The sequence below is a fragment of the Streptomyces sp. NPDC017991 genome, assembly GCF_044328075.1.
Classification (GTDB): Bacteria; Actinomycetota; Actinomycetes; order Streptomycetales; family Streptomycetaceae; genus Streptomyces.
This window is the reverse complement of record NZ_JBIRGP010000005.1, coordinates 1-56,530: the sequence shown is the minus strand read 5'-3', so window position 1 is coordinate 56,530 and position 56,530 is coordinate 1. Positions and strand designations below refer to the sequence as shown.

At 70.8% G+C, this 56,530-nt stretch carries 50 protein-coding genes (1 of these 50 cut by a window edge); 25 read left to right on the top strand and 25 right to left on the bottom strand.

Translation table 11 applies throughout. The annotated features are described in order from the left end of the window. The 5 genes from ACH4DZ_RS16545 to ACH4DZ_RS16525 form a co-directional block, all read left to right on the top strand. Positions 1-218, top strand: the 3' end of a protein-coding gene (locus tag ACH4DZ_RS16545; protein WP_398287821.1) for a hypothetical protein. Its footprint begins 514 nt before the window's first position; only the last 218 of its 732 coding nucleotides appear in the window; the start codon falls outside the window, past its left edge; its stop codon occupies positions 216-218. Between the two features lie 758 nt (positions 219-976). Continuing rightward, positions 977-2,905 carry an FUSC family protein gene (locus tag ACH4DZ_RS16540; protein ID WP_398287820.1) on the top strand — a complete coding sequence of 643 codons (1,929 nt, stop codon included), beginning with the start codon at positions 977-979 and terminating at the stop codon, positions 2,903-2,905. 165 nt (positions 2,906-3,070) lie between these two features. After that, positions 3,071-4,540, top strand: coding sequence for an amidohydrolase (locus ACH4DZ_RS16535; protein WP_398287818.1), 1,470 nt, complete (start codon positions 3,071-3,073; stop codon positions 4,538-4,540). A gap of 194 nt (positions 4,541-4,734) precedes the next feature. After that, complete coding sequence (locus ACH4DZ_RS16530; protein ID WP_398287817.1) at positions 4,735-5,439, top strand: DUF899 domain-containing protein; 705 nt, start codon at positions 4,735-4,737, stop codon at positions 5,437-5,439. 145 nt (positions 5,440-5,584) lie between these two features. Then, positions 5,585-5,755 (top strand): hypothetical protein, encoded by a 171-nt coding sequence (locus ACH4DZ_RS16525; RefSeq protein WP_398287816.1) that lies wholly within the window; start codon positions 5,585-5,587, stop codon positions 5,753-5,755. An 83-nt stretch (positions 5,756-5,838) separates the two neighbouring features. Here ACH4DZ_RS16525 and ACH4DZ_RS16520 read toward each other — a convergent pair whose 3' ends face one another. From ACH4DZ_RS16520 to ACH4DZ_RS16510, 3 genes are all read right to left on the bottom strand, one after another. Further along, positions 5,839-7,701, bottom strand: a complete 1,863-nt coding sequence (locus ACH4DZ_RS16520) for an ABC transporter ATP-binding protein (protein ID WP_398288296.1) — start codon at positions 7,699-7,701, stop codon at positions 5,839-5,841. A 514-nt stretch (positions 7,702-8,215) separates the two neighbouring features. Continuing rightward, positions 8,216-8,668 carry a hypothetical protein gene (locus ACH4DZ_RS16515; protein WP_210883637.1) on the bottom strand — a complete coding sequence of 151 codons (453 nt, stop codon included), beginning with the start codon at positions 8,666-8,668 and terminating at the stop codon, positions 8,216-8,218. Between the two features lie 164 nt (positions 8,669-8,832). Further along, entirely contained in the window at positions 8,833-9,432 is a 600-nt protein-coding gene (locus ACH4DZ_RS16510) for an ATP-binding protein (protein WP_398287815.1), read from the bottom strand. 178 nt (positions 9,433-9,610) lie between these two features. Between ACH4DZ_RS16510 and ACH4DZ_RS16505 the strand changes: the two genes are divergently transcribed. Together ACH4DZ_RS16505 and ACH4DZ_RS16500 are read left to right on the top strand one after the other, a co-directional pair. After that, on the top strand, positions 9,611-10,471 hold the full coding sequence (locus tag ACH4DZ_RS16505) for a helix-turn-helix transcriptional regulator (protein WP_398287814.1): 861 nt from the start codon (positions 9,611-9,613) through the stop codon (positions 10,469-10,471). After that, the gene (locus tag ACH4DZ_RS16500; RefSeq protein WP_398287813.1) at positions 10,472-10,735 is read left to right on the top strand and encodes a DUF397 domain-containing protein; all 264 of its coding nucleotides are present in this window, start codon (positions 10,472-10,474) and stop codon (positions 10,733-10,735) included. 816 nt (positions 10,736-11,551) lie between these two features. On the opposite strand, the gene ACH4DZ_RS16495 is transcribed toward ACH4DZ_RS16500, so the two are convergent. After that, entirely contained in the window at positions 11,552-12,961 is a 1,410-nt protein-coding gene (locus tag ACH4DZ_RS16495; protein ID WP_398287812.1) for a PLP-dependent aminotransferase family protein, read from the bottom strand. Between the two features lie 25 nt (positions 12,962-12,986). Next, complete coding sequence (locus ACH4DZ_RS16490; protein ID WP_398287811.1) at positions 12,987-13,127, bottom strand: hypothetical protein; 141 nt, start codon at positions 13,125-13,127, stop codon at positions 12,987-12,989. Between ACH4DZ_RS16490 and ACH4DZ_RS16485 the strand changes: the two genes are divergently transcribed. Continuing rightward, positions 13,114-13,626 (top strand): carboxymuconolactone decarboxylase family protein, encoded by a 513-nt coding sequence (locus tag ACH4DZ_RS16485; protein WP_398287810.1) that lies wholly within the window; start codon positions 13,114-13,116, stop codon positions 13,624-13,626. The two genes, ACH4DZ_RS16490 and ACH4DZ_RS16485, sit on opposite strands and share 14 nt — an antisense overlap. Before the next feature lie 101 nt (positions 13,627-13,727). On the opposite strand, the gene ACH4DZ_RS16480 is transcribed toward ACH4DZ_RS16485, so the two are convergent. The 3 genes from ACH4DZ_RS16480 to ACH4DZ_RS16470 form a co-directional block, all read right to left on the bottom strand. Beyond that, a complete protein-coding gene (locus ACH4DZ_RS16480; protein WP_398287809.1) occupies positions 13,728-15,215 on the bottom strand; it encodes a glutamate synthase subunit beta in 1,488 nt (495 codons plus the stop codon). A 178-nt stretch (positions 15,216-15,393) separates the two neighbouring features. Continuing rightward, the gene (locus ACH4DZ_RS16475; protein WP_398287808.1) at positions 15,394-15,873 is read right to left on the bottom strand and encodes a DUF1772 domain-containing protein; all 480 of its coding nucleotides are present in this window, start codon (positions 15,871-15,873) and stop codon (positions 15,394-15,396) included. A gap of 320 nt (positions 15,874-16,193) precedes the next feature. Continuing rightward, complete coding sequence (locus tag ACH4DZ_RS16470; protein ID WP_398287807.1) at positions 16,194-16,928, bottom strand: DUF2293 domain-containing protein; 735 nt, start codon at positions 16,926-16,928, stop codon at positions 16,194-16,196. A gap of 159 nt (positions 16,929-17,087) precedes the next feature. Here ACH4DZ_RS16470 and ACH4DZ_RS16465 point away from each other — a divergent pair, with 159 nt between their 5' ends. The 3 genes from ACH4DZ_RS16465 to ACH4DZ_RS16455 all read left to right on the top strand — a co-directional run bounded on the left by ACH4DZ_RS16465 (position 17,088) and on the right by ACH4DZ_RS16455 (position 18,860). Then, on the top strand, positions 17,088-17,720 hold the full coding sequence (locus tag ACH4DZ_RS16465; RefSeq protein ID WP_398287806.1) for a uridine kinase: 633 nt from the start codon (positions 17,088-17,090) through the stop codon (positions 17,718-17,720). Positions 17,721-17,845: 125 nt separating this feature from the next. Beyond that, positions 17,846-18,241, top strand: a complete 396-nt coding sequence (locus ACH4DZ_RS16460; protein WP_398287805.1) for a PPOX class F420-dependent oxidoreductase — start codon at positions 17,846-17,848, stop codon at positions 18,239-18,241. Between the two features lie 190 nt (positions 18,242-18,431). After that, complete coding sequence (locus tag ACH4DZ_RS16455; protein WP_398287804.1) at positions 18,432-18,860, top strand: CBS domain-containing protein; 429 nt, start codon at positions 18,432-18,434, stop codon at positions 18,858-18,860. Positions 18,861-18,993: 133 nt separating this feature from the next. Here the strand turns inward: ACH4DZ_RS16455 and ACH4DZ_RS16450 are convergent, their stop codons facing one another. Then, positions 18,994-20,121, bottom strand: a complete 1,128-nt coding sequence (locus ACH4DZ_RS16450) for a magnesium and cobalt transport protein CorA (protein ID WP_398287803.1) — start codon at positions 20,119-20,121, stop codon at positions 18,994-18,996. Between the two features lie 220 nt (positions 20,122-20,341). On the opposite strand from ACH4DZ_RS16450, the gene ACH4DZ_RS16445 reads away from it, so the two are divergent. Beyond that, on the top strand, positions 20,342-21,136 hold the full coding sequence (locus ACH4DZ_RS16445; protein WP_398287802.1) for a methyltransferase domain-containing protein: 795 nt from the start codon (positions 20,342-20,344) through the stop codon (positions 21,134-21,136). Between the two features lie 38 nt (positions 21,137-21,174). Here the strand turns inward: ACH4DZ_RS16445 and ACH4DZ_RS16440 are convergent, their stop codons facing one another. The 6 genes from ACH4DZ_RS16440 to ACH4DZ_RS16415 form a co-directional block, all read right to left on the bottom strand. Then, positions 21,175-22,128, bottom strand: coding sequence for a carbohydrate kinase family protein (locus tag ACH4DZ_RS16440; RefSeq protein WP_398287801.1), 954 nt, complete (start codon positions 22,126-22,128; stop codon positions 21,175-21,177). Next, positions 22,125-23,024 carry a pseudouridine-5'-phosphate glycosidase gene (locus ACH4DZ_RS16435; protein WP_398288295.1) on the bottom strand — a complete coding sequence of 300 codons (900 nt, stop codon included), beginning with the start codon at positions 23,022-23,024 and terminating at the stop codon, positions 22,125-22,127. The genes ACH4DZ_RS16440 and ACH4DZ_RS16435 overlap by 4 nt, the downstream gene beginning before the upstream one ends. Positions 23,025-23,166: 142 nt before the next feature. Continuing rightward, positions 23,167-24,393 (bottom strand): formaldehyde dehydrogenase, glutathione-independent, encoded by a 1,227-nt coding sequence (fdhA, locus tag ACH4DZ_RS16430; protein ID WP_398287800.1) that lies wholly within the window; start codon positions 24,391-24,393, stop codon positions 23,167-23,169. A gap of 117 nt (positions 24,394-24,510) precedes the next feature. Beyond that, positions 24,511-25,782: an MFS transporter gene (locus ACH4DZ_RS16425; RefSeq protein ID WP_398287799.1), complete on the bottom strand. Its 1,272-nt coding sequence runs from the start codon at positions 25,780-25,782 to the stop codon at positions 24,511-24,513. A 195-nt stretch (positions 25,783-25,977) separates the two neighbouring features. Further along, positions 25,978-26,532 carry a methylated-DNA--[protein]-cysteine S-methyltransferase gene (locus ACH4DZ_RS16420; RefSeq protein ID WP_398287798.1) on the bottom strand — a complete coding sequence of 185 codons (555 nt, stop codon included), beginning with the start codon at positions 26,530-26,532 and terminating at the stop codon, positions 25,978-25,980. 93 nt (positions 26,533-26,625) lie between these two features. Continuing rightward, positions 26,626-27,498 carry a glycerophosphodiester phosphodiesterase gene (locus ACH4DZ_RS16415; RefSeq protein WP_398287797.1) on the bottom strand — a complete coding sequence of 291 codons (873 nt, stop codon included), beginning with the start codon at positions 27,496-27,498 and terminating at the stop codon, positions 26,626-26,628. A gap of 277 nt (positions 27,499-27,775) precedes the next feature. Here ACH4DZ_RS16415 and ACH4DZ_RS16410 point away from each other — a divergent pair, with 277 nt between their 5' ends. From ACH4DZ_RS16410 to ACH4DZ_RS16380, 7 genes are all read left to right on the top strand, one after another. Continuing rightward, positions 27,776-28,636: an MHYT domain-containing protein gene (locus ACH4DZ_RS16410; protein ID WP_398287796.1), complete on the top strand. Its 861-nt coding sequence runs from the start codon at positions 27,776-27,778 to the stop codon at positions 28,634-28,636. A gap of 40 nt (positions 28,637-28,676) precedes the next feature. Then, on the top strand, positions 28,677-30,809 hold the full coding sequence (uvrB, locus tag ACH4DZ_RS16405) for an excinuclease ABC subunit UvrB (protein ID WP_398287795.1): 2,133 nt from the start codon (positions 28,677-28,679) through the stop codon (positions 30,807-30,809). 142 nt (positions 30,810-30,951) lie between these two features. Further along, positions 30,952-31,530, top strand: coding sequence for a TerD family protein (locus ACH4DZ_RS16400; RefSeq protein ID WP_055615261.1), 579 nt, complete (start codon positions 30,952-30,954; stop codon positions 31,528-31,530). 58 nt (positions 31,531-31,588) lie between these two features. Beyond that, a complete protein-coding gene (locus ACH4DZ_RS16395) occupies positions 31,589-33,628 on the top strand; it encodes a TerD family protein (RefSeq protein ID WP_398287793.1) in 2,040 nt (679 codons plus the stop codon). Positions 33,629-33,947: 319 nt separating this feature from the next. After that, positions 33,948-34,961 (top strand): TerC family protein, encoded by a 1,014-nt coding sequence (locus ACH4DZ_RS16390; RefSeq protein ID WP_398287792.1) that lies wholly within the window; start codon positions 33,948-33,950, stop codon positions 34,959-34,961. Between the two features lie 127 nt (positions 34,962-35,088). Then, a complete protein-coding gene (locus ACH4DZ_RS16385; protein WP_398287791.1) occupies positions 35,089-35,391 on the top strand; it encodes a hypothetical protein in 303 nt (100 codons plus the stop codon). A gap of 136 nt (positions 35,392-35,527) precedes the next feature. Next, a complete protein-coding gene (locus tag ACH4DZ_RS16380; protein ID WP_398287790.1) occupies positions 35,528-36,628 on the top strand; it encodes a calcium:proton antiporter in 1,101 nt (366 codons plus the stop codon). Positions 36,629-36,691: 63 nt separating this feature from the next. Here the strand turns inward: ACH4DZ_RS16380 and ACH4DZ_RS16375 are convergent, their stop codons facing one another. Then, positions 36,692-37,963 carry an MFS transporter gene (locus ACH4DZ_RS16375; protein WP_398287789.1) on the bottom strand — a complete coding sequence of 424 codons (1,272 nt, stop codon included), beginning with the start codon at positions 37,961-37,963 and terminating at the stop codon, positions 36,692-36,694. A 217-nt stretch (positions 37,964-38,180) separates the two neighbouring features. On the opposite strand from ACH4DZ_RS16375, the gene aroQ reads away from it, so the two are divergent. After that, positions 38,181-38,654 (top strand): type II 3-dehydroquinate dehydratase, encoded by a 474-nt coding sequence (aroQ, locus tag ACH4DZ_RS16370; protein WP_398287788.1) that lies wholly within the window; start codon positions 38,181-38,183, stop codon positions 38,652-38,654. 112 nt (positions 38,655-38,766) lie between these two features. Here the strand turns inward: aroQ and ACH4DZ_RS16365 are convergent, their stop codons facing one another. The 5 genes from ACH4DZ_RS16365 to ACH4DZ_RS16345 form a co-directional block, all read right to left on the bottom strand. Beyond that, positions 38,767-39,561 carry an amino acid ABC transporter ATP-binding protein gene (locus tag ACH4DZ_RS16365; RefSeq protein WP_398287787.1) on the bottom strand — a complete coding sequence of 265 codons (795 nt, stop codon included), beginning with the start codon at positions 39,559-39,561 and terminating at the stop codon, positions 38,767-38,769. Continuing rightward, positions 39,558-40,472, bottom strand: coding sequence for an amino acid ABC transporter permease (locus ACH4DZ_RS16360; protein WP_398287786.1), 915 nt, complete (start codon positions 40,470-40,472; stop codon positions 39,558-39,560). The genes ACH4DZ_RS16365 and ACH4DZ_RS16360 overlap by 4 nt, the downstream gene beginning before the upstream one ends. Continuing rightward, a complete protein-coding gene (locus tag ACH4DZ_RS16355) occupies positions 40,469-41,344 on the bottom strand; it encodes an ABC transporter substrate-binding protein (RefSeq protein WP_398287785.1) in 876 nt (291 codons plus the stop codon). The genes ACH4DZ_RS16360 and ACH4DZ_RS16355 overlap by 4 nt, the downstream gene beginning before the upstream one ends. A gap of 498 nt (positions 41,345-41,842) precedes the next feature. Continuing rightward, positions 41,843-42,499, bottom strand: coding sequence for an MBL fold metallo-hydrolase (locus tag ACH4DZ_RS16350; RefSeq protein WP_398287783.1), 657 nt, complete (start codon positions 42,497-42,499; stop codon positions 41,843-41,845). Positions 42,500-42,509: 10 nt separating this feature from the next. Then, the gene (locus ACH4DZ_RS16345) at positions 42,510-43,208 is read right to left on the bottom strand and encodes a maleylpyruvate isomerase family mycothiol-dependent enzyme (RefSeq protein WP_398287782.1); all 699 of its coding nucleotides are present in this window, start codon (positions 43,206-43,208) and stop codon (positions 42,510-42,512) included. 225 nt (positions 43,209-43,433) lie between these two features. On the opposite strand from ACH4DZ_RS16345, the gene uvrA reads away from it, so the two are divergent. Next, on the top strand, positions 43,434-46,535 hold the full coding sequence (uvrA, locus tag ACH4DZ_RS16340; RefSeq protein WP_398287781.1) for an excinuclease ABC subunit UvrA: 3,102 nt from the start codon (positions 43,434-43,436) through the stop codon (positions 46,533-46,535). Between the two features lie 201 nt (positions 46,536-46,736). Here the strand turns inward: uvrA and ACH4DZ_RS16335 are convergent, their stop codons facing one another. The 4 genes from ACH4DZ_RS16335 to ACH4DZ_RS16320 form a co-directional block, all read right to left on the bottom strand. Continuing rightward, the gene (locus ACH4DZ_RS16335; RefSeq protein WP_398287779.1) at positions 46,737-47,648 is read right to left on the bottom strand and encodes a carbohydrate kinase; all 912 of its coding nucleotides are present in this window, start codon (positions 47,646-47,648) and stop codon (positions 46,737-46,739) included. Continuing rightward, positions 47,645-48,676: a LacI family DNA-binding transcriptional regulator gene (locus ACH4DZ_RS16330; protein ID WP_398287778.1), complete on the bottom strand. Its 1,032-nt coding sequence runs from the start codon at positions 48,674-48,676 to the stop codon at positions 47,645-47,647. Before ACH4DZ_RS16330 ends, ACH4DZ_RS16335 begins: the two co-directional genes overlap by 4 nt. Positions 48,677-48,848: 172 nt before the next feature. Then, on the bottom strand, positions 48,849-49,802 hold the full coding sequence (locus ACH4DZ_RS16325; RefSeq protein ID WP_398287777.1) for a hypothetical protein: 954 nt from the start codon (positions 49,800-49,802) through the stop codon (positions 48,849-48,851). 466 nt (positions 49,803-50,268) lie between these two features. Next, entirely contained in the window at positions 50,269-50,439 is a 171-nt protein-coding gene (locus tag ACH4DZ_RS16320; RefSeq protein ID WP_398287776.1) for a hypothetical protein, read from the bottom strand. Positions 50,440-50,853: 414 nt separating this feature from the next. Between ACH4DZ_RS16320 and uvrC the strand changes: the two genes are divergently transcribed. From uvrC to whiA, 4 genes are read left to right on the top strand one after another with little or no spacing between them, the layout of a single operon-like run. After that, complete coding sequence (uvrC, locus tag ACH4DZ_RS16315; RefSeq protein WP_398287775.1) at positions 50,854-52,908, top strand: excinuclease ABC subunit UvrC; 2,055 nt, start codon at positions 50,854-50,856, stop codon at positions 52,906-52,908. Beyond that, complete coding sequence (rapZ, locus tag ACH4DZ_RS16310; RefSeq protein WP_398287774.1) at positions 52,905-53,990, top strand: RNase adapter RapZ; 1,086 nt, start codon at positions 52,905-52,907, stop codon at positions 53,988-53,990. The genes uvrC and rapZ overlap by 4 nt, the downstream gene beginning before the upstream one ends. Further along, complete coding sequence (gene yvcK, locus ACH4DZ_RS16305; RefSeq protein WP_398287773.1) at positions 53,987-55,102, top strand: uridine diphosphate-N-acetylglucosamine-binding protein YvcK; 1,116 nt, start codon at positions 53,987-53,989, stop codon at positions 55,100-55,102. The genes rapZ and yvcK overlap by 4 nt, the downstream gene beginning before the upstream one ends. Continuing rightward, entirely contained in the window at positions 55,093-56,082 is a 990-nt protein-coding gene (gene whiA, locus ACH4DZ_RS16300; protein ID WP_107017634.1) for a DNA-binding protein WhiA, read from the top strand. The genes yvcK and whiA overlap by 10 nt, the downstream gene beginning before the upstream one ends. Positions 56,083-56,530 lie beyond the last annotated feature (448 nt).

The following is a 56,530-nucleotide window of genomic DNA, read 5'->3' as shown; positions in this document are numbered from 1 at the left end:
ACCCCGCCCAGGTCGAGGTGTACTACGAGGACATTCCCGTCGGGTACTGGACGACCGTGAAGTTCTCCGGAGCCCTGCCCGCGCGGCGCGTCAACGAGCTGCTCGACCGGGTCGAGAAGCTGCAGCAGGCCGTCAAGTTCGCCCGGGAAGAGGCGAACGGCGCGGAGGTCACCGACGAGCGTGTCGGGGACGCCGTGTTCGGCTACCTGTTCGGGTAGCCTCATGAACTCCCCGGCCATCACTCACGGCGGCCGGGGTGCGCGAGGAGCGCAAGCTGAACCTGAAGCTTGTCGTGACCGCGCGGTTCCAGTGGAGGTTCAAGTCCTCCCCGCGGCACTCTTCGCGCCGCGGTAGCCCAATCGGCAGAGGCAGACCGCGCTCAATCTCAGACTATTGCTCCAGTCTCAGCATTCGCCACCGATCGCCGGATCGACCGGACCCAGGCTCCGGGCGTCGAAATGCCGGTTCAAGTCCGGCCCGCACAGCTCGATGTGCGGTGGTCCAAAGGCAGGACGCGGCGACATGAAACTGACCTGGGTCCTCAAGCGTGCCGGCGTGCCGCATGGGTGGCATCACAGGGCTCGGGGGCCGGCTACGCCCCCGGGCCCGCTCCTCTTTCTGTTCCAGCGGGCCCGTTCCAGCGGGCCCGCGCTTGCGATTGCGTTCATAAAGAACCCGGCTCTCGCCGAAATCGTCACACCGTGGAAACGCTCATGTCCGGTTCCGCCACCGGACACGATCTACCGCGGAGACCTTCCGCGGAGACCTTCCGCGGAGACCTTCCGCGGAGATCTTCCGTGGAGAACCGATCCTCCGCGGAGACCTTCCGTGGAGAATGGATCCTCCGTAGAGGACCGACCCGCCGTAGAGAACCGGTCCTCCGTGGAGAACCAAGGACCGCACCCACCGCCCGGCCGACGTCGCCCGAAGGCATGCCACCCGCAACCGCCCTCGTCCCGACAGGAGCCCCGTACCCGTGCCGCGACCGTTGCTCGACGTGCCCACCGCCCTCCCGCCCTGGCTCACGCACGCGCTGCGGGCGCAACGGGGGCCCGTGCCATGGAACGCCGTGCTGCGTGGGGTGCTCGCCGCCGGGCCCCTGCTCGTCGTGGCCGTCCTCGCGGGGCGGGAGCCCCTCGGTGTCATGGCCGCGCTCGGAGCCATGTTCGCCGGGATCAACGACCGGCCGGGGAGCCGGCGCACCGCCGTGCCCCGGATCGGCGTGCCCGGGCTGGCCGGAGCCGCGGGCATCGCCGTCGGCACGTACGCGGGGGAGGGCCTCGGCGCCGCCCCGCTGACCTTGACGCTCACCGCGCTCGGGCTGCTCGCCGGGGCCGTCAGCGCGGTGGGGCCCGTGGCGTCCGGGGCCGGGACCCAGCTGCTCGTCGCCGCGGCCATCGGCGCCGGGATGCCGTTGCCCGAACCCGGCTGGCAGCGGGCGCTGTCCTTCCTCGCCGGTACCGGCTGGCTGATCGTGCTGCGACTCGCGTTGCCCACCCCCGGGGCCCTGGCCAACGACTTCCGCTTCGACGGGGAGCGTGCTGGGGTCGCCGGTGTGTACGACGCGATCGCCGAGCTGCTCGCCGCAGCGGGCGGGGAGCGGGCTGGAGGCCGACGGGCCGCCCTGACCGCCGCGCTCGATCACGCACAGGACGCGCTGGCGGGGCCACGGCTGCGGCGGTACGCCAGTTCCGCGGCCGAGCGGCGGCTGCGGGCGCAGTACGCCGCCGCGCTGCCGCTCGCCGAGGCCGCGACCGCGCTGGCCTGGGCCGGTGAGGCGCTGCCCGCCCGCACGGCCGAGGGACCGCGGCGGCTCGCCGTCGCCGTGCGGACCGGGGAACCCTGCGGGCCGCTGCCCGCGCCCTCCCGGACCGTCCCCGGACTGCGGGCCCTGGACGACGCCCTGCTGCACGCCGCCGAGACCTTCGACCGCGGCGGCCCGAACCCCCGTAAGGCGAGCGGCGGTCATCCCCTCGGGCTCGGCGCCGAGCGGACCGCCCACAAGGGCCTGCATCTGCGGCCTCTGCGTGCCAAGGCGTTGCTGCGCACCGTCACCGGGACCGGAGGGCGAGAGTACGGCCTCCGCGTCGGCCTCTGCTACGGCGCGGGCGTCGCCGTCGCGCAGGCACTGCACCACGTCCACTGGTACTGGCTTCCCGCGACCGCCGTGTTTCTCGTGAAGCCGGACCTCGGTCCGCTCGTCTCGCGCGTACTGAACCGGGCGGCCGGTACCGTCCTGGGCGCCCTCGTCTTCGCGGGGTTCGCGGCCGTGCTGCCCCGGCCCGAAGGGCTCGTCGCGCTCGTGGCGATCAGCGGGGCCCTCATCCCCGTCGCCACCCGGCACTTCGCCGCGCAGACAGCCGTCGTCACCGTCCTCGTGCTCGCCCTCGTCATGGTCGGCGGTGAGCCGGAGGCCTCCTGGAGCCGGATCGGCGAAACGCTGCTGGCCTGCGCGATCGTGCTGGTCGTCGGGCATCTCCCGGCGCCGGGGCAGCGCGGCGGGAACGTACGGGCCCGGCTTACGGCCGCCACCGACGCCGCGCACGCCTATCTCACACACGTCCTGAGCGGCGCCGACGGCAGCGGTGACGGCGGCGACGACCGGGCCACCCGTTGGGCGCTGCGCCGCGAGGCCTACCGGACGCTGGCGGAGGCGCGCGCGGCGATCGACCGTTCCGCCGCCGAACTTCCCACCCTGGCCCGGCACACGGCAGGCACCGACGAGGTCGCGGCCACCCTCGAACGCCTGGTGGACACCACCACCGCCTGCGCCGTGCACCTCGACGACACGGGACGGCTCACCCCGCGGCACACCGAGCGCATCGCCACCCTGCTCGACGAACTCGTGGACCAACGGGAGTGCGCAGGGCTTGCGGCCTCCCCGGCAGGTCTGCGTAGCGCCTGAGCCGGAACCTGAGCTGAGGAGCACCGTCCGCAGGCGCGTCGTGGTCGGGACAGCTCTCAGGATGCGCGCGAAACCGCCCGCGGGACACGGTGGAGACGGGATGCGCGGAGACGGGATGCGCGGTTCACGTCACCCGGCGGCACGATCCCGCCGTACCGTGGCGTGATGACCTCGCCCGAGCCCGAGTCCGAGCCCGACGCGAAGCCCGGCCCACCGGGTTCCCCGGCCGGCCGCGCGCCGGAGGCCGCCGATCTCGTCATCACCGGATGCACCGCCCTCGTGCACGACGAACGCGAACGGATCGGCTTCGTCGAGGACGCCACCATCGTCGTACGCGGCGGCCGTATCGCGACGATCACCGGCGGGTCGGCCGACCCGCGCGCCGCCGGTCCAGCCGGTCCCGCCGATCCGGCCGGTCCCGCCGACCTCGCCGCGGCCGAGCACATCGACGCCCGTGGCCAGGTCGCGATGCCCGGCCTGGTCAACTGCCATACCCACACCCCGATGGTGACCCTGCGCGGCATCGCGGAGGACCTGCCCATCGACGAGTGGTTCAACGCATTCGTCTGGCCCATCGAGTCCAACCTCCAGGACAGGGACATCGAGTTGGGGGCGCGGCTGGCCTGCGCCGAGATGATCCGCGGCGGGGTCACCTGCTTCGCGGACCACTACTTCTCGATGGACATCGTCGCCGCCGTGACCGCCGAGAGCGGTCTGCGCGCCAACCTCGGGCAGGCCTACTTCTCCTCCCAGGGCGCCGAAGGCCGTGAACGGTCGCTCGACTTCGCCCTCCGGCACCGCGACACCGCCGACGGCCGGATCACCACCTCGCTCGCCCCGCACGCGCCCTACACCGTGGACGACGCCGACCTCGCCGCGACCGCCCGGCTCGCCCGCGAACACGGCCTGCTCGTGCACATCCACGCCGCCGAGAACCGCGACCAGACCGAGGCGAGCCTCGCCCGCCACGGCCGTACACCGATCGAGGTCCTGGCCGCGGCCGGTCTGCTCGACACCGATCTGCTCATCGCGCACGGCACCGGCATCGTGGAGCGCGACCTGCCCGTCCTCGCCCGCGCGACCGGCCGGATCGGCGTGGCCGGCGCGCCCCGCGGCTACCTCAAGTTCGCCTGGCCCACGACCACTCCGGTACGCGAACTGCGTGCACTCGGCATCCCCGTGGGGCTCGCCACGGACGGGGCCGCCTCCAACAACTCCCTGGACGTATGGGAGTCCATGGCGCTCACCGCGCTGGCGCAGAAGTTCACCGAGGCCGACCCGCGTTGGCTCACGTCCCGTCAGGCCCTGCATCACGCGACGCTGCAGAGCGCCCGGGCGGTCGGGCTCGGCGAGCGGATCGGCAGCCTCGCACCGGGACGCAGGGCCGACATCGTCCTGGTGGACCTGAGCGGTCCGCACACCCAGCCGGTGCACGATCTCGCGGCCACCCTCGTGCACAGCGCCCGCTCCGGCGACGTACGCACGACGATCGTCGACGGGCGGATCCTCATGCGCGACCGCGAACTCCTGACCCTCGACGTCCCGGCGGTCGTGCGGGAGATGAACGCACGCATGCCCGCCCTGATCGAGCGTAGCCACGGCAAGCGGATCCAGACGTACGAGACCGGGACCTGAGACGGACCTCGGGCCACCTGCACACCGGGTCACCGGTACACCCAGTACACCCGGACCCGGTACGCCCGGACCCGGTACACCCGGTACGCCAGGAAAGAATCTTCCGGCTCACCGATGAGTTCCGGCGCTCCCTTCGGTCCACCCCTGACAAGGCACCGCACCGCCTGACAGGGCACCGCACCGAAGGAGTAGCGATGACGCTTCCGGGGATCGTGTCGCGCGAGGAATGGCAGGCCGCGCGCGAGGAACTGCTGGTCAGGGAGAAGGTCGCGACCCGGGCCCGGGACGCGCTCAACGCCGACCGGCGACGGCTGCCCATGGTCGAGATCGACAAGGAGTACGTCTTCGAGGGCGGCGACGGCAAGGCGACGCTGCGGGACCTCTTCGAAGGGCGGCAGCAACTCGTCGTCTACCACTTCATGTTCGCGCCCGAGTGGGACGCGGGCTGTCGCAGCTGCTCGGCGTTCGTCGACCAGATCGGGCATCTGGCACATCTGCGCGCGCGGGGCACCGAGTTCGCGTTGATTTCCAGGGCGCCGTACACGAAGATCCTGCCCTTCAAGGCGCGGATGGGGTGGACGCTGCCCTGGTACTCGTCGTACGACAACGACTTCAATGACGACTTCCAGGCCTCGTTCGAGACGGGCGCGGGCGACGACGGCCAGGAGCCCTACGAGCGGCCGGGGGTGAGTTGTTTCCTGCGGGAGCGGGAGCGGATCTTCCACACGTACTCGACGTACGCGCGCGGACTCGACGGGCTGGGCTCCACCACGAGCCTCCTGGACCTCACCGCGCTCGGCCGGCAGGAGGAGTGGGAGAAACCCGAGGGGCGCGCGTCGGCACTGGGGGCGCCCGCGGGCAGCGAGCGCCTCCGCTACCACGACGAGTACGAGGACTGAACGCGGTCGCCCGGATGTTCCCCCAACCGTTGTGACCGTGTGTCGACTACGTCTCAGTAACGTCACTTCGCGAGACCTTCACCCCATGATGAGCGTTTAACTCTTCAAGGGCTCTCACGAGAGCAGCGCCACATGGAGGTACAGGATGTTGAACGGTCGAACGGTGCTGGAACGCTTTCCGGCCGGTGGGCCGCGTGGTTCCTGGCCCGCGGAGGAGTTCGCGCAGGCGCGCCGCCTTGAGGGGCAGCACGTGGACGTCGTGATGGACCTGTCGACGGACACGTTCCTGGTTGTCGTGCGGGACCTCGTCGAGTAGGCCGGGCGAGCGTGCGCCGGTGGGCCGGCCGAGCCGGCTCGGGCCATCCGGTCGGCGCCGTGGGCCTCACCCCGCCGTGGGTCTCACCCCGCCTTGGGCGCCGGCACCTGTACCGAGAACTGCCCGGCCTGCAGTCCGTACAGCTCGGCGTAGACGCCACCCGTGGAGAGGAGCTCGTCCGGAGTGCCGGATTCCACGAGACGGCCCTGGTCGAGGACATGCACCAGATCGGCGTGGCGCACCGAAGCCAGCCGGTGCGTGATGAGAATGACCGTCTGACCGGTACCCGCCAGGGCCCGGATCTTCTCGAAGACCTCCAGCTCGGCGCGCGCGTCGAGGGCCGCCGTCGGCTCGTCCACGACCAGGATCGCGCCCCGCCGGTACGCCGCCCGTGCGATGCCGAGCCGCTGCCACTGGCCGCCCGACAGCTCGTGCCCGCCGCTGAACATCCGGGCCAGCAGTGTGTCGAGACCCCGTGGCAGGTCCGCCACCACGTCCTCGGCGCCGGCCTCCGTGACGGACGCGTCCAGCCGCTCGTCGGTGAGCGGTGCCGAGGCCCGGCCGATCGCCACGTTCACCCGGGCCGTGAACGGCCACCTCTTGAAGTCCTGCGCCACCATCGCGATCCGCTCCGCGAGCTGGTGCCGGTCGGCGGTCGCCGCGTCCACGTCGTCCCACAGGATCCGGCCGCGCTGTGGGGCGTACAGGCCGGACAGCAGTTTGACCAGGGTGGTCTTCCCGGAACCGTTCTCGCCGACGAGTGCCACGATCTTGCCGAGCGGCACGCTGAGGGTCAGGTCCGACAGTGCGGGCCGGGCCGCGCTGCCCGGATAGGTGAAGGTGACGTTCTCGAAGCGGATCTCGCGCGGCTGCTCGGGCAGTGGCGCGCCGCCGACCGGGATCGTGCGCTCGGCCGCCTCCGCGTACAGGCGGTGCAGATCCCCGACGAACAGGGCCTCCTCATGGAGGGTGTTGACCTCCAGGACGAGCGTGTCGAGGTTCGCGGAACCGGTACGGATCGCGATGACCGCCGTGCCGGCCACCGACAGGGCCATCGCCCCGGCCAGCAGCAGCCCGCCCAGGGTCGCGTACGTCGCCACGGTGGCGAGGCCGGTCCAAGCGGCCGCGATCAGGCCGGTGCGTGCCTCCAGTCGGGCGAGCCGGGCCTGTTCGGCCTCGGCGGCCTCCGACATCGAGCGGAAGTGCCGCAGCAGGAACGGGCCGACGCCGTGGACGCGGATCTCCGGTGCGGCGGCGGGCTCGGTGAGCAGGTTGCCGATCAGCCGGCCGGCCCGGGCGTGCTGCACCCAGGCGTGCCACGACGCGTAACGGCGCCGGGCGATGGTCAGCGCGCTCCAGGCGCTCGGCAGCGTCATGGTCATCAGCAGGGGCAGCAGCGCCGGGTGCAGCACGGTGAGGACGCCGGCCGCCGCGATCAGCGAGATCATCGCGTTCACCACACGTGTGGCGATCCCGATCATGCGCCGGGCGGACGAGGCGCCGTACTGCGCGGTGTCGAGCAGCTTGTGGAACGCCTCGTCCTCGATCGCCGACAGTTCGACCGTCGCGGCCCGTTCCAGGTACAGCTCCGTCGCGACCCGCTCCACCTTCGGTTCGAGGCGGCCGGTCGCGTACGTGGAGGCGCCCCGCAGCAGGGCGGCGACGAGCGTCACGACGGCGACCGTGACGAGGGCGGGTGCCGCGTCCCGCAGCCGGTCCGCGACCGGGCCGCTCGCCATCAGCCGGCCGAGGACGCTGTTGACCGCCAGCAGACTCACCGCCTGGGCCAGACCGCGGCCCACCTCCGCGCCCAGGACGGTCCGCGCGGCCCGGCGGTCCGCCTGCCAGGCCAGCCGGAAACTGGACGCGAGGAGTGCGGGCAGCCGCGTCACCATGGCGCGGAAGTTCAGCTCCATGAACGCGTCGGAGTGCTGCGACCAGCCCATGTCGTAGCGCAGCGGACCGCCGAACAGCAGCCGCTCGGACTCGGAGGGCTCGGGCCCGTCCGCACCGGGTTTCTCGCTGTCGCGCGTGATCCTTTTCGACGATCCCGCCGACTCGGCAGATCCCACCGATGACCTCCCCGATCGTGGGCGAACGGCCACTATCGCGGGGCCGAGCGCTCTCGGGCAGGGCGCGCGCCCGCTCCGGTACGGCGTATCCGGAGCACGCCCGGCGCTTGTGGCCGCGCGAGGTGCCATGCCCTGGAACGCGTGCTTCCACGCACCGGGGGGTCGGGGGAATGGTCGGAGGAATGCCCGCGGCGCACGCACGATTCAGGTCGGGCGCGGGTCGGCCGACCAGGATGTCGGAAGGGACTGGCGGGGGCTGGCGGGGACCAGCGGGGGCGGGCAGGGGCCGCCCGGGGTACCCGCCGGGACACCAGCCGACCTGTCGGCCTGCCTCGGTCCGCGCCCGTCAGCCCGTACGGATCAGCCCGTACGGATCAGCCCGTACGGATCAGGCGCTGATCGGCCGGGACCAGGCCGGCGGCGTTCCCGTCACCCGGCACAGCGCCAGGTAGAGGGGGATCGGCGGGGTGTACGGCAGCGTGCCGTCCGGTGTGTGGATCAGCCCGGGGAAGGTGGGCGAGGCGGGAACGAGCGCTCCCGTGGCGTAGTGCGCGGGCGAGGGCCACTCCAGGGCGACATCCGAGTCGGAGGGCACGAGCCACCACCAGTGCGTGCTGTCGGCGTACACACAGCCGACGCGCGGCAGCCGGGGCATCAGCAGCGGGCCGAGTCTCGCGGGCATCGCCACCGCGTCACAGCCCAGCGGGGCCTGCATGCCCTCCGGCACGGCCAGCGGCCGCGAAGCGCCCGGGCCCGACGCCGTCCGGCCGCGCTCGATGCGGACCAGCGTGTTCAGGTTCAGCACCCTTGGCGTACCGGCCGAGGTAGCCCTCACACCCATGCAGCCCCCGCTCGTGTTCCCAATGTCTTCGGTCCCGTTCGGTCGGTCCTGGCTCTTCGGTGTCGCGACGCCCGCACTGTCCGCTGGTGCCGATGTCGATGTCGACATCGGTGCCGACGCTGATGCTGATGCCGATGTCCGGCCGGGAGATGGAACGATTCAGGTCAGAACCATTCATTCCCGGCCTGGGGTATGTGTACCCCCGTCGGCGAGGAGCCGGCTGGGGCCGGCCGGCTCCTCGCACTCCAGCCCAGGTCCGACCGCGGCTCGGCGCCGTTGTTCGCCGTCCGCGGCAGTTCCGCCCAGACCAGCAGTCCGGGACCGGTTTCCTGGGCGCCCCAGGCAGTGCACATCGCCGCCACGAGGAGCAGTCCCCTCCCGTGCTCCTCGTCGGGACGCTGTGGCGACGGGTGGGGCTCACCCGGCGCACATCCCTCGTCACGGACGGCTATCCGCACCAGGTCCTCGCCGTCGTGCAGCTCGCACACCACATGGCGGCTCGCCGTGTGCACGATGGCGTTGGTGACCAGTTCGGAGACGACGAGCTCTGCCGTGTCGCAGGTGTCCTCGCAGACCGCCCAGCCCGACAGTCGGGCCCGCGTCAGGTGCCGGGCCTGTGCTGCGGAGCCCGGATGTGCGGCCAGCTCGAAGCGGAACCGGCGCTCGACCGCCGTGTCGGGGCGTACCCCGGCGGTGGCGGTAGGGCGGTCTCGGTTCACGGCTGCAGCTGTTCCTAACGGCGCGGACGGAATCACGTTTGCCACTATCTCCCCGTCGTGAACACTTGGCAAGTGTCACTCTGAAAATTGCAGAGTGCAGTGTTCTGAGCGGTATGGCCATGGCACACTGCTCGCAACAGCACGTGGCGCGGCGTCAGTTGGGTACCTGTACAGGGCTCGAACGGGCGCCGCCCCGGCTGTCTGGACAAAAGTGGAGGTGGACGTGAGTGAGCCGCGGTCCGCGCCGACGGTCGGGCAGGTCGTCCTCGGACGGCGCCTGCTGGACCTGCGGGAACGCGCGGGGCTCAAGCGTGAGGAGGCGGCCCGCATTCTGCGTGTCACCGCCGCCACCGTCCGCCGTATGGAGATGGCCGAGGTAACCCTCAAGATCCCGTACCTCCAGCTCCTGCTGAAGTCGTACGGCGTCTCCGACGACGAGGCCGAGGCCTTCGTCATGCTCGCCGAGGAGGCGAACCAACCGGGCTGGTGGCAGCGGTTCCACGACATCCTGCCGGGCTGGTTCTCGATGTACGTGAGCCTGGAGGGCGCGGCCGCCCTCATCCGCTCGTACGAACCCCACTTCGTGCCCGGAGTGCTGCAGACCGAGGAGTACGCGCGTGGCGTCATGCGTTCCGGCGCCGTCGGCCAGACCAGACCCGAGGACATCGAGCGGCATGTGGCGCTGCGCATGCAACGCCAGGAGCTGCTGACGCGCGAGGGCGCGCCCCGGTTCTGGGCCGTGATGGACGAGACCGCCCTGCGCCGCCCGGTCGGCGGCCCCGAGGTCATGCGCGGCCAGATCGACAGACTGCTGGAAGCCACGACACTGCCCAACGTGACGCTGCAGATCGCCCCCTTCTCCTCGGGGCCGCACGCGGGCACGTACGGGCCGTTCGTGCTGTTCCGCTTTGCCATGCCCGAACTGCCGGACATGGTCTACAGCGAGTACCTGACCGGCGCCGTCTACCTGGACGCGCGTACCGAGGTGGCAACCCACCTTGAGGTCATGGACCGCATGGCGGCTCAGGCCGCCACGGCACATCGCACGAAGGAGATCCTGCTGGATCTCCGCAAGGAGCTGTGAATGGATCGCATCAAGTCCCGGATACGCCGCGCGCGGATCTACAACGGCATGCCCGCCAGGGAACTGGGCAGCGAAGGCTGGCACAAGCCGTGGAGCGGTGGCAACGGCGGCAACTGCCTGGAGGCGATGAAGCTCGCCGACGGCCGGATCGCGGTCCGTCAGTCGGCCGACCCGGACGGTCCCGCTCTCATCTACACCCCCGGCGAGATGACCGCGTTCATTCAGGGTGCCAAGGCGGGGGAGGCGGACTTCCTGCTCTCCTGAGGTCGCCGACGAATCTGCCGGCCGGTTGTTGCAGAACCGATTCTCCTGAGCGTGATGCGGTGCGACGTGGTGTGGTGCGGTGCGGTGCGGTGCGGTGCGGTGCGGTGCGGTGGTCGAGCATCGGGAATGCCGCGGGCGGAGTGCCGCGGACAGAGTGCTGCGGACCTCCAGAATGGCGCGGACCTTCAGAACGTCGTTGCAGGAACGTTCCCGCGGTGGGAACGCCGCCGCAAGAACGACGCCGCCGCAAGAACGTAGCTGCACGGAAGCCGAAACCCGCTTCAGAACCAGGACCACATGCGGCGCGGTGCGTCCACGAGCCGGCTGACCGCCACCACCGGTAACGGCGGCTGCTCGGCCCGGCCCGGCCCGGGCCGAGGCTCGGCGCGTAGTGGATCTGCTCGATGGACGACGGCGGTCCGACCGCGAGACTGCGGCGGACCGCACCCGACGGGGACTCTTGGAATCGGCGAGCACGATGCGCGTGGCCTGCGGATCGCTCAGGGGACGGCGTACGCGGTATGGCGTGCGGCCCGTTCCTCCCCGTCGCAGGCACCGTCTTCGTGACGTTCGTCAACCGTCGTCATCGAGCCCCCTCCAGGACCGGCCGCCAACAGGGGTGACGCGCGGGGGTGGCTCTGCGTCTGACGGCGGAACGAAGGATGGGGGCGGGTTGTCATCGTTCGGTCACCTGATCCGGTCACCTGATCCGGGCGCCTGTTCCGGTCACCTGCCCCTCCATCCGTACGGAGGCGGGCCCCTCCGGAGGTGGGCCCCAGGGGAGGGCTTTGGCGAGGGCTTGGGGAGGGAGGCGGCTCACGGAGGTGGCAGCGCGGCGCACAGCGCGTTCAGCGCGGCTCCGTAGGCGTGCTCCGCGGGCGTGGCATAGCCCACGACAAGGCCGTCCGGCGCGGCCATGGCCGCCTCCGGGTGCCGGAACTCCGCGAGCCCGTCCAGCGAGAGCCCTTGCCACGCGGCGGCCTTCACCGCGGACCGCTCACTGCCGGGCGGCAACCGCAGCACCGCGTGCAGCCCGGCAGCGATCCCGGTGACCTCGACATGCGGTGCCTGCGCGGCGAGCGCCTCGACCAGCCGGTCCCGCCGTCTCCGGTACCGCTGCCGCATCCGCCGTACATGACGGTCGTACGAGCCCGACTCGACGAAGTCCGCGAGCGTCAGCTGCTCCAGGACGCTCGCCCACGCCTCCCGCTCGCCCTTGACCGCCAGCACGTCGTCGACGTACCGCTCGGGAAGGACCATCCAGCCCAGCCGCAGCGCGGGCGACAGGCTCTTGCTCACCGAACCGATGTGGACGACCCGTTCCGGATCCAGACCCTGCAACGCTCCGACGGGCTTGCGGTCGTAACGGAACTCCACGTCGTAGTCGTCCTCCAGAACCACCCCTCCCCGCGCGCGTGCCCAGTCGATGACGGCGGCACGCCGTGCGGGATGCAACGGCCCGCCGGTCGGGAACTGGTGCGCGGGCGTGAGCAGCACCGCCCGCTCCTTGCCGAGGTCACCGACCCGGGCACCGTCCTCGTCGAGGGCCAGCGGGACGGTTCGTACTCCCGCCGCCGTCAACAGCTCCCGGTGGAAGGGGAGCCCGTACGACTCGACGGCCAGGGAGCCTCGCAGAACCGCGGGGAAGAGCAGCCGCAGAGCGTGCGCGAACCCCGAGCAGATCACGATCCGCCCCGGCTCGGTACGCACTCCACGCGCGCGTGCCAGGTACTCCGCCAGCGCCTCCCGCAGCTCGGGGCGCCCCGCGGGATCACCGGGCCCGAAGGCCTCCGCGGGGGCGCGCTGGAGTGCCCGCCGGTACGAAGCGAGCCAGGCGGTACGCGGGAACGCCGACGCGTCGGGAGTGCCCTGCCGAAGGTCGTGCCGCGGCCCACGCGCGCGTGGAGGAGCTTTCTTGGGTACGCGGGCCCGGGGCTCCAGCGGTTCGGCGCGCTCGGCGACCCGGGTTCCCGAGCCCTGGCGTGCCGTGAGCCAGCCCTCCGCGACCAGTTCGCCGTACGCGTCGGCCACCGTGTTGCGGACGACTCCGAGGTCGGCGGCGAGCGAACGGTACGGGGGGAGGCGGGTGCCCGGAGCGAGCCGTCCACTGCGGATCGCCTCGCGCAGCGCACGGCTCAGAGCGGCACGACGGCCACCCGGACCGGACAACTCCAGATGCAGGTCGGCACCAATGCGCTGCGCGGAATTGACCCATGAGTCTGACATAAGAATGCACCCTATCGAGGGTCGTTTACGCCCATAGATTCATCGGCATGACGACGAACACGACGAACACGACGAACGCGACGAGCACGACGAACATGACGAGCATGGCGAGCACAGCGAACGCGCCGCAGGTGGTGAACACGACGGCCGCGATGAACTCGAGCACCGCTGGGGCGGGTGGCGTGGCCGGGGCGACTGGGTCCTCCGGGGCGGCCGAAAATGTCCGCCTCGACTTCGGGAAGTCCGCTCCCAAGGTCTTCCGCGCACTCATCGGCTTCGACGCCGCGGCCCGTGAAGGGCTGGACCCGGCCCTCGTCGAACTGATCCAGATACGCGCCTCGCATCTCAACCACTGCGCCTACTGCCTCCACATGCACACCAATGACGCCCGCAAGGCAGGCGAGAGCGAGGACCGGCTGCACATGGTCGCGGTGTGGCGCGAGGCCCCGCACTTCTTCTCCGCGCGGGAACGGGCGGCCCTCGCCCTGACGGAGGCGGTCACCCTGGTCGCGACCGGCGGCGTACCGGACGACGTCTACGCCGAGGCCGCCGCGCACTTCGACGACCGGGAACTGGCCCAGGTACTGGCCCTGATCTTCGCGATCAACACCTGGAACCGCGTCGCCCTGTCGACGGCGAAAAGGGCGGGCACGGACCAGCGCTGAGTGCTGCCGGGGAAGGTCCCGCCGGGCCGGGCAGCGTCCGGCCGGCCGGGCAGGGTCGGGTACGGAGGTGGCCGGCGCGGACGCCGGCCACGGGACGGCCCTTAGGCCGTCAGGGGCCGGTCGTGCGGTCCGATCGGTGCGGGCAGCCGCGAGTCGCCCGTCAGTCGGCGGTCCACCGCTGCCGCCACCGCCCGGCCCTCGGCGATGGCCCACACGATGAGGGACTGACCCCGCGCCGCGTCCCCGGCGGCGTACACCCCCGGCACATTGGTCGCGAAGTCCGCGTCCCGGGTGATCGTGCCGCGCGGGCCGAGGTCGAGGCCGAGCTGGTCGACGAGCCCGTCGGAGCGGTCGGGGCCCGAGAACCCGAGGGCCAGCAGCACGAGGTCGGCGGGGAGCGCGCGCTCGCTGCCGGGACGTGGGCGGCGTTCGGCGTCTACCTCGACGACGTGCAGCGAACGCACCCGGCCGGACGCGTCCCCCGTGAAGCGGAGCGTGGACGCCGCGAACAGCCGGGCGTCCGCGTCGGCCGCGGGCGAGGTCTCCAGGGCCCCGGCCTCCTCGTGCGCGGCCGACAACCGGTAGATCTTCGGGTACACCGGCCACGGCTCGGAAGCCTCGTCGCGCTCCGCACCGGGCTGTGCGTAGATGTCCAGCTGGGTCACGGACTTCGCGCCCTCGCGCACCGCCGTACCCAGACAGTCGGCCCCGGTGTCGCCACCTCCGACGATCACGACGTCCTTGCCCGCCGCAGACAACGGAGACGCCTCCAGGTCCCCCTCACACACCCGATTGGCCAGCGGCAGATACTCCATCGCCTGATGGATACCGCTCAACTCCCTCCCCTCCACAGTCAGTTCACGCCAGGCCGTGGCGCCCACGGCGAGGACGACCGCGTCGTGGCGCGCTCGCAGTTCGGCCGCCCCGATGTCCCGGCCGACGGCGGTCGACGTACGGAACTTCGTACCCTCCGCCCGCATCTGCGTGATCCGCCGCTCCAGATGCCGCCTCTCCATCTTGAACTCGGGGATGCCGTACCGCATCAGACCGCCGATCCGGTCGTCGCGCTCGTAGACGACGACGGTGTGCCCGGCCCGGGTCAGCTGCTGTGCCGCCGCCAGCCCGGTCGGGCCCGAGCCGATCACCGCGACGGTCCGCCCCGACAACCGGTCCGGCGGCTGCGGCGGCGCGAACCCGTCCGCCCAGGCCCGGTCGGCGATGGCGACCTCGACGTTCTTGATGGTGACCGCGGGCTGGTTGATCGCCAGCACACAGCCCGCCTCGCACGGCGCGGGGCACAGCCGCCCGGTGAACTCGGGAAAGTTGTTCGTCGCGTGCAGCCGGTCGCTCGCCCCACGCCAGTCGTCGCGCGCGACGAGGTCGTTCCACTCGGGGATCAGGTTGCCCAGCGGGCAGGCGTCGTGGCAGAAGGGGATGCCGCAGTCCATGCACCGGTCGGCCTGTGTCCGGACGATCGGCAGCAGCGCCCCGGGGACGTACACCTCGTTCCAGTCCTGGACCCGGTCCTCGACGGGTCGACGCGGCCATTCCTCGCGGGAGGAGTTCAGGAAACCCTTGGGATCGGCCATGGCCGTCTCCCTCACGTACACGCACGGGGCCCCGTACGGCGCTCGCCACCGTCTACGACTCCACCCTGTCCGACGCCGTCGTCGGGGCGGTGGGCCGCGAGGCCTGTTGGCAGACTCTTCCCGCCACGATACGACGCCGCGGCCGCGTCCGCCCCAGGTGGACGCCGCCCCGTTGCGCTCAGGTCAGCGCCAGCACGTACAGGACCGCTCCGGCGACCGCGGCGACCATCCGTATGTGGTTCCACATCGACCACTCGCTCACATATGTGGGCCAGTAGGCGGTGGCCTCCGGCGTGCCGGCGTCCATCTCGGCCAGTTTGTTGTTGCGCGGGACGTTCGCGGCGATCGTGACCCCGAAGCAGCCGAACAGATACAGCGCGCTGCCCAGCAGCAACTCCACCGTGCCCTCGTCGGGCCACAGCACGAAGGTGACCACCGCGATCACGGCGCACAGCGCGGCCGAGCCGATGAACACGAGCATGAAAGCCGGCATCAGCGCGGTCACGTTGATCGCCTGCATCGCCGCGACACCCTGCGCCGGCGGCAGCGAGGCCAGCCCTTTCATCACGAACGTCGAGAACGCGCAGAACACCCCGGCCACCAGCCCGGTGCCGAGCACGCCCACCACGGTGAGCACGAAGTACGGTCCCTCGATCATGGCAACTCCCGCGTAAGCAGAACCTCTGGTCAACAACTCGCGCACCGTTCCCGAAACCGTGAGGGCCGGACCACTCCGAACCTCAAGATCGTGCCCGGCGTCCCCTGTCACCACAAGTGAAATGCCGGACGATGAGGGTGACCATGGCCGAGGAACTCGACGCCATATCCGGACGTCTCGGCCCACCGCCGCCAAGTCCACCGCCACCAAGTCCAACGCCGTCAAGCAGGCCACCGCCAAGCACACCCCCTCTGGCACGCCGTTTCCGGCACGCCGTTTCCGGCCCACCGCTTCCGGCACGCCGTCTCAAGTGCGGTGCTTCACGGACGCCCTCGCTCCGCATCCGGGCCGTCGTTCGCCCGGCCCCCGGCCGGCCCGCCCCCGCGCCAGCCCGTCAGCGTCGCCTCGGCCGCGGAGGCGATCCGACGGCGGGCCTCGTGGCGCGCGACACCGCTCATCAACAACTGGTCGTACGGAGTCTCCGTGTGCCGGACCGCCGCGCGCACGGCTGAGACCACCGCGGCTTCGGACAGCGCCCGCCCGGCGGCACTGCGCCCCACCCGTCCGCTGCCCCGCACCGAGGCGTGTGCGGCGATCGCGTACGCCCGGTCGGCCGGACAACCGGGAAACAGCCGCCGGATGTTCCGCGCGAACGCGTCCGTGAACCGCACATCCTCAACGGCCCGCCGCCGGGCGTCCCGCAGTCTGCGCCGCCGTCTCGCCTCCGCGTCCGCCAGGCACCGCTCCTCCGCCCGCGCGAGCGCCGCCTCCTCGACCAGCACTCCCTGCCGCTCGTACCGGCTCCGCCGCCGGTTGAACCGCACCACGACCGCCGACAACCCGCTCTCCTTCCGGGACCTCCGCGTCAACGCCGTGTCCCCCCGGGGCAGGAACACGAGATGCCCGAGGTCGGCGCAGTCAAGGCATCTCGGCGCCCCCTCCTCCACCACCAGCAGCGGGAGCGGCCCGCCCCCGCACTCGCCACAGTGCCGCCTCTTCAACGGCTGGACGACAAGAGGCCCGGTGCGGGACAGGGGAGTCGCCATGGTCGCCATAAGCGGTTCCTTCCCGAACGACACCCGCCCGTACGCCGACTCGCGCACCCCTTCTCCTCTCGCCGCCGCACCGCCCGTCACGCCCGCCCGATGCCGTCGAACAACTCCGCGCGGGTACGCGGTCGCCGTACAGGTGTGCCCGCGCGGCATCATGGCCGTGTGCGACTCGAAGCGATCACCTGGGACCGGCTCGGCGACCTCATCGCCGAGCGTCTGCTCGAACTGAAGCCGGCCGACGGCAGCCCCTGGCCGCGCATCGCCTTCGACGGGGCCCCGGCGGCCCGCCCCGGTGACCTCGCCGAACGCGTCGCCGAGGCCCTTCGCCCACGCGGTCGCTCCGCCCTGGTTGTCGGCACGGAAGGCTATCTGCGACCCGCCTCGCTCCGGTTCGAGTACGGCCGCCAGGACGTGGAGACCTACTACGACGGCTGGTTCGACACCGGTGCCCTGTGGCGAGAGGTCTTCGGTCCCCTGGAACCCGGTGGTGACGGGCGGGTCCTGCCCGACCTCCTGGACCCGGTCACCGACCGCGCCACCCGCACCCCGTACGTCCAACTCCCGCCCGGTGCCATGCTGTTGCTGCACGGACCACTGCTCCTGCACCATTGGTTCCCCTTCGACCTCACTGTCCATGTACGCCTCTCACCGGCCGCACTGCGCCGCCGCACCCCGGTTGAGGAGCACTGGACGCTCCCCGCGTACGAGCGGTACGAGACCGAGACGGCTCCGGGCGACACGGCCGATGTCCTGGTGCGGGCGGACGACCCGCGCCATCCGGCGTGGAACGGCTGATGGGACGACCGTCTCCGGTGTGGGCGCCCGCCCGATGTTCCCGGGCACGACTTCCGTGCGGAAAGTTGCGCAGGAATCCCGCCGCAAGGGTTATGTATGCACGTGCATGTAGTTAGTCTGACGGCATGACGCTCTCCTTCGGTGACTCCCTCCGCACGCTCCTCGACGGCAAGAACTTCGCCAGCGTCGCCACCCTCGGCCCCGGCGGCGCGCCCCAGAACTCGGTGGTCTGGATCAAACGCGAGGGCGACACCGTTCTCTTCTCCTCGACCGACGGCCGGCAGAAGGTCCGCAACCTCCGACGCGACCCCCGCGTCAGCCTCTCGGTCTTCGACCTCGCCGACCCCTATACGTCGGTGGAGATCCGCGGCACCGTCGAAATCCTCCCCGACGAGGGCAAGCGCCTTCCCTGCGAGCTCTCCCACAAGTACCTGGGTGTCGACCCTCCGGCGGAGAAGGACGACGAGGTCCGCGTGATCATCCGCGTACTGCCCGAGCGGATCGTCAGCTTCTCGGTGTGAGCGGAGGGGCGGAGCGAAGGGAGAAGTGAGGCGTGGGTCGAGGGGTGGGCCGAGGTGTGGGACAGAGGCGTCAGGCCGAAGCCGCGGTCGTCCGGGTGCGTATCTCTCCGTACCCGGCGAGAATGTAGGGCGCCGGGACCAGCGGCGCCTCTCCGTGCCGCGCCGGCCGTCCGGCATCGGGAGGTACTACATGACCACCGCCGGAGACATCATGCACCGCGGCGCCCAGTGGATCCCCGCTCACGAGACCCTGGACCGGGCCGCTCAGCTGATGCGCGAACTCAAGGTGGGCGCCCTGCCCATCAGCGACGAGAACGAACGGCTCTGCGGCATCCTCACGGACCGCGACATCGTGATCGGCTGTGTGGCCATGGGTCACGACCCGGCCCGGGTCACCGCGGGCGAGATGGCCAAGGGCACCCCGCGCTGGATCGACGCGAGCGCCGACGTCGGCGACGTACTCGGCGAAATGCAGGAACATCAGATCCGTCGCCTCCCTGTGATCGAGAACAAGCGCCTGGTCGGAATGATCAGCGAGGCCGATCTGGCCTCGCACCTGACGGACGGACAACTCGCGAGCTGGGTCGAGAGCGTCTACGCGAAGAGCGACTCGCGCTGAGGGGTCCGCGCTGAGCGAGACGCGCTGAGGGGCTGGTTGTTCCGGCAACGGACACCTATGCCCCCGTGCGTGGCTTACGGGTACATCGTGAACTCTCGCTCGACGACCGGCGAGCCGTGCCGGACGAGCGAGGTCACAGCCAGCCGTTCCGCTTGAATCCCCGGTAGAGGGTGAAGCAGGCGACGGCGATCACGCCGACCGCCAAGGGATACCCGAACTTCCAGTGCAGCTCCGGCATGTGCTCGAAGTTCATGCCGTAGACACCGCAGACCATCGTCGGCACGGCGATCAGCGCGGCCCACGCCGTGATCTTCCGCATGTCCTCGTTCTGCGCCACGCTCACCTGCGCGAGGTGCGCCTGCAGAATCGAGTTGAGCAGTTCGTCGAACGCGGCTATCTGCTCGGCGGCCCGCAGCTGGTGGTCGGAGACGTCCCGGAAGTAGGCCTGTATCTCCGGGTCGATCACGCGTATCGGCCGTGTGGCGAGATCCATGATGGGCCGGCCCAACGGGACCACCGCCCGCTTCAGCTCCAGGAGTTCACGCTTGAGCTGGTAGATGTGACCGGGGTCGGCCCGGGCGCCGTCCGCCGCGAACACGGCCGTCTCGACCTCGTCGATGTCCTCCTGCACGGCGGCCGTGACATTCAGATAGTCGTCCACCACGTGGTCCGCGATCGCGTGCAGTACGGCGGCCGGCCCCTTGGTGAGCTGCTGCGGGTTGGCCTCCAACTCCTCGCGCAGCGGTCCCAGTGAACCGTGCCGGCCATGACGGACCGTCACCACGAAGTCCCGGCCGACGAACACCATGATCTCGCCGGTGTTCACCACCTCGCTGGTCGCGGTCAGTTCGGTGTGTTCGACATAGCAGACCGTCTTGAACACCGCGAACAGCGTGTCGCCGTACCGCTCCAGCTTCGGGCGCTGGTGGGCGTCCACCGCGTCCTCGACCGCCAGCGGGTGGAGATCGAAGAGCTCGGCGATGCCCGCGAACTCCACCTCGGTCGGCTCGTGCAGCCCGAGCCAGACGAAACCGCCGTCGGCCTTGCGGACCCGCTCCACCGTCTCGGCCAGATCACGGCCGGCGGGGACCCTGGCCCCTTCCTCGTACGCCACGCAGTTCACCACCGCGGAGCCCAGCGGTGACCGGGCGGGGTGGCTCAGGTCGACACGGGCACGCCGTCGTGTCAGCCGTGCCACTTTGCGGAGGCCGCCGACCTTGCCCAGGCTCGTGACCTTCCGCAGATTCCCTGCCATGGACATCTGGATCTCCTTGCGTGGATCTCCTCGCGCCGCACTCTGCGCCTTGCCGCGGCCAGTCTGTCAGGATGTTTCGACGGCTGGTTCGGCCTGTGGGAACGGAACATTCCGCTCCGGAACCTGTCCCGACCTGCCGTCCGTCGGAGCGCCGTCGGGGCGCCGCCCGAGCACCGACGGAGCGTCGACCCTCGGGAGAAAGCCTGACAAATGGGATGATCGGCGCATGACGCGAACCGACGGACACCTCCTCGACAACCGCCAGCCCGAGGCGGGGCAACGATTCGACGCCCTCGCCGCTCTCTTCGACCCCACGACGTTCCGGCACATGGAACGGTTCGGCATCGGATCCGGCTGGCGCTGCTGGGAGGTGGGAGCGGGCGGCATGTCGGTGGTGTCCTGGCTCGCCAAAAGAGTCGGGCCCACCGGCCGGGTCTTCGCGACCGACCTCGACACCTCCTGGGCGCCCCTGTCCGTGCGGCCGCCGATCCAGCTGCGCGTCCACGACGTGAGCGCCGACGAGCCGCCGGCGGAGGGTTTCGACCTCGTGCACGCCCGGCTCGTTCTCGCTCATGTGCCGGACAGGGAACGGGCATTGCGCACGATGATCAGGGCGCTGCGGCCCGGCGGTCGGCTCCTGGTCGAGGACGCCGACCCCACACTGCAGCCGCTGGCCTGCCCGGACGAGCAGGGCCCCGAGCAGCAGCTGGCCAACCGGGTGCGCCATGCGATGCGCGACGTGCTCGCCGAGCGGGGCGCCGAACTCTCCTACGGGCGTCGGCTTCCCCGGCTGCTTCGCGAGGCCGGACTGCGGCAGGTAGAGGCGGACGCGTACTTCCCGCTCACCTCGCCCGCCTGTGGGGCACTGGAGGCCGCGACGGTCGGCCAGGTCCGTGATCAGCTCGTCACGGCCGGCCTCGCCGGCGACCAGGACATCGACCGCCACCTGGCGAACGTGGCCGCGGGCGGCATGGACCTGGCCACGGCACCGCTGATCTCGGCATGGGGGCGCAAGGTGTAGCGCCGTGTGAGGGGGTTGTCGTGCGGCGGCGGTCGGGCCTATGCCTCTGCGCCCGGTGTGTCCGGCGCCTCCGTGTCCCGCCTGTCCCGCCTGTCCGGCCTGCCGCCCACCTGTTCCACCGCCCGGGCCCCGGCCCGGCACCCCTCGACGGCCGCCTCCTCCGGCCTGCCGCCCCCGAGCAGGGCGGCAAGGAAGGCCCCGGTGAAGGCGTCGCCGGCGCCCGTGGTGTCGACAGGAGTCGCCGCTTCCGCCGGAACCCGGGCCCGGACCGCCCCCGACCGGGCGACAAGGGCTCCGGCGTCGCCCTGCTTGACCACCACCAGCGGAAAGTGGCGGCTCAACTTGGCCGCCGAGTCCGCCGTGTCGGGCAGTCCTGTCAGCAGACGGGCCTCGTCCCTGCTGGGCAGCAGGACATCGACCCCCTCGGCGAGCGAGAGGAAGCGGTCCACGCCCAGTTCGGTGAGGAACCCCGCCGACGCGGGGTCCACGCTCACCGGTACGCCACGCGCGCGTGCCGACTCCACCGCCACCGACACCAGCGCCCGGGACGGCTCGGAGAAGAACAGATAGCCCGACAGGTGCAGCCGTGCGACACCGTCGAGCAGCGCGGGCGACCAGTCGTCGGCGTCCAGCCGCAGGGACGCGCCGCTGTCCGTGAGGAAGGTGCGTTCCGCCGAGGTCCCCGCGTCCACCAGGCAGATCACCGTCCCCGTCGGCGCCCCCGGGTCGACGACCAGGAGGGGACGCACCCCGGCGGCCACCAGCTGTCGCTCGTGCCACGCGGCCGAGTCGGTGCCCACCCGGCCGAGGAACCGCACCTCCGTACCGGCTCGACGGGCCGCCCAGCACGCGACGTTGGCGCCCGCACCGCCCGGCACCGTCCGGACGGCCGCGGCCGTGTCGGTGCCCGGAGCGAGTGGCCCGCGATGCCGGGCGACGACATCGGTGATGACGTCACCGACGACAAGGAGAGCCCCGCCGGCTCCCGTCACACCCGTGCCCAGGCCGCCGCGATCCGCCCCGCGAGCCGTACGTTGCCGCGTACCGCGGCCAGGTTGGCCTCAAGTGACGCCCCGTCGGTGTGGCGCACCAGGTGGTCGAGCAGGAACGGCGTGACCGCCTGGCCGCTCACACCCTCCGCCTCGCACGCGTGCAGCGCGTCGGCGAGCACGCGCGCGTGCAGAGCGGGATCCAGCTGCTGCGCCTCGGGCACGGGATTGGCGACGATCAGTGCCGCCGCGGGTCCGCCCAGTGCGTCCTGCGCGCGCATGACGGCCGCGACCTCGCCCGGCGACTCCAGCGTCCAGTCCACCGGGTGTCCGGAGTCCGACAGATAGAAGCCGGGAAAGCGGTCCGTGCCGTATCCGGCGACCGCGACGCCCAGCGTCTCCAGGCGCTGCAGGGTCGCAGGCACGTCCAGGATCGACTTCACCCCCGCGCACACCACGGTGATCCGGGTACGCGCGAGGAGCCCGAGGTCGGCGGACTCGTCCTGCGTCAGCGTCCACTCCCGGTGTACGCCTCCGAGGCCGCCCGTGGCGAACACCCGTACCCCGGCCTGCGCGGCCAGCAGAGCCGTCGCCGACACCGTGGTCGCCCCGTCGGCCCCGGCGGCGATCGCCAGTGGCAGATCGCGATGTCCCAGCTTGCGGATGCCGTCCTCGTTGGCGATCCGCTCCACCTGCTCCTTGTCGAGGCCCACACGGGGCTGCCCGTCGAGCACGGCGATCGTCGCCGGGACGGCTCCCTCCTGGCGTACGACGTCCTCCAGCTCCAGCGCCACCTGGAGGTTGCGCGGACGCGGCAGCCCGTGCGCGATGATCGTGGACTCCAGTGCCACCACGGGCCGACCCGTGGCGAGCGCCTCCCGAACCTCTTCGGACACCATCAGCACGCGCGTGCCTCCTGTCTGTCGGTTCCCCTCTCATCCCTGGCGGGCGGCGCGCCCGGCCAAACCCCTGCGAACACCCGAGGTGCGAAAAGGGGTGTCCACGCGCGCGTGGACACCCCTTTTCACTTTCCGGCGGCGCTCAGACGGGCCGTATCCCGGTCAGCGCGCCATGCGGGTCCAGGACGTACTTACGGCTGGCGCCCTGGTCGAACTCGGCGTAGCCGCGCGGCGCGTCCTCCAGGCCGATCACCGTCGCGTTGACGGCCTTGGCGATGTGCACCCGCTCGTGGAGGATCGCCTTCATCAGCCCTCGGTGGTACTGCATCACCGGACACTGACCTGTGGTGAAACGGTGGCTCTTCGCCCACCCCAGACCGAGCCGCACCTTGAGCGTGCCCGTCCGCGCGTCCTGGTCGACCCCTCCGGGATCGTCGGTGACGTACAGGCCCGGGATGCCCAGCGAGCCGCCCGCGCGCGTGAGGCCCATCAGCGAGTTGAGGACCGTGGCGGGCGCCTCCGGGGCGTCGGGGCCGTGGGCCCGTGCCTCGAAGCCGACCGCGTCGACGGCCACGTCCACCTCCGGCTCGCCCAGGATCTGGTCGATCTGCTCGCCCACGTCGCCCTGGCTGACGTCGACCGTCTCGCAGCCGAAACTCCTCGCCTGCGCGAGCCGTTCGGAGTTGAGGTCGCCGACGATGACGACGGCGGCGCCGAGCAGCTGCGCCGATGCCGCGGCGGCGAGACCGACCGGCCCCGCGCCGGCCACGTACACCGTCGAGCCGACTCCGGCGCCCGCGCTCACCGCGCCGTGGAAGCCCGTCGGGAAGATGTCCGACAGCATGGTCAGATCGAGCAGCTTCTCGCGCGCCTGGTCCCGGTCCGGGAACCGCAGCAGGTTGAAGTCCGCGTACGGGATCATCGCGTACTCGGCCTGGCCGCCGGCCCAGCCGCCCATGTCGACGTAGCCGTAGGCCGCCCCGGGGCGGGCCGGGTTGACGTTCAGACAGATGCCCGTCTTGCGTTCCTTGCAGTTGCGGCACCGCCCGCAGGCGATGTTGAAGGGCACCGAGACGATGTCCCCGACGTCGACGAACTCGACGTCAGGGCCCCGCTCGATGACCTCCCCGGTCATTTCGTGTCCAAGGACGAGCCCCTCGGGCGCGGTCGTACGGCCGCGCACCATGTGCTGGTCGCTGCCGCAGATGTTGCTGGCGAGTACTTTCAGGATGACTCCGTGCCCGCACTTGCGGCCGATGTTCGCGGCGGCTACTCCCGGCCCGTCCCGCAGTTCGAGCGTCGGGTAGTCGATGGTCCTTACTTCCACCGCGCCCGGCTTGAGGTACGCGACTGCCCTGTTCCCGCTCATACGTGATCGCCGTCCCTTCGGCCCCCGTGCCTTCGGATGCCAGTGGCTGTACGCACGGCGGAGTCTGCTACCGGCGAACCGTTCCGGCCAGCCTTCGCGCGGGCTCCGTTGGGCGCATCACGGGCGGGGCCTCCTGCCCCGGGTGAACAGCGCCAGCGCGCCGAGCGGCAGCAGCAGGCAGGCGGCGACGGCGTTCAGCCAGCCGTAGCCCGCCTGGGCGACGACGAGGCCCGCGGCGGCCCCGCCGAGCCCCGCCGAGGCGTTCATGGTCAGGTCGGAGAGTCCCTGCGCGGCGGCGCGCGCGGGCTGGGGCACGGAGTCGGTCAGGAGCGCGGAGCCGGAGACGAGGCCGGCGGACCAGCCGAGGCCCAACAGGAACAGGCCGGCGGCGGTCTGCCGGTGGTCGGCGCCCGCGGTGCCCGCGAGAAGGGCCGCGCAGGCAAGCAGGGCCACGGCCAGGCCTATCCCCGAGAGCCGGCCGAACCTGTCGGACAGCCGCCCCATGAGGGGCGAGAACGCGTACATCCCCGCGATGTGGACGCTGATGACCAGCCCGATCAGATCGATGCCCGCCCCGTGATGGCCGAGGTCCAGCGGCGTCATCGACATGACCGACACCATCGCCGTGTGCGACACGGCCACCGTCACCAGCGCCAGCCGCGCACGCGGTGACGCCCGGACGGCGGCTGCCCCCGCCTTGATGGACCGCGCCGCGGGGGACTGCTCCTCGACCGGCGCCAGGGCGCGGGCGGTGAGCAGCGGATCGGGCCGCAGCAGCACCGCGACCAGCAGCGCGGATATGAGAAACACCCCGGCCGCCCACACGAAGGGACCTGCCGCCTCCGGGATGCCGAGCCCGGAGACGCTGCGGCCCGCGGGCGCGGCGATGTTGGGGCCGAGGACCGCGCCGATCGTCGTGGCCCACACGACGTTCGAGATGGCTCGTGCCCGCTGCTTCGGCTCGGCCAGATCCGCGGCGGCGAACCGCGCCTGAAGATTCGCCGACGAGGCCGCGCCGAAACCCGCCATCCCGGCCAGCAGCAGCGGAAAGCTGCCCATGACCGCACCTGCCACCACGATCCCGGCCCCCAACGCGCCGATGAGATAGGCCAGCACGAGCCCCGGCCTGCGACCGCGCGCGGTCATCAGGGCAGCCAGCGGCACCGAGAGCACCGCCGTCCCGGTGACGGTCGCGGTGGGCGCGAGCCCGGCGAGCGATTCCGTACCGGCGACTTCCTGGGCCAGGACCACGGCGAGCGCGATGCCCGTGGCCACACCGAGCCCGCCGAGGATCTGACTGGCGATGAGCACGGCGGAGGTCCGGCGTCGCAGCGCGGGCAGTCCGGCCGCGTCGAAGGGCACGGCGACCGGCCGCTCGACGGCGGTCACCGCGAACGCGCCCGAGCGAGCGCGACGAGAACGCGCACGCGGACCGGACCCGTGAACCGCACCGGGTCGGACGCGTACACACGAGTGAAGTCGGGCGTGCTCACCGGCGCAGTCTCCCCCCTTGTCCTGAGCCCAGGACACCCCCACGACAACAGCGGCGGCCTCGAAGCCGAGCCCTTAGAGGTGCCCCGGCCCCTAGAACAACGGCTCCGGCAGCACCCCTTCCAGCGCCAGCAGCTTCCGCTTGGTCTCCACGCCGCCCCCGAACCCGCCGATGCCGCCGTCCCGCTCCACGACCCGGTGGCAGGGCACGACGACCGGCAGCGGATTGGCTCCCATGGCCGTTCCCACCGCCTGGGCCGCTCCCGGCTGGCCGACGCGCCGCGCCAGGTCGCCGTAGCCCACCACCGCCCCGTACGGAACGCCGGACGCCAGCTCGCGCAGCACCTGGCGGTTGAAGCCGGAGATCAGGGACCAGTCCAGGGGCAGCTCGAAGTCGTGCCGCTCGCCCGCGAAGTACGCCGCGAACTGACGTATCGCCTCGGCCAGCAGCGGGGACCCCGGCGCTTCGACGGGCTCGATGGCGAACCGCGATCCGAGCCGCTCCAGGGTCTTGTCGCGCACCTCGTCCGTGGCGTGGAAGACAACGCTGACCAGGCCTTCGCCGGTCGCCGCCAGCAGCAGCGGACCGATACCGCTGTCGACGACGGCCCACACCACCCGCTGCTCGTTCTGCCCATGGCTGTTCATGCGCTCCACGGTACGGCGCACCACTGACAACGCCGGTGGCGCGGACGCGTACGGGGCGTCCGGCCACCGGCGACGGGCCGTCGGTCAGGACGCTCAGCCCTCGCGAAGAGCCTTCCGCACCACGTCGGGCTTGTTCGTGATGATGCCGTTCACGCCGAGACCCGCGACACGCCGTGTGTCCGCAGCGGTGTCGACGGTCCAGGTGAAGATCTCCAGTGGCTTGCCGTGCGGCCCCTCGAAGGCGTGGATCGCCGCGACATACCCGCGGGAGATCGTCGTGTGCGACGAGTTGATCTGGTCGGCGAACCGCGCGAACGCGGGCAGCTCCGCGACCGACGGGGTGCCCAGGAAACCCGTCTTGACGTCGGGCCGCAGGGCGTGCACCTTACGCACGCTGTCCGCACTGAAGCTCTGGATCACCAGCTTGCTCCGCACATGGGCCGGGCCCAGCCAGCCCTCGTTGCTGAGGGTTTTGAGGGTCTCCCGCTCGATCCCCGGGTACAGCTGGGGGTTCTTGATCTCCAGGACGAGCTTCTGGTGGTTGCGCGAGACCCGGTTCATGTACTGCTTCAGCGTCGGAACGCGAGCGCCCTTGTAGCGGGGGCTGAACCAGCTGCCCGCGTCGAGGCGTGCGATCTCCGCGGCGGTGAAGTCCTGCACCTTCCAGGGGGCCCTTGCGGGGAAGACCTCCTCCACGTCGGTCGTGCGGGCCAGGCTGTCGTCGTGGATCACGACGAGCTTGCCGTCCTTGGTGCGCTGGACGTCGTTCTCGACCCAGGTGAACCCGAGACGGGCCGCCCGGTCGATGGCGGCGAGGGTGTTCTCGGGGGCTTGGGCCGAGGCTCCGCGGTGGGCGATGACCAGGGGCTGGTCGGTGCTCACAGCTGCGTGAGCGAGGGGGGCGGGGAGAACGACGGCGGCTCCCAGGAGCGCGGTGGTCGTGGCGGCGGCAGCGCGCGCGTGCATGCGTACTCCTAGCGTCTGCGATCACGGACGGTCCCAGAGTGACAGCAGGGGGTCAACTTTAGGGGGCTACAGGATGGCCATAAATTGAATGGAGTTGCCCAAGCCCGATCACGTGTGCCGCACAACTGGGGCAAGGTCGTGATTCTTTGCCGGAAAATCGTTCGACCGTTCAGGTGCGAGTCATACTCTCTGCGGCAACCCTGGTCGCTGCGGCGCTCCTGGGGCGGGGGCATTTCACAGAATTCCGGGATGTAACAGGGCGGAAAGGCAACCGCGCATGCAGGGCACGGTCGACGGATTCAGCTACGGACTCGTCACGCCGCTCGTGGCGTACCTGATGGCGTGCCTCGGCGGAGCGCTCGGTCTGCGCTGCACCACGAGGTCGATGCTCGTCACCCGTTCCTGGCGCCCGGGCTGGCTCGCCCTCGGGTCCGCGGCGATCGGCTCCGGCATCTGGACCATGCACTTCGTCGCGATGATGGGGTTCTCCGTCAGGGAGAGCCCGGTGAACTACGACATGCTGATGACCTTCGCGAGTCTCGGCGTCGCGATCGTCATGGTCGGCATCGGGATCTTCATCGTCGGATACCGGGGAGCCTCCGGAACGGCCCTGTTCACCGGGGGCACCATCACCGGACTCGGCGTCGCCTCCATGCACTACCTGGGCATGGCCGGAATGCGCCTCAACGGGAAGCTTGAGTACAACACCCTCACCGTCGCCGCCTCCGTCGTGATAGCCGTCGCCGCCGCGATCGCGGCCCTGTGGGCGGCGGGCCAGGTCCGCGGCTTCCTGTGGAGCGTGGGCGCGAGCCTCGTCATGGGCCTCGCCGTCAGCGGTATGCACTACACGGGGATGGCCGCCCTCAGCGTCCATCTGCACGGCGCCACCAGCGCCCCTGCCGGGGACTCGCCCGCCTCCCTGCTGGCACCCCTGATGATCGGCCCGCTGGCCTTCCTGCTGCTCGCCGGCGTCGTCGTGATGTTCGATCCGCTGATGGTCATGGGCAAGCCCGACTGGAGCGCCGCCGAGCAGAAGCCCGGCATCCCGGCCCACACGGTCCACCCCACCGGACGCGGGCGCGTGCCCGGCCCGCGCTCCCGCCACCACGACGCTTCGCGGACCCCGCAGAACTGGTGAGAGGACCCCGTTGTCAGTGCGGGGTCGTACGGTTGATTCCATGCGGCCCGTATCCAAGATCGAACGCACGGTGGCGCCTTTCGAGGTCGTCAGTCCCTACCAGCCCAGCGGTGACCAGCCCGCTGCCATCGCTGACCTTGAGCGGCGCGTCCTCGCAGGTGAGAAGGATGTCGTCCTCCTCGGCGCCACCGGCACCGGAAAGTCCGCGACCACCGCGTGGATGATCGAGAAGCTTCAGCGCCCCACCCTCGTGATGGCGCCGAACAAGACGCTGGCCGCCCAGCTCGCCAACGAGTTCCGCGAGCTCCTGCCGAACAACGCGGTCGAGTACTTCGTCTCGTACTACGACTACTACCAGCCCGAGGCCTACGTCCCGCAGTCGGACACCTACATCGAGAAGGACTCCTCGATCAACGAGGAAGTGGAGCGACTGCGTCACTCCGCCACCAACTCGCTGCTCACCCGGCGTGACGTCGTCGTGGTGGCCTCGGTCTCCTGCATCTACGGCCTGGGCACGCCGCAGGAGTACGTGGACCGCATGGTCAACCTCAAGGTCGGCGACGAGATCGACCGCGACGACCTGCTCCGCCGCTTCGTCGACATCCAGTACACGCGCAACGACCTGGCCTTCACCCGCGGCACCTTCCGCGTCCGCGGGGACACCATCGAGATCTTCCCGGTCTACGAGGAGCTGGCCGTCCGCATCGAGATGTTCGGTGACGAGATCGAGGCCCTCTCCACGCTGCACCCGCTCACCGGCGAGATCATCACCGACGACCAGCAGCTGTACATCTTCCCGGCCACCCACTACGTCGCCGGGCCCGAGCGCCTGGAGCGCGCCGCCAACGACATCGAGAAGGAACTGGGCGAGCGCCTGTCCGAGCTGGAGAAGCAGGGCAAGCTCCTGGAGGCCCAGCGGCTGCGCATGCGTACGACGTACGACCTGGAGATGCTCCGCCAGATCGGCTCCTGCTCCGGCGTCGAGAACTACTCGATGCACTTCGACGGCCGCGAGCCCGGCTCCCCGCCGAACACACTGCTCGACTACTTCCCGGACGACTTCCTGCTCGTCATCGACGAGTCGCACGTCACGGTGCCCCAGATCGGCGCGATGTACGAGGGCGACGCCTCCCGCAAGCGCACCCTCGTCGACCACGGCTTCCGGCTGCCCTCCGCCCTGGACAATCGCCCTCTGAAGTGGGAGGAGTTCCAGCAGCGCATCGGACAGGCCGTCTACCTGTCGGCGACGCCCGGCAAGTACGAGCTCTCGCGCGGGGACGGCTTCGTCGAACAGATCATCCGCCCCACCGGCCTCATCGACCCTGAGGTCGTCGTCAAGCCCACCGAGGGCCAGATCGACGACCTGGTGCACGAGATCCGCAAGCGCACCGAGAAGGACGAGCGGGTCCTCGTCACCACGCTCACCAAGAAGATGGCCGAGGACCTCACCGACTACTTCCTGGAAATGGGCATCCAGGTCCGGTACCTGCACAGTGACGTCGACACCCTGCGCCGGGTCGAACTGCTGCGGGAACTGCGCGCCGGTGAGTACGACGTCCTCGTCGGCATCAACCTCCTCAGGGAGGGTCTCGACCTGCCAGAGGTCTCCCTGGTGTCGATCCTCGACGCCGACAAGGAGGGCTTCCTGCGCTCCGGGACCTCGCTGATCCAGACCATCGGCCGCGCGGCACGCAACGTGTCGGGTCAGGTCCACATGTACGCCGACAAGATCACCCCGGCGATGGAGAAGGCCATCGACGAGACCAACCGCCGCCGGGAGAAGCAGGTCGCGTACAACACGGAGCGGGGCATCGACCCCCAGCCGCTCCGCAAGAAGATCAACGACATCGTGGCGCAGATCGCCCGCGAGGACGTCGACACCGAGCAGCTGCTCGGTTCGGGCTACCGCAAGTCGAAGGACGGCAAGAGCGCCAAGGCCCCGGTGCCCGCACTGGGATCCAAGGCGGCCAAGGGGGCCAAGTCCGCCAAGGACAAGGCGACCGTGCCGACCGATCGCCCCGCGGCGGAACTCACGGGGCAGATCGAGGAGATGACGGAGCGGATGCGCGCGGCCGCCGCGGACCTGCAGTTCGAGATCGCCGCGCGGCTGCGTGACGAGGTCTCGGAGATGAAGAAGGAGCTGCGGCAGATGAAGGAGGCAGGCATCGCCTGACGCCCCGGCCACCGCGCAGTGTTGCAAGACCGACACAAATTGTGCACCGGGCTTCGGGGGTGTCAGTGGCCCTGCGTAGGGTTGCTGGTCAACCGCAGGATTCTGCGGCAACAGGGGAGACAGTCCGAGAAGGGAACAGCGCGTGACGGTCAACATGACCAAGGGTCAGGCCATCAGTCTGCAGAAGAACGACGGAGGCACGCTGACCGCGGTGCGCATGGGGCTCGGCTGGCAGGCAGCCCCGCGACGTGGCCTGTTCGGTTCTCGCACCCGCGAGATCGACCTCGACGCGTCGGCCGTGCTGTTCGCGGACAAGCAGCCGGTCGACGTGGTGTTCTTCCGTCACCTCGTCAGCGACGACGGCTCCGTGCGGCACACCGGTGACAACCTCGTCGGCGGTGTGGGCCAGGGCGGCGACGACGAAGCGATCCTCGTCGACCTCGCGCGCATCCCGGTCCACATCGACCAGATCGTCTTCACCGTGAACTCGTTCACGGGCCAGACGTTCCAGGAGGTGCAGGACGCGTTCTGCCGTCTGGTCGACGAGACCAACGGCCAGGAGCTGGCCCGCTACACCCTGGCGGGCGGCGGGCAGTACACCGCGCAGATCATGGCGAAGGTCCACCGCGCGGGCGCGGGCTGGCAGATGACGGCCCTCGGTACGCCTGCCAACGGCCGTACCTTCCAGGACCTGATGCCGGCGATCCTGCCGCACCTGTAGTCACGTCCGGCCAGTCGGCCCGGCGCCTGCATACGAGTACACAGGGGGAACGAAGGCGATGACGGCTGAGCTGGTCCGGGGGCAGAACCACCCGCTCTCCCAGGCCCGACTTGAGATCCGGGTGTCGGCCGGCAAGCCGATCGTGGCCGGGGCCACGCTCAGCGACGAGCGGGGCAAGGTGCACGGAGTCGAGTGGGTGGCCCATCCGGGCTCACCCACTCTGCCGGGCATAGAGGTGTCCAAGCAGGCGGCGGCCGATCACCGGCTGGCATGCGACCTGGGCGCCCTGCCGGAGACCGTGCACCGGGTCAGTGTGCTCCTGGCCCTGCCGTCCGGAGTGGGCGGTCCGGTCCGGTTCGGAGCCGTCGCCGCCCCCTTCGTCGCGGTCACCGGACTCGACGGCTCCGAGGTCGCCAGTTACACGGTCACCGGTCTCGACGCCGAGTCGGCCGTCGTCGCACTGGAGCTCTACCGCAGGCAGGGAGCCTGGAAGGTACGCGCGGTGGGCCAGGGATACGCGGGCGGCCTCGCCGAGCTCCTCACCGACCAGGGCCTTCCCCAGGCCCGCCAACTCGCGGGCAGCATCAACGAAGCGGTCGTCCAGGGCCTCGCGCGCTCGGTGGCCGCGCCACCGCCACGTGCGGCCGACGGCGACCGCTCCCGGCACGCCGCGACACCCGCACTGGGGCAGGACCAGGGCGGCTCGACGTCCCCCGGCACGCCCGGCCAGGTGTCGCCGCAGCACGGACACCCCGGCGGCCAGGGATCCACTGCGCCCGGCTCCGGACCCGGGGCGCCGCAGCCCGCTTACCCCGCGGCTTCCGCACCGGTGGACCCGCCCGCCGTCACACAGCCCGCCGGGCCCGCAGCCGGCGGCCCCGTCAACTACAGCCACCCCGGCCGGCAGGCCGCCGCACCGCCTCCGCCCCCGCCGACCGCGCCCCCGGCCCAGCCGGGGCAGCCCGCCCGGCCCGTGGCGGGCGACGCCACCGGCTGGTCCATGGAAGAGCGCCTGTACAACCAGGTGTGGGGCATGTTCGAGGACCTGGCCCGCTCGACCGCCGCGTACCGCAGCGCGGTCGACTTCGCCGAGTCCCGCATGGAGCAGGAGCTCGACAAGGCTCTGTCCGACCCGCGTGCCCGGATCGGCGGGCAGGGCGATGCCGCCCGCGAAACGGCCCGCGCCAAGCACGCCGAGCTGGTCGACCGGGCCAGGGAGGCGCTCGACCGGGACCTCGCCCAGCTCACCGCGGAGGCCGAGGTCGTCGAACCGGCACTGCCACCCGCCTTCGCCCGCTGGGACAACCCCGCCTGGCACGGCTACCGCGTCCCGATGGAGATCCCCATGGCTGTGCGCCTGGGAGATCTGCATCTGCCCGAGAGCGCCGGCCTCAGCATTCCGATGCTGGTGCGGCTGCCGCTGGAGCGCGGACTGTGGATCGACAGCGGCCGTGCGGCATCCTTCGAGGGTTCGATCGCGGACTCCGACGACCTGCGCCGCCTCGCCATGGACACGGCCGTGGCGCACGCGGCCCGGCTGCTCGCCGTCTATCCGGCGGGCGAATACACCGTGCACGTCATCGACGCGGCGGGCTCGGCGGCCTCGTCCCTCGCGCCGCTCGTGAGCACCGGGGTCCTCGGCGCGCCGCCGGCCGTGGGCGCCGCGGGGGTGAACGAGGTACTGGCCCGGCTGACCCAGCGGGTCGACCTGGTGCAGATGGCCGTCCGGGGCGGGGCGGCCGACGCACTGCCGTCCGATCTCGACCCGGCCGAGCAGCTGCTGATCGTCAACGACTTCCCGCACGGCTTCGACGACCGTGCCGTGACCCAGTTGCGCTATCTCGCGGACGAGGGCCCGGCTGTCGGGGTGCACCTCATGCTGGTCGCCGATCGCGAGGACGCCGCCGCCTACGGGCCGCTGCTCGACCCGCTGTGGCGGTCTTTGCTACGGCTCACGCCGGTGCCCGACGACCACCTCGCCGACCCGTGGGTCGGGCACACATGGACCTACGACCCCTCGCGTGTCCCGCCGGGCAGCCACGTGCTGCAGCACGTCCTCACCCAGGTCGCCACCGCCCGTCGCTCCTGGAACCGCTGAGGTCCGCAGGTGTTCACCCGCTGAGCCCCGTCAAGCCCTCCCAAGCTTTCCCAAGGGTTCGTCAAATCCTCTGACCAGGGGACTTGGCCTTTCTTTTACTAATCTCTTTACCTTCCCTTGGTGATTGGGGTACTGTCGTGAGTGCGGAGGGGAGTACTCCCTACCTACTGCGACGTACCCGTCAATACGGATCCGGCCGGATCCCGGGGCGTCGGCCCGGATAACCCCGGGCGCATCACGCGCCCCGGACACATCGGGTGGAAGAGACCTCCAGCAGCGACGACGCTGACATTTGCCGTTACGAACTGCCGGAGGCGCAGTGGATGTTTCCGTGACCCTTTGGGTCCTGACGATCGTGGGCCTCGCAGCCCTTATCGCGGTCGATTTCTTCATCGGCCGCAAGCCGCACGACGTGTCCATCAAGGAAGCGGGGATCTGGACGGTCGTCTGGATCGTCCTGGCCGCGCTGTTCGGACTCGGACTGCTGCTCTTCTCCGGCGGCCAGCCCGCCGGTGAGTTCTTCGCCGGCTTCATCACCGAGAAGTCGCTGAGCGTCGACAACCTCTTCGTCTTCGTTCTGATCATGGCGAAGTTCGCGGTGCCCACGCAGTACCAGCAGCGCGTGCTGCTGATCGGTGTACTCATAGCCCTCGTCCTGCGCGCGATCTTCATCGCCGCGGGTGCCGCGATCCTGGCGAGCTTCGCGTGGGTCTTCTACATCTTCGGCGCGTTCCTCATCTACACCGCGTGGAAGCTGATCCAGGAAGCCCGCGCCGACGACGAGGACGAGGAGTTCGAGGAGAACCGGCTGCTCAAGGCAGTGGAGCGCCGCTTCGGTGTCGCCGACCGCTATCACGGCACCAAGTTGTGGATCCAGCAGAACGGCAAGCGGGTCATGACCCCGATGCTGGTCGTGATGCTCGCGATCGGCACTACCGACGTGCTCTTCGCACTCGACTCGATCCCCGCGATCTTCGGCCTGACACAGGACCCGTACATCGTGTTCACGGCCAACGCGTTCGCGCTCATGGGCCTGCGACAGCTGTACTTCCTCATCGGCGGACTGCTCAGGAAGCTGGTCCACCTCAGTTACGGGCTGTCGGTCATCCTCGGATTCATCGGCATCAAGCTGGTGCTGCACGCGCTGCACGAGTCCGGCGTCCATGTCCCGGAGATCTCCATCCCGGTCTCCCTCGGCGTGATCTGCGGTGTCCTGGTGATCACCACGATCACCAGCCTCATGGCCTCCAAGAAGCAGGCGGCCGAAGAGGCGCAGCAGGCCGAAGGAACCCAGAAGGGCGAAGGGCCCCAGAAGGACAGCATCGACGTCTGACCGCGTCGGACAAGAAACACCCAGCACCGGGAGCGACGTGCGGCGAATTGCCGACGACCGCTCCCGGTGCTTGCTTGTGTGCTGAGCGGTCCCCGGCCCCGGGGCGCCCGGCCGAGTGGAGGCACCCATGAAGTTCGCGCAGATCATCGACTTCGAGACGGAGCGCATCGACGAGATGCGGGAGCTGGTCCGCGAGGCCGAGAAGGGCCCGGCCGGGCGCAGCGGCGGCCCCACGCGCCGCACGGTCCTGCAGGACCGGAACACACCGAACCGCTACCTCGTGGTCCTTGAGTTCGAGTCGTTCGACGAGGCGATGCGCAACAGCGAAGACCCCGGCACGACCAGGATGGCGGAGCGCATGGCGGAGCTGTGCAGCAGACCGCCCCAGTTCACCGACTGCGACGTACGAGAGTCGTCCGAGCCGAAGTAGCAACTGCGGCACGGGCGCCCGTGGCGGCGAGCGGCAAGGGCGCGGCCCCGACGCCAGCCGTGGCCGCGGGTGCAGACGCGGCTGCGGTCCGTGCCGCCGGAGTGCGGGGCTCGCGTGTGACTGCGACGATCTCTGCATGATCGTTCGGCTTCGGTCACTCGCGACGCGGTGGACGGCCGTCGTGCCCGTGATCGCGATCGTCCTGCTGGTCCTCACCTGGGGACGTGGCCTGCCCGGCGCAGTCGTGGCCCTGGTGACGCTGGTGCTGGCCGGCGCGGTGCTGGCTGCCGTCCACCACGCCGAGGTGGTCGCCCATCGGGTCGGGGAGCCCTTCGGTTCGCTGGTCCTCGCCGTCGCCGTCACGATCATCGAGGTGGCGCTGATCGTCACTCTCATGGCGGACGGTGGGGACAAGAGCTCCACACTGGCCCGTGACACCGTCTTCGCGGCCGTGATGATCACCTGCAACGGCATCGTCGGGCTGAGCCTGCTGGTCGCCTCCCTGCGGCACGGCCTGGCCGTCTTCAACGCGGAGGGCACCGGCGCCGCCCTCGCGACCGTGGCGACCCTGGCGACGCTCAGCCTGGTGCTGCCGACCTTCACCACCAGCAAGCCGGGACCGGAGTTCTCCACGGCCCAGCTCACCTTCGCCGCGCTTTCCTCTCTCGTCCTGTACGGCATGTTCGTGGCCACCCAGACGGTGCGGCACCGCGACTACTTCCTGCCGATCACACGGCAGGGAGAGGTGATCGACGCGGACGACCACGCCGATGCCCCGGCCTCCAGGACCGCCCTGGTCAGTCTCGGCTTCCTCGGCCTGGCTCTCGTCGGCGTGGTCGGCCTCGCCAAGGGCGTCTCGCCCACCATCGAGTCCGGGGTGGAGGCGGCCGGGATGCCGCACTCCGTGGTCGGCGTGATCATCGCTCTGCTCGTGCTGCTCCCCGAGACGATCGCCGCGCTGCGTTCCGCCCGCCGTGACCGGGTGCAGACCAGTCTGAACCTCGCCCTCGGCTCGGCGATGGCGAGCATCGGCCTGACCATCCCGGCCGTGGCGGTCGCGTCGATCTGGCTCTCCGGACCACTCGTTCTCGGTCTGGGCTCGACCCATATGGTGCTGCTCGCCCTGACCGTGGTGGTCAGCTCGCTCACGGTGGTCCCCGGCCGGGCGACCCCGCTGCAGGGCGGAGTGCATCTGGTGCTGTTCGCGGCGTACCTGGAGCTTGCGATCAATCCGTAGGGCGCCGGGAAGCGGCCCGCGTAAACGCTTGCGCAAGCGTTTACGCGCGAGCCCGGACGTCGCTCATCCCGTTGCCGGCTCCACCGCCGCCACCTTCACGAACCGTGTCTCCGGGAGCAGCGCGAAGCAGCCGAGGCTGAGCAGCGCGATGCCCGTCAGATAGGCGGCCACACCCCAGGGGACCCGGCCGCTCTGGTCGGCGATCGCCGTCGCCACGATCGGGGTGAGCGCGCCCCCGAGCACCCCGCCCAGGTTGTAGCCCACCGCCGCGCCCGTGCAGCGCACCCGTGGCTCGTACAGCTCCGGCAGATACGCGGCGATCACGGCGAACATCGTCACGAACGCGATCAGTGCCACCAGGAAGCCGAGAAACATCAGCAGCGGTTCGCCGGTCGACAGCAACGCGATCATCGGAAACATCCACACGGCGGTGCCCGCGCAGCCGGCCAGACACAGGGGCCGCCGCCCGTACCGGTCGCTCAGAACGGCCACCAGGGGAGTGAGCGCACCTTTCACCACGACAGCCGCCATGATGACGGCCAGCATGACGGTACGGCTCACCCCGAGCCGTTCGGTCGCGTAGGCGAGGGACCAGGTCGTCACGGTGTAGAACAGCGCGTATCCGACGGAGAGCGCCCCGGCCGTCAGCAGTACGAGCCGCCAGTGGCCGCGGACCACCTCGACGAGCGGCACGCGCGCGTGCTCCCGCATTTCGAGGAACCTCGGGCTCTCGGCGAGCGAGGAGCGCAGCCACAGCCCGGCCGCCGCGAGCACGCCCGCCGCCCAGAACGGCACCCGCCAGCCCCAGGACGCGAACTGCGCGTCGGAGAGCGTCGCCGACAGACCCAGCATCACACCGTTGGCGAGGACGAACCCCAGTGCCGGTCCGATCTGGGGAAAGCTCGACCACAGTCCGCGACGGTTGGGGGGCGCGTGCTCGGCGGTCAGCAGTACCGCCCCACCCCACTCCCCGCCGAGTCCGAGGCCCTGCAGAAAACGCAGCACAAGGAGCAGCACGGGAGCGGCCGTACCGAGGGAGGCGTACGTCGGTACGCAGCCCACCGCGACGGTGGAGACGCCGGTCAGCAGCAGGGAGGCGACCAGCACGGGCCGCCTGCCGTGCCGGTCCCCGATGTGCCCGAACAGGACCGAGCCGAGGGGCCGCGCCACAAACCCGACACCGAAGGTCCCGAAGGCCGCCAGGGTCCCCGCGAGCGGCGAGAACGTGGGGAAGAACAGCGGGCCGAGGACGAGCGCCGCCGCCGTCCCGTAGATGAAGAAGTCGTAGAACTCGATGGCGGTCCCGGCGAGTGCCGCCGCCGCGAGCCGCAGCATGGAAGGGGGCTTTACTGTGCGTGCACGGTGCATGCCGCGTCAACTACCCACAGTCACCACGAGTTACGGGGCGCGCGGAGGCCCGGTCGGCCTCAGAACGCCACCGTCACGCGCCGGGCACTCCCGGGGGCCCGTTCCGCTGTCCCCGCACCGTGATAGACCGGGTCCGAGCAGCGGTCCTGAACGGACCGACCCATCCGATCGGACCGGAGGAACCGTGCCCCGCACCCTGGCCAACGCCCCCATCATGATTCTCAACGGCCCCAACCTGAACCTCCTGGGCCAGCGGCAGCCGGAGATCTACGGTTCCGACACCCTCGCCGACGTCGAGGCGTTGTGCGCCAAGGCGGCGGCCGCGTACGGCGGGACGGTCGACTTCCGGCAGTCCAACCACGAGGGCGAACTGGTCGACTGGATCCACGAGGCGCGGCTCGCCCACTCCGGCATCGTGATCAACCCGGGTGCCTACTCGCACACCTCCGTAGCGATCCTGGACGCGCTCAACACCTGTGACGGCCTGCCGGTGTTGGAGGTCCACATCTCCAACATCCACCGGCGCGAGGAGTTCCGGCACCACTCGTACGTCTCCCTCCGCGCCGACGGCGTCATCGCGGGCTGCGGCGTGCAGGGGTACGTGTTCGGTGTGGAGCGGGTCGCGGCGCTGGCGGGGACGGGGCAGGCGGAGGCCTGACAGCCACGGGGGACCGGGCATCGGGCACCGGGCGCCGCGGGCGGACGCCGGACGGCCGATGGCGGTCGGCGGTCGATGTCAGTGGCGGGTGCCACCATCGACACATGACCGCTCAGAGCCGTCCCGCCTCCACGATCCGGCGCAGAAAGCGCCGCGTGCGCTCCTCCCGTGGCTCGCCGAAGACCTCCTCGGCCGTGCCGCGTTCCAGTACGACCCCGCCGTCGAGGAAGCAGACCTGGTCCGCGACATCCCGGGCGAAGCCCATCTCGTGCGTGGCCAGCACCATGGTCATGCCGTCCTCCTTCAGGTCCCGGACGACCTTCAGGACTTCACCCACCAGCTCCGGGTCGAGGGCGGCGGTGACCTCGTCGAGGAGCAGCAGCCGGGGGCGTACGGCCAGGGCGCGGACGATCGCCGCCCGTTGCTGCTGGCCGCCGCTCAGCCGGTCCGGGTACTCGCCGGCCTTGGCGCCGAGCCCGAGCCGGTCGAGCAGTTCACGGGCGTGGGCCTCGGCCTCCGCCCGCCCCGTGCCGTGCACGCGCCGCGGGGCGAGCGTGATGTTCTCCAGGACGGTCATGTGCGGGAAGAGGTTGTACGCCTGGAAGACCACGCCGATACGGCGGCGCACGGCGTCCTGGTCGGCCCGCGGGTCGGTGATCTCCTCGTCGTCCAGCCAGATGGCGCCGTCGTCGATCTCCTCCAGGAGGTTCGCGCAGCGCAGCAGCGTGGACTTGCCGGAGCCGGAGGCCCCGATCAGCGCCGTCACCGTGTGCGGAGCGACCTCCAGGTCGACGTCACGCAGTACGACCGAACCGCCGAAGGTCTTGCGGACGGCCTCCATACGCAGCACGGGGCGCGGCGCCGGTGCGGCGGACTCCGTGGTCGTCCCGTCGGCCGACCCACTCATATGGTTCCTCCCTGTGCTCGCCGGCGATCCATCCGTGCGGTGACCCAGTCCGTGAAACGGGTCATCGGAATGGTCAGCGCGACGAAGACCAGTCCCGCGACGATGTACGGCGTGTAGTTGAGGCTGCGGCCCACGATGATGTCCGCGGCACGCACGGCGTCGACCGCGCCGCCGATCGAGACGAGCCCGGTGTCCTTCTGCAGGGACACCAGGTCGTTGAGGAGCGGCGGCACCTGACGTCGTACGGCCTGGGGGAGGACCACGTACCGCAGCGCCTGACGGTTGCTCAGCCCGAGCGAGCGTGCCGCGGCCCGCTGTGAGGGATGGACCGACTCGATGCCGGCGCGGAACACCTCGGCGACATACGCGGAGTACGTCAGGGTGAGCGCCGTGCCGCCCAGCAGCACCGGATCCACCGTGATGCCCTGCAACCGCAGCGCGGGCACCCCCAGAACCACGATCATCAGGTTGATGATCAGCGGTAGGCCACGGAAGAAGTCGGTGTAGGCGGCGGCCAGCGCCCGCAGCGGGAAGAACACCGGCCCGCGCAGGGTGCGGGCGACGGCGATCAGCATGCCGAGGACGAGGACCGCCACCCCGCACACCAGCAGCAGCCGGACGTTCAGCCACAGGCCTTCGAGGACCTTGGGGAACGCCTCACGTGCGTACTGGGCGTTGAAGAACGTCTCCTCGGTGCGCGGCCAGCCGGGTGCGTTGACGACGACGAGGTAGAGGACGACGCCGGTCACCAGGGTGGAGAGAGCGCCGATCGCCGTCGCGCGCCGGGCCCGGGAGCGCTTGTGGCGCTCCCGTTCGATCCGCCGCCGCGAAGGGACGTACGGATCGTGCGCGTCCTCCTCGGCAGGGTCCTCGACGGGCTCACCGCCCGACTCCTGCTTCACGAACGTCACTTGAGCACCGGTGCGTCCACGGCGTCGGACAACCACTGCTTCTCGATGGCGGCGAGGGAGCCGTCCTCGCGCAGAGCGTCCACGGCGTCGGTGACACACGCCGTGAGCGCACTGCCCTTGTCCAGCACGAGCCCGAACTGCTCCGGTGTGCCGCCCTGGTTCTCGAACTGCCCGACGATCCTCGCGTCCGTGACCTCGGCCGCGGTGATGTAGAAGGCGGTCGGCAGGTCGACCACGATGGCGTCCACCTGCCCGTTCTTCAGCGCGGACTTGGCCTGGTCGTTCTTCGCGTACGCGGCCGGATCCTCCGTCGGCTTCACCACGTCGTCGATGTAGTCGAGGCTGGTCGTGCCGACCTGGGCGCCCAGTTTGACCTTCTTCAGGTCGGCGACGCTCTTCGCCCCGGCGGCCCTGGAGCCCTTCAGCGCGATCACCGCCTGGCGTACGTCGTAGTAACCGGACGAGAAATCGACGGCCTTCTTGCGCTCGTCGCTGATCGACACCTGGTTGATGTCGAAGTCGAAGGTCTTCTCACCGGGCGCGAAGGCCTTGTTGAAGGGCACGCTCTGCCAGACGACGTCGCCCTGGCCGTAGCCGAGCCGCTTCGCCACGGCGTACGCGACGGCCGACTCGAAGCCCTCGCCGCCGGCCGGCTCGCCGTCCTTGAACCACGGCTCGTACGCGGGCTCGTCCGTCGCGATCGTCAGCTTCCCGGCGACCTCGGTCGCCAGGTCGCCCTTGGCGCACGACGCGGGGGAGGACGCGTCGGCCGCCTTGTCCTCGGACTGCGGCGCACAGCCGACGGCGACGGCGAGCAGAGCGACGGCGGCGGTGGTGAGAGCCCCGCGCAGGGTGCTTCGAGCAGGATGCATGGCGGGAGAGTGGCAGGGCGCGAGCCCGGCTGTCGAGGTCGCGGCGACAACCGTCCGCATAGTGGGAACGGGTGTTGCAATGCTGTGAACCGGGGTGACATCAGCGGCATTTCGCAGTTTCGCGGGGCCACCGAAGCCGGACGGAGCGAGGTCTACGGGCTGCAAGCCACCGGCGGGACGCGGGGCCCGGGGCGGTGGCCGCCGGACGTCGGCCACCGCTGCCGGGCGGGGTCGCCGGCCGGCAGCGGAGAACGAAGGGCCGGCGACCCGTCCGGCGCAGGAGCCGTCTTCCTGTGCGGGACTGCCACCAGTGGACAGCGCGCGCCCCAGTGCGGGGAGCGCACGCGGGGCACCGGAGTGAGCGCTCTGTTCACACGGGGCGCGTGAACCGTCGGCGCGTGCCCCCTGTCCGACGTGCGGTCGCGTGGTGATCCGACCGTGGGTCCCGGCTGGGCGCGCAGTTCTCCGCGCCTCCTCGGTGCGCAGGGCGCGGGTTGCCTACCAGCCCCGGGCGCGCCATTCCGGCAGGTGGGGCCGCTCCGCGCCCAGTGACGTGTCGTTGCCGTGGCCCGGGTAGACCCAGGTCTCGTCCGGCAGCGCGCCGAAGATCTTCGTCTCGACGTCGTGGATCAGGCTGGCGAAGGCCTTCGGATCCTTGCGTGTGTTGCCCACACCGCCAGGGAAGAGGCAGTCCCCCGTGAACACATGAGGGTGTCCGTGCGGGTCGTCGTAGACCAGCGCGATCGAGCCGGGTGTGTGGCCCACCAGGTGGCGGGCGGTCAGTTCCACGTGGCCGACGCGGATCGTGTCGCCGTCCGCCACCGGTACGTCCGTCGGGACAGGGATGCCGTCGGCGTCGTCCCGTCCCGCGTACGTACGCGCGCCCGTGGCCTCCACGACCTCGGCGAGGGCCTGCCAGTGGTCGCCGTGCTGATGCGTGGTCACGACGGAGGCGATTCCGTCGGCGCCGATCAGGGTGAGCAGGGTGCCGGCGTCGTTCGCCGCGTCGATCAGCAGCTGCTCATCAGTGGCCCGACAGCGCAGCACATAGGCGTTGTTGTCCATCGGGCCGACCGCGACCTTGGAGATCATCAGGTCCCGCAGCTCGTGCACATCCGCAGGGCCGCCGACCCTCACCGCTCCGCTGTACGTCATGCCGCTCAGCCTATAGCGGGGGCAGTACGGGAAGCGGTCCGCCCTCGACGTGCAGAGACGCCCCGTCCCGGCGTCCGGACAGCCAGCCGAGCAGGGCGGGCCCGGGACCGGTCACGGTGATCTCAGGGGCGTTCCCGGCGCCTGCGGGGTCGCGCCCCGTGCTCCACGCGCGCGTGCCGTCCGTGACGCGCGTGGAGGGGACCTCGGGGTGTCCGGCAAAGCGGTCCGCGAGGAAGGCGGCCTCACGCTCCATGAAATCCTCCGGCAGGTCCTCCAGCTCGTAGCCGATCCCCAGATCCACCCGATGCAGCTCGACCTCGATCCAACGCCGGAACGGCACCCGGGACGCCGAATCGGTGACCCCGTTGCGCAGCTCCACGGTCCGGGACCAGTCGGCGGGCGCGGCCCCGGCCTCCTGGAAGCGGGCCGAGCTGTCGCGCAGGTCGACGAGCTGTGTTTTCAGGGGGCGGGGGGCGTCCCGCTCGATCTCGGCGTCCCGGGCCTGCCCGGAGGAATACATCGGCCGGCCCTCAAGGACGTTCACCAGGGCGTCCGCGTTGCGGGCGAGATGGGCCAGGACATGTCCGCGGCTCCAGCCGGGCAGCCGTGACGGTTCGGTCACATCGGCGTTGTCCAGGGCGGCGACTGCGCTGAGCAGCCGTTCGGTCGCGTCACGTACAGACGCCAGGTCGCGCACATGATCGTTCATGTGTCCGACGATAGCTCCGCCACACGTTCGGGTGAAGGTGGCGGACGACGTCCGCAAATCGAATGTGCGTGCTATAAGGTCGTGGGCGGCGCCGGGCATTCTTGGAAGCCCGGGATTGTTCTCATCGAGGCGAACCGAACCGGCGTTGTCAGTGGCTCCCCCTAGTCTGAGAAAGACGCGGGGCCTCGGCCCTGTCACTTCTCTCTAGAAAGGTGCGGACCCGGCGTGGCCGACCGTCTCATCGTCCGTGGAGCGCGCGAGCACAACCTGAAGAATGTCTCGCTCGACCTTCCGCGCGACTCGCTCATCGTCTTCACGGGCCTGTCGGGGTCGGGCAAGTCCTCGCTGGCCTTCGACACGATCTTCGCCGAGGGACAGCGGCGCTACGTGGAGTCCCTGTCCTCGTACGCCCGCCAGTTCCTCGGCCAGATGGACAAGCCGGATGTGGACTTCATCGAGGGTCTCTCCCCGGCGGTCTCCATCGACCAGAAGTCGACCTCGCGCAACCCGCGCTCGACGGTCGGCACCATCACCGAGGTCTACGACTACCTGCGTCTGCTCTTCGCGCGCATCGGCAAGCCGCACTGCCCCGAGTGCGGCCGTCCCATCTCGCGCCAGTCGCCGCAGGCCATCGTCGACAAGGTCCTGGAGCTTCCGCAGGGCAGCCGTTTCCAGGTGCTCTCGCCGCTGGTGCGCGAGCGCAAGGGAGAGTTCGTCGACCTCTTCGCCGACCTCCAGACCAAGGGATACAGCAGGGCCCGGGTCGACGGCGAGACGATCCAGCTCACCGAGCCGCCCACGTTGAAGAAGCAGGAGAAGCACACCATCGAGGTGGTCGTCGACCGCCTCACGGTCAAGGAGGGCGCCAAGCGCCGCCTGACCGACTCCGTGGAGACCGCGCTCGGCCTCTCCGGCGGCATGGTCGTGCTCGACTTCGTCGACCTCCCGGCCGACGACCCCGAGCGCGAGCGCATGTACTCGGAGCACCTGTACTGCGCGTACGACGACCTGTCCTTCGAGGAGATGGAGCCCCGCTCCTTCTCCTTCAACTCGCCCTTCGGTGCCTGCCCGGAGTGCTCGGGCATCGGCACGCGCATGGAGGTCGACGCAGAGCTGATCGTCCCGGACGAGGACAAGTCGCTCGACGAGGGCGCCATCCACCCCTGGTCGCACGGGCACACCAAGGACTACTTCGCCCGCCTGATCGGAGCCCTCGCGGACGCACTGGGATTCCGGACCGACATCCCCTTCGCCGGTCTCCCGCAGCGCGCCAAGAAGGCCCTCCTCTACGGGCACAAGACGCAGATCGAGGTCCGCTACCGCAACCGGTACGGCAGGGAGCGCGTGTACACCACGCCCTTCGAAGGCGCCGTCCCCTTCGTGAAGCGCCGGCACGGCGAGGCCGAGAGCGACACGAGCCGCGAGCGCTTCGAGGGCTACATGCGCGAGGTGCCCTGCCCCACCTGTGAGGGCACGCGTCTCAAGCCGGTCGTCCTCGCGGTCACGGTCATGGAGAAGTCCATCGCCGAGGTCGCCGCGATGTCCATCAGCGACTGCGCGGACTTCCTGGGCAGGCTGAGGCTCGACGCGCGCGACAAGAAGATCGCCGAGCGCGTCCTGAAGGAGGTCAACGAACGGCTGCGGTTCCTGGTCGACGTCGGCCTCGACTACCTGTCGCTGAACCGCGCGGCGGGCACCCTCTCCGGCGGCGAGGCCCAGCGCATCCGGCTGGCCACCCAGATCGGCTCCGGACTCGTGGGCGTCCTGTACGTCCTCGACGAGCCGTCCATCGGACTGCACCAGCGGGACAACCACCGCCTCATCGAGACCCTGGTCCGGCTGCGCGACATGGGCAACACGCTCATCGTCGTCGAGCACGACGAGGACACCATCAAGGTCGCCGACTGGATCGTCGACATCGGTCCCGGCGCGGGCGAGCACGGCGGCCATGTCGTGCACAGCGGCTCCCTGAAGGAGCTCCTCGCCAACGAGGAGTCGCAGACCGGCCAGTACCTGTCCGGCAAGAAGGCCATCCCGCTGCCCGACGTCCGGCGCCCGCGCGACCCCTCCCGGCAGCTCACGGTGCACGGGGCCCGCGAGAACAACCTCCGGGACATCGACGTGTCGTTCCCGCTGGGCATCCTCACGGCCGTCACGGGTGTCTCAGGCTCCGGCAAGTCGACGCTGGTCAACGACATCCTGTACACGCACCTGGCCCGCGAGCTGAACGGCGCGAGGAGTGTCCCCGGCCGCCACACGCGCGTGGAGGGCGACGACCTCGTCGACAAGGTCGTGCACGTCGACCAGTCGCCCATCGGCCGCACCCCCCGGTCGAACCCGGCGACGTACACCGGCGTCTTCGACCACGTCCGCAAGCTGTTCGCCGAGACCACCGAGGCGAAGGTCCGCGGCTATCTGCCCGGCCGCTTCTCCTTCAACGTCAAGGGCGGCCGCTGCGAGAACTGCTCGGGCGACGGCACGATCAAGATCGAGATGAACTTCCTGCCGGACGTGTACGTCCCGTGCGAGGTCTGCCACGGTGCCCGCTACAACCGGGAGACCCTGGACGTCCACTTCAAGGGCAAGTCCATCGCCGACGTCCTGAACATGCCGATCGAGGAAGCCATGAACTTCTTCGACGCCGTCCCGGGGATCTCCCGACACCTCAGGACCCTGAACGACGTCGGCCTCGGCTATGTCCGGCTCGGCCAGTCCGCGACGACCCTGTCCGGCGGCGAGGCCCAGCGGGTGAAGCTCGCCAGCGAGCTCCAGAAGAGGTCCACCGGACGCACGGTGTACGTCCTCGACGAGCCGACCACCGGCCTGCACTTCGAGGACATCAGCAAGCTGCTCGTCGTGCTGTCCGGCCTGGTCGAAAAGGGCAACACGGTCATCGTCATCGAGCACAACCTCGACGTGATCAAGACCGCCGACTGGGTCGTCGACATGGGTCCCGAGGGTGGCGCGGGCGGCGGCATCGTCGTCGCCGAGGGCACGCCCGAGGAGGTGGCCGGGGTGTCGACCAGCCACACGGGCAAGTTCCTGCAGGAGGTCCTGGGCGCCGAGCGTGTCAGCGACGCCTCGCAGGCGAAGCCCGTGCGCAAGGCCGCCGCCAAGAAGGCCGTGGCGGCCACGGCCACGACGAGGAAGACGGCGACGGCCAAGACCACGACGGCCAAGACCACGACGGCCAAGTCCGCGGCGGCCAGGACCACCGCTGCCAAGACCACCGCGGCCAAGGGCGCCAACGGCACGGCCATCAAGAAGACGGCCGCCGGCAAGAAGGCGACCCCGGCGAAGAAGACGGCCCAGGCCCGCAAGGCCTGAACCGGTTCCAGGGCCGTGGGGTCCTGTACGTCGTCACCGTCACGCGCCGCGCCCCACGGGAAGCCCCGTGGGGCGCGGCGCGTTGCGGAACCGCGCCCGGTTCCACCCAGGGGGTGCCGGGGGAGGCCGTCGTGTGCCTGAGGGTCCGTCGTGGCCGGTCGCGCAGTTCCCCGCGCCCCTTCGGGGCGCTGCCGAGGTCGCTCAGAAGGCGTCGAGTTCATGAGCGTACGGCGGTTCCGCGCCCGCGCGGGAGCAGGTGATCGCCGCGGCCCGGGCGGCGAACCGCAGCAACTCGCCCCAGCCGTCGGCCCCCAGGCCCGCCGGTCCCGCGTCGGAGAGTGCCTCGCGGGCGGCGAGGCCGTGCAGCAGCGCCGCGTTCACCGTGTCGCCCGCACCGATCGTGTCCACCACGTCGACCGGTTCGCCCGGCACGGAGTACTCGCCGCCGTCGCGGGTGAAGACGGTCAGCCCGTCGCCGCCCCTTGTGATCACGACGGCCGAGGGGCCGGAGGCCAGCCACTCGCGCGGTGTGCCGCCCAGCCAGCGGGCGTCCTCCTCCGACAGCTTGAGCAGCGAAACCGAGGGCAACCAGCTCTTGAACCGGGCCCGGTAGGCGTCGGCGTCGGGAATGAGTCCCGCGCGGATGTTCGGATCCAGCGTGGTGAACACCCCTTGGGCGGACGCGCTCCGCATCAGCTCCTCGTACGCGCCGGCACCCGGTTCCAGGACGAGCGAACAGGTACCGAAGGACACCGCGCGCGTCCCGTCGGGAAGTCGGGCGGGTGCTGAGAACAACCGGTCCGCGGTGCCCTCGACATAGAAGGAGTACCCGGCCGAGCCGTCCGCGGCGATGGACGCGACGGCGAGGGTCGTGGGCTCGGCGCCCCGCTGCACGGACGACACGTCGACGCCCGCCTCGCGCAGCCCGCCGACCAGGGCCTCACCGAAGGCGTCGGTCGAGATCCGGGAGCAGAAGGCCGTGCGGGAGCCGAGCCGGCCCAGCGCGACCGCCGTGTTGTACGGGCCGCCGCCGCGGCGCGGGTCGAGTGCTGCGAGCGCGCCCGGCTCACTGGGCACCAGGTCGATCAGGGCCTCACCGGCGACGACGATCACGAGTCGGTTCCTTTCTCGGGGCAACCGCACGAGGTGCGGTGTACGAAGGCGGAGGGCAGCCGGACCGTACGGGCGGGCCGGCCGGGGGAGTCCAGCCGTTCCAGCAGCAGCCGCACGGCCTGGGCCCCGATCTCCTTGCTGGGCTGGGAGATCGCGGTGAGCCGGGGCGAGAAGAGGTCCGCCCAGGAGAAGTCGTCGAAGCAGCACAGGGCCAGATCGCCGGGTACGGACAGACCTCGCGCGCGGACGGCCCGCAGCGCACCGATGGTCATCGCGTTGTTGGCGGTGACGAGCGCCGTGGGTGGCGCCGGGAGCGACAGCAGTGCCTCGGTCGCCCGCTCGGCACCGGCCGCCTCCGAGTTGCCGGGGATCACGAGCCGCTCCTCGTGGGCGAGTCCCGCGTACGCCAGGCCGAACCGGTAGCCGGTGATCCGCTCGCTCGTCGTGCTGAGGCCCGCGAGGCCCGCCACCAGGCCGATCCTGCGGTGGCCCAGTTCGGCGAGGTGGGTGACCAGCCGGGTGACCGGCTCGATGTTCTCCGCGGACACCTGGTCGAACGTGAAACCGGGCGCCGGGACGTCGTCGACCAGCCGGTCCAGGAACACCGTCGGTACACCGTGCCGCCCGAGGTAGCCGATCAGATCCCGGGGATCCGCGGAGGGCGCGACGATCATGCCGTCCACGCGCCGCTCGTGCAGAAGCTGGACGACCTTGCGCTCGTGAACCGGGTCGTCGTGCGGATCCGCGATCAACAGGCTGTAGCCGTGCTCCAGGGCGCTCGCCTCCACACCCTGGAGGATCTCCGTGAAGTAGGGGTTGCTGATCGCCGACACCGCGAGCCCGATGGACCGGGTGCGCGCGGTGACCAGGGATCTGGCCAGGCCGTTCGGGGTGTAGCCGAGTGTCTCGATGGCGTCGAGGACGGCCTGGCGGGTGTGCGGGAGCACCGGGCGCGTCTCGTTGAGCACGTGAGAGACCGTCGCGACCGACACGCCCGCGTGCCGGGCCACATCGACCATCGTCGCCATGCCGTACTCCCCGCCGCTGCCCTGCTGTCGCCTGCCCTGTCCCCGCCGGGCGTTGCCCACAACCGGCTGTCGCCCGCGAAATTACCCCATCAGGAGGGACACGTAAACGCTTGCGCAAACGTTTACGTCCGGCCCAGGCTCCGGCCCGGGCCCAGGCCCGGGCCCAGGCCGCTCACTCCCAGTCCCAGCCGATGCCCACGATCCCCGACCGCACCCGTTGCTCCACCATGTGGACCGACCGGTGGTGGCCGCTCAGGGCCAGTTCCTGGCGGCCGCTGCGGGGCGCCGCCGCGGAGTGCTGGGCGAACCGGTGGCAGCGCACGGGCAGCGTCCCCTCCGCGAACCGCACCTCAAGGGCGTACTGCCCACCGGAGAAGCCGAACCCGCGGACGTACTCGCCGGACGCGCCGGCCGTGCCGTCCTCGACGCCGTAGCGGAACAGGAAGGTGTCGCCCGCCCGCAGCAGCGTGTCGAAGAGGAGCTCGGCCACGAGCACGCCGGTCTCGTGGTGCCAGAGCACACGCCCGGTGCGGCAGTTCTCCAGTGCGTGCACGGCCATGCGCTCCGGGGCGCAGCCGGGATCGCCGTGGTGGACGGCCACATAGCGGTCGACGCCGTCCTTGTGGGCGCGCACGATGTGCTGGGAGTCGCGCCCCACCAGCTCGCGGCGGGCGCCGATCCGTACCCGTTCGTGCTGGCCGAGGGCGAGCAGCCCGCCGTCGAGCGGTGAGTCGAGCTCGGCCAGCAGCTTCTCCAGGGCTCCGGAGGCCTCGACCAGTGAGCGGTACGAACGGGCCGAGGGGCGTTCCGCCGCGGCGTGCTCGTCGGCCGCCGTGAGCAGGCGGATCAGCGACTCGTCCGGCAGCTGGAGTATCTCCTCCAGAGCGCGCACGGCCCGCAGGGACTCGGCCCGCTGGGGACGCCGGGCGCCCTGCTGCCAGTAGCTCAGGCTTGTCACGCCGACCTTGACCCCGTACCGCGTCAGATGGTGCTGTACGCGCTGCAGCGGCAGCCCGCGAGCGGTGATCGCGGCGCGCAGCGCGATATGGAAGGGGCCGGTCCGCAGAGCCGTGTCCAGTTCCGCCGCGACGACGTCCACGTCCGCGTGCTGTGTGCCGTGCCGCATGCAGGGGCCCTTCTTTTGAAGCTCACAACGGCTGGTCGGGCCGTTCGCACTGCTCGGAGGGGCCGCCCCGCTCGGCGTACGGGGGATGGGCACATGCGTACGCCGTGGTTCCCGGCCCAAGTAATCCCGCATTGAAGCCTGTTGACCAGGCCCGGACAACACCTGATGCGCAACTTCGCTGTCACCGGCGCTTTCGGGCGCGGACGTGCGGGCGCGGACACACGGCGAATGTGTGGAGGCCGCGCGGACGCCGGGCCGAGCGGTGGCTCAAGGCCGACGGCGATGCCAGGGGGCCATCAGGAGACGGGACCGAGGTCCTGCCCGGAACCGGCGGAGGTCCTGCCCGGAACATGCGGCGGCCCGGAGCGCGGGCGGTGAGGGTCCGACGCGTAGACGTCCTGGACCCGATGGCACGCGTGCGCTCCGGGCTGCCTTCGTGCTGCGGAACGGCGGGTGGCCGTCCGGCTCAGGGGCGGGGGTCCCCGCCGGGCTGCGTCGACCGCAGGCGCTTGGCGCGCACGATGTCGGGGTCGCGGGGGTCGAGGCCGGACAGCAGGCTGTCGCCGTACTGCTCCTCGTCCTGGTACGGGCGGACCCGGACCGACCGCCGTGATTTCTCGATCCGTGTCTGTCGCATCTTCCGCAGCCCTTCGGTCATCGACCCGACGCCCTTGTCCGGGGCGGTGGATCCACCTGCATCTGCACTGCTACGAGCATTGCCCCGAATTGTCCTCGTGTCGTCACGGCCAGCCCCGAAACAGGTTCCGGTCCACGTCAATTGCCCACCTCCCGCCAGCCGTAACCGTCCACGTCCGGAGGCGTGTTGGGTGAGGGCCGCGGCGGCGTGTCCTCGGGCGGGTGCGGCATCGGCCGGTCGAGGGGGTGGGAGGGGGTGCCGGGCGGCCGGCCGCGACGCGCTGATCGGGGCATGCCAGGCGACCTCCGGGGCAGCCGGACCCGGCCGGATCGGGGCCCCGGGCGGTCCGGACCGGGCCCGGCCGGGGGACGGCGGGCCGTCGCGCTGTCATACCCCGCCAGTAGGGTGTGAGACATGGCCGACCCCTCCAGCTACCGCCCCAAGCCGGGACAGATCCCCGACTCGCCCGGGGTCTACAGATTCCGCGACGAGCACCGCCGGGTGATCTACGTCGGGAAGGCGAAGAGCCTGCGCCAGCGCCTGGCCAGCTACTTCCAGGACCTCTCCAACCTCCACCCGCGGACGCGCACGATGGTCACGACGGCCGCGTCGGTGGAGTGGACCGTGGTGTCCACGGAGGTGGAGGCGCTGCAGCTGGAGTACTCCTGGATCAAGGAGTACGACCCCCGGTTCAACGTCAAGTACCGCGACGACAAAAGCTACCCCTACCTCGCGGTGACCATGAACGAGCGGTTTCCGCGCGTGCAGGTGATGCGCGGCCAGAAGAAGAAGGGCGTGCGCTACTTCGGTCCCTACGGGCACGCGTGGGCGATCCGCGACACCGTGGACCTGCTGCTGCGCGTCTTCCCTGTCCGGACCTGCTCCGCGGGCGTGTTCAGGAACGCCGAGCGGACGGGCCGCCCCTGTCTGCTCGGCTACATCGGCAAGTGCTCCGCCCCCTGTGTCGGACGGGTCTCGCCCGAGGAGCACCGCGAACTCGCCGAGGAGTTCAGTGACTTCATGACCGGCCGCACGGGCACGTACATCCGGCGCCTGGAACGGCAGATGACGGACGCCGCCGAGGATATGGAGTACGAGCGGGCCGGCCGGCTGCGCGACGACATCGGGGCTCTCAGGAAGGCCATGGAGAAGAGCGCCGTCGTGCTCGCCGACGCGACGGACGCCGACCTGATCGCCCTCGCCGAGGACGAGCTGGAAGCCGCCGTGCAGATCTTTCACGTACGCGGCGGCCGGGTGCGCGGCCAGCGCGGCTGGGTCACCGACAAGGTCGAGGCGGTCACCACGGGGGACCTGGTCGAGCACGCGCTCCAGCAGCTCTACGGGGAGGAGACCGGCGACTCCGTACCGAAGGAGGTACTCGTCCCGGCGCTGCCCGACCCCGTGGAGCCCGTCCAGGAGTGGCTCACCGAGCGGCGCGGGTCGAACGTGTCACTGCGGATCCCGCAGCGCGGCGACAAGAAGGCCCTCATGGAGACGGTCGAGCGCAACGCCCTGCATTCGCTCGCCCTCCACAAGACCAAGCGTGCCTCCGACCTGACGACCCGCTCCCGCGCGCTGGAGGAGATCGCCGAGGCCCTCGGCCTGGACAGCGCGCCCCTGCGGGTCGAGTGCTACGACATCTCCCACCTCCAGGGCGACGACGTCGTGGCGTCGATGGTCGTCTTCGAGGACGGGCTGAGCCGCAAGAGCGAGTACCGCCGCTTCCAGATCAAGAGCTTCGAGGGCCAGGACGACGTCCGCTCCATGCACGAGGTGATCACCCGCCGCTTCCGGCGGTACCTCGGCGAGAAGGAGAAGACCGGCGAGTGGGCGGACGGCGAGGCGGGTCTCACCGAGGAGGACGGGCGGCCCAAGCGTTTCGCGTACCCGCCGCAGCTGGTCGTCGTCGACGGCGGCAAACCGCAGGTCGCGGCGGCCCAGCGGGCTCTGGACGAACTGGGCATCGACGACATCGCCGTCTGCGGTCTCGCCAAGCGCCTCGAAGAGGTCTGGCTGCCCGGCGACGACGACCCGGTGGTACTGCCACGTACCAGTGAAGGGCTCTATCTTCTTCAGCGTGTGCGCGACGAGGCGCACCGCTTCGCGATCACCTACCAGCGCACCAAGCGGGCCCGGCGCTTCAGGGCGAGCCCGCTCGACGACGTGCCGGGCCTGGGTGAGACACGCAAGCAGGCATTGATCAAGCATTTCGGTTCGGTGAAAAAGCTGCGATCCGCGACAATCGACCAGATCTGCGAGGTTCCCGGCATAGGCCGTAAGACGGCCGAGTCGATCGCCGTGGCCTTCGCTCAGGCGGCCCCGGTGGCTCCCGCCGTGAACACCGCGACCGGAGAGATCATGGAAGACGAGGATCACGTGGAGGACGCGGCACCCGAAACGACGGCGGGTGCCGCAGAGGAGCCCGTGTCCGCGGGCGCCTCGGACGAGCGACGGGGGCAGGAAAGATGACCGAGAACGAGCGGGAAGAACCGGTGGCGCCGCGCACGACGGACGCCGGAACCGACGTGTCGCACACAGCTGGAACCGAGGCATCGCACAAGGAAGCACGCGAAAATCGACCGCAGCGGACGGCGGCCGACACGGCCGGTGAAGCCGACGAGGCGGAACAGAAAGACGGAGCGGAAGTGGACACGGGCACGACCATCGAGAAGGCAGGCGTCCCCGAGGCGGCCATTCCGGAGCTGGTGATCATCTCCGGGATGTCGGGCGCGGGCCGGTCCACGGCCGCCAAGTGTCTGGAGGACCTGGGCTGGTTCGTCGTCGACAACCTGCCGCCCGCGCTGATCCCCACCATGGTGGAGCTCGGCGCGCGCTCGCAGGGGAACGTGGCGAGGATCGCGGTCGTCGTCGACGTCCGGGGCCGCCGCTTCTTCGACAACCTGCGCGAGTCCCTCGCGGACCTGGAGACCAAGCACGTCACCCGGCGGATCGTCTTCCTGGAGTCCTCGGACGACGCCCTGGTGCGCCGCTTCGAGGGCGTGCGCCGGCCGCACCCGCTCCAGGGCGACGGCCGCATCGTCGACGGCATCGCCGCCGAGCGCGAACTGCTGCGCGAGCTGCGCGGCGACGCCGACCTGGTGATCGACACCTCCAGCCTGAACGTGCACGAACTGCGCGCCAAGATGGACGCCCAGTTCGCCGGGGAGGAGGAGCCCGAGCTGCGGGCCACCGTCATGTCCTTCGGCTTCAAGTACGGCCTGCCGGTCGACGCCGACCTGGTCGTGGACATGAGGTTCCTGCCCAACCCGCACTGGGTCCCGGAGCTGCGCCAGTACACCGGCCTCAACGAGGAGGTGGCGGCGTACGTCTTCAACCAGCCCGGCGCCAAGGAGTTCCTGGACCGGTACGCCGAGCTGCTGCGCCTCATCCAGACCGGCTACCGCCGCGAGGGCAAGCGCTATGTGACCATCGCGGTCGGCTGCACCGGCGGCAAGCACCGCTCCGTCGCCATGTCGGAGAAGCTCGCGGCCCGCCTGGTGTCCGAGGGAGTGGAGACGGTCGTCGTCCACCGGGACATGGGCCGCGAATGACACGACGTTCTCTGCGGCTGGACCGGCTGCGGCGGGGCGCGATCGACGGGCGCGGCATCGACGGGCCCGGCGGCAGGACCGTCGACGCCCGCAGTGCCAAGCCCGCCAAGCCGGCCGAGGCCCGCGGCGCCAAGCCGCGCCGACGCGGCGCCCAGCCCAAGGTCGTCGCGCTGGGCGGGGGCATGGGCCTGTCCGCCTCGCTCGCCGCCCTGCGCCGTATCACCGGCGACCTCACCGCCGTCGTCACGGTCGCGGACGACGGCGGCTCCAGCGGCCGTCTGCGTGACGAGCTGGGCGTGCTTCCGCCCGGTGACCTGCGCAAGGCGCTGGCCGCGCTGTGCGGCGACGACGAATGGGGCCAGACCTGGGCCCGGGTGATCCAGCACCGTTTCCAGTCCCAGGGCGAACTGCACGAGCACGCGGTCGGCAATCTGCTGATCGTCGCCCTGTGGGAGCAGCTCGGCGACCACGTCCAGGCGCTCGACCTGGTCGGCAGGCTGCTGGGCGCGCACGGCAGGGTGCTGCCCATGTCCGCCGTACCCCTGGAGCTCCAGGCGCTGGTCAAGGGCCACGACCCGGACCGGCCCGAGGACGTCGACACCGTACGGGGGCAGGCGACCGTGGCGCTCACCCCCGGTGAGGTGCAGTCCGTGCACCTCGTGCCGCACGACCCGCCGGCGGTGCCCGAGGCCGTCGCGGCGGTCCTGGACGCCGACTGGGTGGTTCTCGGTCCCGGCTCCTGGTTCTCCTCGGTGATCCCGCATCTGCTCGTGCCCGAGCTGCTCGACGCCCTCACCGAGACGAAGGCGCGCCGGATCCTCCCGTTGAACCTCGCTCCGCAGCCCGGAGAAACAGAAGGCTTCTCCCCGCAGCGTCATTTGGAGGTTTTGGGACGACACGCCCCTAAACTCGCCCTGGACGTGGTGTTGGCCGACGAGGCCGCCGTGCCCGACCGCGAGATACTCGCCGATGCCGCAAAGCGGTTCGGCGCGGCGGTCGAGCTGGCGCCGGTGGCCAGGACCGACGGGACTCCGAGGCACGATCCGGAGCTGTTGGCCGCCGCGTACGACCGTATTTTTCGGATGCATGGAAGGATCGGCCCATGGCGATGACGGCAGCGGTGAAGGATGAGATCTCCCGGCTTCCCGTCACCCGGACCTGCTGCAGAAAGGCGGAGGTCTCCGCCATCCTGCGGTTCGCGGGCGGCCTTCACCTGGTGAGCGGCCGCATCGTGATCGAGGCGGAGCTGGACACCGCGATGGCGGCGCGACGGCTGAAGCGGGACATTCTTGAGATTTTCGGACACAGCTCCGAGCTGATCGTGATGGCGCCGGGCGGTCTGCGCCGCGGCTCCCGTTACGTCGTCCGGGTGGTAGCGGGCGGTGACCAGCTGGCCCGCCAGACGGGGCTCGTGGACGGCCGCGGCCGTCCGATCCGGGGTCTGCCGCCGCAGGTGGTCTCGGGGGCCACCTGCGACGCCGAGGCGGCCTGGCGCGGGGCGTTCCTGGCACACGGCTCGCTCACCGAGCCCGGGCGCTCGTCCTCGCTGGAGGTGACCTGCCCGGGGCCGGAGGCGGCGCTGGCGCTGGTCGGGGCGGCGCGGCGGCTGTCGATCGCGGCGAAGGCGCGTGAGGTGCGGGGTGTGGACCGGGTCGTCGTGCGGGACGGGGACGCCATCGGGGCGCTGCTGACCCGGCTGGGGGCGCACGAGTCGGTGCTGGCGTGGGAGGAGCGGCGGATGCGGCGGGAGGTTCGCGCCACGGCGAATCGTCTCGCCAACTTCGACGACGCGAATCTTCGGCGGTCGGCTCGGGCGGCTGTTGCCGCGGGGGCGCGGGTGCAGCGGGCTCTGGAGATTCTCGCGGACGAGGTTCCCGAGCATCTCGCGGCTGCTGGGCGGTTGAGGATGGAGCACAAGCAGGCGTCGCTTGAGGAGCTGGGTGCGCTCGCGGAGCCGCCGCTGACCAAGGACGCGGTGGCGGGGCGTATTCGGCGGCTTCTCGCGATGGCCGACAAGCGGGCGCAGGACCTGGGTATTCCGGGTACGGAGTCCACGCTCAGTGAGGAGATGGCCGACAACCTGGTGGGGTGACGCGCGTCGGCCTGGGTACGGGGGTCGACTCGGCCATCCGGCCTGGTTGCGCCGTTCCCCGCGCCCCCGGGGGGTGGGGGACCGAGTGCGTGGTCGGCTTACGGCTGTCCTGGGCTGAGCGCGCAGTTCCCCGCGCCCCTGGGGTGGGTGGGGGCTCGGGTGTGTCGTCGGGCTTCGGTCGTTCCGGGCTGAGCGCGCAGTTCCCCGCGCCCCCTGGTGGGCCGGGGCCCGAGCCGATCACCATGGCCCGCACTCCCAGCCAACGACCGCAACCCCCACCCCCTAGGGGCGCGGGGAACGGCGCGGGTAACCGGACGCGGCCTGCACCCGGCATCTCACGCGGGCCCCACCCCCTAGGAGTTGTCTTCAAATGTCACGCCCACATCAGGAGCGAGGCGAGTGTGACGGCTGCTTGGTAGGACTCGGCGGTCTTGTCGTAGCGGGTCGC

Bases quoted from the DNA above. Each gene is read 5' to 3' on its own strand.
- ACH4DZ_RS16535 (WP_398287818.1), top strand. From the start codon at position 3,071: ATGACCTCGCCCGAGCCCGAGTCCGAGCCCGACGCGAAGCCCGGCCCA.
- ACH4DZ_RS16530 (WP_398287817.1), top strand. From the start codon at position 4,735: ATGACGCTTCCGGGGATCGTGTCGCGCGAGGAATGGCAGGCCGCGCGC.
- ACH4DZ_RS16525 (WP_398287816.1), top strand. From the start codon at position 5,585: ATGTTGAACGGTCGAACGGTGCTGGAACGCTTTCCGGCCGGTGGGCCG.
- ACH4DZ_RS16520 (WP_398288296.1), bottom strand. From the start codon at position 7,701: ATGGGCTGGTCGCAGCACTCCGACGCGTTCATGGAGCTGAACTTCCGC.
- ACH4DZ_RS16515 (WP_210883637.1), bottom strand. From the start codon at position 8,668: ATGGGTGTGAGGGCTACCTCGGCCGGTACGCCAAGGGTGCTGAACCTG.
- ACH4DZ_RS16500 (WP_398287813.1), top strand. From the start codon at position 10,472: ATGGATCGCATCAAGTCCCGGATACGCCGCGCGCGGATCTACAACGGC.
- ACH4DZ_RS16495 (WP_398287812.1), bottom strand. From the start codon at position 12,961: ATGTCAGACTCATGGGTCAATTCCGCGCAGCGCATTGGTGCCGACCTG.
- ACH4DZ_RS16485 (WP_398287810.1), top strand. From the start codon at position 13,114: ATGAACTCGAGCACCGCTGGGGCGGGTGGCGTGGCCGGGGCGACTGGG.
- ACH4DZ_RS16480 (WP_398287809.1), bottom strand. From the start codon at position 15,215: ATGGCCGATCCCAAGGGTTTCCTGAACTCCTCCCGCGAGGAATGGCCG.
- ACH4DZ_RS16475 (WP_398287808.1), bottom strand. From the start codon at position 15,873: ATGATCGAGGGACCGTACTTCGTGCTCACCGTGGTGGGCGTGCTCGGC.
- ACH4DZ_RS16470 (WP_398287807.1), bottom strand. From the start codon at position 16,928: ATGGCGACCATGGCGACTCCCCTGTCCCGCACCGGGCCTCTTGTCGTC.
- ACH4DZ_RS16460 (WP_398287805.1), top strand. From the start codon at position 17,846: ATGACGCTCTCCTTCGGTGACTCCCTCCGCACGCTCCTCGACGGCAAG.
- ACH4DZ_RS16455 (WP_398287804.1), top strand. From the start codon at position 18,432: ATGACCACCGCCGGAGACATCATGCACCGCGGCGCCCAGTGGATCCCC.
- ACH4DZ_RS16450 (WP_398287803.1), bottom strand. From the start codon at position 20,121: ATGTCCATGGCAGGGAATCTGCGGAAGGTCACGAGCCTGGGCAAGGTC.
- ACH4DZ_RS16445 (WP_398287802.1), top strand. From the start codon at position 20,342: ATGACGCGAACCGACGGACACCTCCTCGACAACCGCCAGCCCGAGGCG.
- ACH4DZ_RS16435 (WP_398288295.1), bottom strand. From the start codon at position 23,024: ATGGTGTCCGAAGAGGTTCGGGAGGCGCTCGCCACGGGTCGGCCCGTG.
- fdhA (WP_398287800.1), bottom strand. From the start codon at position 24,393: ATGAGCGGGAACAGGGCAGTCGCGTACCTCAAGCCGGGCGCGGTGGAA.
- ACH4DZ_RS16420 (WP_398287798.1), bottom strand. From the start codon at position 26,532: ATGAACAGCCATGGGCAGAACGAGCAGCGGGTGGTGTGGGCCGTCGTC.
- ACH4DZ_RS16415 (WP_398287797.1), bottom strand. From the start codon at position 27,498: ATGCACGCGCGCGCTGCCGCCGCCACGACCACCGCGCTCCTGGGAGCC.
- ACH4DZ_RS16410 (WP_398287796.1), top strand. From the start codon at position 27,776: ATGCAGGGCACGGTCGACGGATTCAGCTACGGACTCGTCACGCCGCTC.
- uvrB (WP_398287795.1), top strand. From the start codon at position 28,677: ATGCGGCCCGTATCCAAGATCGAACGCACGGTGGCGCCTTTCGAGGTC.
- ACH4DZ_RS16395 (WP_398287793.1), top strand. From the start codon at position 31,589: ATGACGGCTGAGCTGGTCCGGGGGCAGAACCACCCGCTCTCCCAGGCC.
- ACH4DZ_RS16385 (WP_398287791.1), top strand. From the start codon at position 35,089: ATGAAGTTCGCGCAGATCATCGACTTCGAGACGGAGCGCATCGACGAG.
- ACH4DZ_RS16380 (WP_398287790.1), top strand. From the start codon at position 35,528: ATGATCGTTCGGCTTCGGTCACTCGCGACGCGGTGGACGGCCGTCGTG.
- ACH4DZ_RS16375 (WP_398287789.1), bottom strand. From the start codon at position 37,963: ATGCTGCGGCTCGCGGCGGCGGCACTCGCCGGGACCGCCATCGAGTTC.
- ACH4DZ_RS16365 (WP_398287787.1), bottom strand. From the start codon at position 39,561: ATGAGTGGGTCGGCCGACGGGACGACCACGGAGTCCGCCGCACCGGCG.
- ACH4DZ_RS16355 (WP_398287785.1), bottom strand. From the start codon at position 41,344: ATGCATCCTGCTCGAAGCACCCTGCGCGGGGCTCTCACCACCGCCGCC.
- ACH4DZ_RS16350 (WP_398287783.1), bottom strand. From the start codon at position 42,499: ATGACGTACAGCGGAGCGGTGAGGGTCGGCGGCCCTGCGGATGTGCAC.
- ACH4DZ_RS16345 (WP_398287782.1), bottom strand. From the start codon at position 43,208: ATGAACGATCATGTGCGCGACCTGGCGTCTGTACGTGACGCGACCGAA.
- ACH4DZ_RS16330 (WP_398287778.1), bottom strand. From the start codon at position 48,676: ATGGCGACGATGGTCGATGTGGCCCGGCACGCGGGCGTGTCGGTCGCG.
- ACH4DZ_RS16325 (WP_398287777.1), bottom strand. From the start codon at position 49,802: ATGCGGCACGGCACACAGCACGCGGACGTGGACGTCGTCGCGGCGGAA.
- ACH4DZ_RS16320 (WP_398287776.1), bottom strand. From the start codon at position 50,439: ATGCGACAGACACGGATCGAGAAATCACGGCGGTCGGTCCGGGTCCGC.
- uvrC (WP_398287775.1), top strand. From the start codon at position 50,854: ATGGCCGACCCCTCCAGCTACCGCCCCAAGCCGGGACAGATCCCCGAC.
- rapZ (WP_398287774.1), top strand. From the start codon at position 52,905: ATGACCGAGAACGAGCGGGAAGAACCGGTGGCGCCGCGCACGACGGAC.
- yvcK (WP_398287773.1), top strand. From the start codon at position 53,987: ATGACACGACGTTCTCTGCGGCTGGACCGGCTGCGGCGGGGCGCGATC.
- whiA (WP_107017634.1), top strand. From the start codon at position 55,093: ATGGCGATGACGGCAGCGGTGAAGGATGAGATCTCCCGGCTTCCCGTC.